This window comes from Sphingomonas sp. Leaf34 (genome assembly GCF_001421805.1).
Lineage (GTDB): Bacteria > Pseudomonadota > Alphaproteobacteria > Sphingomonadales > Sphingomonadaceae > Sphingomonas.
The window spans coordinates 55,944-113,614 of sequence record NZ_LMLC01000002.1; the positions used below are offsets into that span (position 1 = coordinate 55,944).

General features: G+C 64.1%; 47 protein-coding genes, 1 pseudogene and 1 riboswitch (2 of these 49 cut by a window edge). Of the genes and pseudogenes, 21 read left to right on the forward strand and 27 right to left on the reverse strand.

Annotated features, from left to right (window positions below; translation table 11 throughout):
* The 10 genes from ASF00_RS05725 to ASF00_RS05770 all read right to left on the reverse strand — a co-directional run.
* Positions 1 to 978 carry the 5' portion of a c-type cytochrome gene (locus ASF00_RS05725; protein WP_055875636.1) on the reverse strand. Its footprint begins 51 nt before the window's first position, so only the first 978 of its 1,029 coding nucleotides appear in the window; its start codon is at positions 976 to 978; its stop codon lies beyond the left edge, outside the window.
* The gene (locus ASF00_RS05730) at positions 975 to 1,595 is read right to left on the reverse strand and encodes a cytochrome c oxidase assembly protein (protein ID WP_055875639.1); all 621 of its coding nucleotides are present in this window, start codon (positions 1,593 to 1,595) and stop codon (positions 975 to 977) included. Before ASF00_RS05730 ends, ASF00_RS05725 begins: the two co-directional genes overlap by 4 nt.
* Complete coding sequence (locus ASF00_RS05735) at positions 1,592 to 2,011, reverse strand: hypothetical protein (RefSeq protein ID WP_055875641.1); 420 nt, start codon at positions 2,009 to 2,011, stop codon at positions 1,592 to 1,594. Before ASF00_RS05735 ends, ASF00_RS05730 begins: the two co-directional genes overlap by 4 nt.
* Entirely contained in the window at positions 2,008 to 4,554 is a 2,547-nt protein-coding gene (gene ctaD / locus ASF00_RS05740; RefSeq protein ID WP_055875645.1) for a cytochrome c oxidase subunit I, read from the reverse strand. Before ctaD ends, ASF00_RS05735 begins: the two co-directional genes overlap by 4 nt.
* Complete coding sequence (locus tag ASF00_RS05745; RefSeq protein WP_327196350.1) at positions 4,551 to 5,474, reverse strand: cytochrome c oxidase subunit II; 924 nt, start codon at positions 5,472 to 5,474, stop codon at positions 4,551 to 4,553. Before ASF00_RS05745 ends, ctaD begins: the two co-directional genes overlap by 4 nt.
* A 1,448-nt stretch (positions 5,475 to 6,922) precedes the next feature.
* The gene (locus ASF00_RS05750; protein WP_156348197.1) at positions 6,923 to 7,204 is read right to left on the reverse strand and encodes a hypothetical protein; all 282 of its coding nucleotides are present in this window, start codon (positions 7,202 to 7,204) and stop codon (positions 6,923 to 6,925) included.
* A 582-nt stretch (positions 7,205 to 7,786) separates the two neighbouring features.
* On the reverse strand, positions 7,787 to 9,088 hold the full coding sequence (locus ASF00_RS05755; protein WP_235525684.1) for an MFS transporter: 1,302 nt from the start codon (positions 9,086 to 9,088) through the stop codon (positions 7,787 to 7,789).
* A 33-nt stretch (positions 9,089 to 9,121) separates the two neighbouring features.
* Complete coding sequence (locus ASF00_RS05760; protein WP_055875654.1) at positions 9,122 to 9,916, reverse strand: 2-keto-4-pentenoate hydratase; 795 nt, start codon at positions 9,914 to 9,916, stop codon at positions 9,122 to 9,124.
* 72 nt (positions 9,917 to 9,988) lie between these two features.
* Positions 9,989 to 11,428 (reverse strand): mannitol dehydrogenase family protein, encoded by a 1,440-nt coding sequence (locus ASF00_RS05765; RefSeq protein WP_055875657.1) that lies wholly within the window; start codon positions 11,426 to 11,428, stop codon positions 9,989 to 9,991.
* A complete protein-coding gene (locus ASF00_RS05770) occupies positions 11,425 to 12,903 on the reverse strand; it encodes a UxaA family hydrolase (RefSeq protein ID WP_055875660.1) in 1,479 nt (492 codons plus the stop codon). The genes ASF00_RS05765 and ASF00_RS05770 overlap by 4 nt, the downstream gene beginning before the upstream one ends.
* Positions 12,904 to 12,998: 95 nt before the next feature.
* Here ASF00_RS05770 and ASF00_RS05775 point away from each other — a divergent pair, with 95 nt between their 5' ends.
* The 5 genes from ASF00_RS05775 to ASF00_RS05795 all read left to right on the forward strand — a co-directional run bounded on the left by ASF00_RS05775 (position 12,999) and on the right by ASF00_RS05795 (position 18,454).
* A complete protein-coding gene (locus ASF00_RS05775; protein WP_055877034.1) occupies positions 12,999 to 14,036 on the forward strand; it encodes a LacI family DNA-binding transcriptional regulator in 1,038 nt (345 codons plus the stop codon).
* Positions 14,037 to 14,126: 90 nt separating this feature from the next.
* Positions 14,127 to 15,569: a glucuronate isomerase gene (gene uxaC, locus ASF00_RS05780; RefSeq protein WP_055875664.1), complete on the forward strand. Its 1,443-nt coding sequence runs from the start codon at positions 14,127 to 14,129 to the stop codon at positions 15,567 to 15,569.
* A gap of 12 nt (positions 15,570 to 15,581) precedes the next feature.
* A complete protein-coding gene (gene kduI / locus ASF00_RS05785; protein WP_055875667.1) occupies positions 15,582 to 16,424 on the forward strand; it encodes a 5-dehydro-4-deoxy-D-glucuronate isomerase in 843 nt (280 codons plus the stop codon).
* Between the two features lie 122 nt (positions 16,425 to 16,546).
* Complete coding sequence (kduD, locus tag ASF00_RS05790) at positions 16,547 to 17,302, forward strand: 2-dehydro-3-deoxy-D-gluconate 5-dehydrogenase KduD (protein ID WP_055875670.1); 756 nt, start codon at positions 16,547 to 16,549, stop codon at positions 17,300 to 17,302.
* Positions 17,303 to 17,446: 144 nt separating this feature from the next.
* Positions 17,447 to 18,454 (forward strand): sugar kinase, encoded by a 1,008-nt coding sequence (locus ASF00_RS05795; protein ID WP_055875673.1) that lies wholly within the window; start codon positions 17,447 to 17,449, stop codon positions 18,452 to 18,454.
* A 681-nt stretch (positions 18,455 to 19,135) separates the two neighbouring features.
* Here the strand turns inward: ASF00_RS05795 and ASF00_RS18290 are convergent.
* A complete protein-coding gene (locus tag ASF00_RS18290) occupies positions 19,136 to 19,675 on the reverse strand; it encodes a hypothetical protein (protein WP_156348198.1) in 540 nt (179 codons plus the stop codon).
* Between the two features lie 60 nt (positions 19,676 to 19,735).
* On the reverse strand, positions 19,736 to 20,074 hold the full coding sequence (locus ASF00_RS05800) for a hypothetical protein (RefSeq protein WP_055875676.1): 339 nt from the start codon (positions 20,072 to 20,074) through the stop codon (positions 19,736 to 19,738).
* Between the two features lie 341 nt (positions 20,075 to 20,415).
* Between ASF00_RS05800 and ASF00_RS05805 the strand changes: the two genes are divergently transcribed.
* The 5 genes from ASF00_RS05805 to ASF00_RS05825 all read left to right on the forward strand — a co-directional run bounded on the left by ASF00_RS05805 (position 20,416) and on the right by ASF00_RS05825 (position 25,431).
* Positions 20,416 to 21,642 (forward strand): trypsin-like peptidase domain-containing protein, encoded by a 1,227-nt coding sequence (locus ASF00_RS05805; RefSeq protein ID WP_055875677.1) that lies wholly within the window; start codon positions 20,416 to 20,418, stop codon positions 21,640 to 21,642.
* Positions 21,643 to 21,707: 65 nt separating this feature from the next.
* Positions 21,708 to 22,385: a winged helix-turn-helix domain-containing protein gene (locus ASF00_RS05810; RefSeq protein ID WP_055875680.1), complete on the forward strand. Its 678-nt coding sequence runs from the start codon at positions 21,708 to 21,710 to the stop codon at positions 22,383 to 22,385.
* Positions 22,386 to 22,387: 2 nt separating this feature from the next.
* The gene (locus tag ASF00_RS05815; RefSeq protein ID WP_055875684.1) at positions 22,388 to 23,734 is read left to right on the forward strand and encodes a sensor histidine kinase; all 1,347 of its coding nucleotides are present in this window, start codon (positions 22,388 to 22,390) and stop codon (positions 23,732 to 23,734) included.
* Between the two features lie 114 nt (positions 23,735 to 23,848).
* On the forward strand, positions 23,849 to 24,580 hold the full coding sequence (locus ASF00_RS05820) for a bacteriorhodopsin (protein ID WP_200910484.1): 732 nt from the start codon (positions 23,849 to 23,851) through the stop codon (positions 24,578 to 24,580).
* The gene (locus ASF00_RS05825; RefSeq protein ID WP_055875690.1) at positions 24,577 to 25,431 is read left to right on the forward strand and encodes a Brp/Blh family beta-carotene 15,15'-dioxygenase; all 855 of its coding nucleotides are present in this window, start codon (positions 24,577 to 24,579) and stop codon (positions 25,429 to 25,431) included. The genes ASF00_RS05820 and ASF00_RS05825 overlap by 4 nt, the downstream gene beginning before the upstream one ends.
* On the opposite strand, the gene ASF00_RS05830 is transcribed toward ASF00_RS05825, so the two are convergent.
* The 7 genes from ASF00_RS05830 to ASF00_RS05860 form a co-directional block, all read right to left on the reverse strand.
* Positions 25,407 to 26,651: a DUF2254 domain-containing protein gene (locus ASF00_RS05830; RefSeq protein ID WP_055875693.1), complete on the reverse strand. Its 1,245-nt coding sequence runs from the start codon at positions 26,649 to 26,651 to the stop codon at positions 25,407 to 25,409. The two genes, ASF00_RS05825 and ASF00_RS05830, sit on opposite strands and share 25 nt — an antisense overlap.
* Positions 26,652 to 26,682: 31 nt before the next feature.
* Positions 26,683 to 27,696, reverse strand: a complete 1,014-nt coding sequence (locus tag ASF00_RS05835; protein ID WP_055875695.1) for an AI-2E family transporter — start codon at positions 27,694 to 27,696, stop codon at positions 26,683 to 26,685.
* Complete coding sequence (locus ASF00_RS05840) at positions 27,693 to 28,628, reverse strand: YihY/virulence factor BrkB family protein (RefSeq protein WP_082463245.1); 936 nt, start codon at positions 28,626 to 28,628, stop codon at positions 27,693 to 27,695. Before ASF00_RS05840 ends, ASF00_RS05835 begins: the two co-directional genes overlap by 4 nt.
* A gap of 422 nt (positions 28,629 to 29,050) precedes the next feature.
* Positions 29,051 to 29,401 carry a response regulator gene (locus tag ASF00_RS05845; protein ID WP_055875701.1) on the reverse strand — a complete coding sequence of 117 codons (351 nt, stop codon included), beginning with the start codon at positions 29,399 to 29,401 and terminating at the stop codon, positions 29,051 to 29,053.
* Positions 29,402 to 29,492: 91 nt separating this feature from the next.
* On the reverse strand, positions 29,493 to 30,842 hold the full coding sequence (locus tag ASF00_RS05850) for a PAS domain-containing protein (protein ID WP_235525639.1): 1,350 nt from the start codon (positions 30,840 to 30,842) through the stop codon (positions 29,493 to 29,495).
* Positions 30,843 to 31,102: 260 nt separating this feature from the next.
* The gene (locus ASF00_RS05855) at positions 31,103 to 31,567 is read right to left on the reverse strand and encodes a response regulator (RefSeq protein WP_055875707.1); all 465 of its coding nucleotides are present in this window, start codon (positions 31,565 to 31,567) and stop codon (positions 31,103 to 31,105) included.
* Positions 31,564 to 32,667, reverse strand: coding sequence for a histidine kinase dimerization/phosphoacceptor domain -containing protein (locus ASF00_RS05860; protein WP_055875712.1), 1,104 nt, complete (start codon positions 32,665 to 32,667; stop codon positions 31,564 to 31,566). Before ASF00_RS05860 ends, ASF00_RS05855 begins: the two co-directional genes overlap by 4 nt.
* Before the next feature lie 775 nt (positions 32,668 to 33,442).
* Between ASF00_RS05860 and ASF00_RS05865 the strand changes: the two genes are divergently transcribed.
* Together ASF00_RS05865 and ASF00_RS05870 are read left to right on the forward strand one after the other, a co-directional pair.
* The gene (locus tag ASF00_RS05865) at positions 33,443 to 34,876 is read left to right on the forward strand and encodes a sensor histidine kinase (RefSeq protein WP_055875714.1); all 1,434 of its coding nucleotides are present in this window, start codon (positions 33,443 to 33,445) and stop codon (positions 34,874 to 34,876) included.
* Positions 34,866 to 35,456: a response regulator transcription factor gene (locus ASF00_RS05870; protein ID WP_156348199.1), complete on the forward strand. Its 591-nt coding sequence runs from the start codon at positions 34,866 to 34,868 to the stop codon at positions 35,454 to 35,456. The genes ASF00_RS05865 and ASF00_RS05870 overlap by 11 nt, the downstream gene beginning before the upstream one ends.
* Before the next feature lie 2 nt (positions 35,457 to 35,458).
* On the opposite strand, the gene ASF00_RS17860 is transcribed toward ASF00_RS05870, so the two are convergent.
* Positions 35,459 to 36,172: an HWE histidine kinase domain-containing protein gene (locus tag ASF00_RS17860; RefSeq protein WP_156348200.1), complete on the reverse strand. Its 714-nt coding sequence runs from the start codon at positions 36,170 to 36,172 to the stop codon at positions 35,459 to 35,461.
* 375 nt (positions 36,173 to 36,547) lie between these two features.
* Between ASF00_RS17860 and ASF00_RS05875 the strand changes: the two genes are divergently transcribed.
* The 6 genes from ASF00_RS05875 to ASF00_RS18300 all read left to right on the forward strand — a co-directional run bounded on the left by ASF00_RS05875 (position 36,548) and on the right by ASF00_RS18300 (position 41,071).
* Positions 36,548 to 36,949 carry a curli assembly protein CsgF gene (locus tag ASF00_RS05875; protein WP_235525640.1) on the forward strand — a complete coding sequence of 134 codons (402 nt, stop codon included), beginning with the start codon at positions 36,548 to 36,550 and terminating at the stop codon, positions 36,947 to 36,949.
* Between the two features lies 1 nt (position 36,950).
* Positions 36,951 to 38,006 (forward strand): CsgG/HfaB family protein, encoded by a 1,056-nt coding sequence (locus ASF00_RS05880; RefSeq protein ID WP_055875720.1) that lies wholly within the window; start codon positions 36,951 to 36,953, stop codon positions 38,004 to 38,006.
* A gap of 282 nt (positions 38,007 to 38,288) precedes the next feature.
* On the forward strand, positions 38,289 to 39,638 hold the full coding sequence (locus tag ASF00_RS05885) for a hypothetical protein (RefSeq protein ID WP_055875723.1): 1,350 nt from the start codon (positions 38,289 to 38,291) through the stop codon (positions 39,636 to 39,638).
* Between the two features lie 67 nt (positions 39,639 to 39,705).
* A complete protein-coding gene (locus ASF00_RS05890; RefSeq protein ID WP_055875725.1) occupies positions 39,706 to 40,233 on the forward strand; it encodes a hypothetical protein in 528 nt (175 codons plus the stop codon).
* Between the two features lie 23 nt (positions 40,234 to 40,256).
* The gene (locus ASF00_RS18295) at positions 40,257 to 40,748 is read left to right on the forward strand and encodes a hypothetical protein (RefSeq protein WP_156348201.1); all 492 of its coding nucleotides are present in this window, start codon (positions 40,257 to 40,259) and stop codon (positions 40,746 to 40,748) included.
* A 35-nt stretch (positions 40,749 to 40,783) separates the two neighbouring features.
* Entirely contained in the window at positions 40,784 to 41,071 is a 288-nt protein-coding gene (locus ASF00_RS18300; protein ID WP_156348202.1) for a hypothetical protein, read from the forward strand.
* 171 nt (positions 41,072 to 41,242) lie between these two features.
* Here ASF00_RS18300 and ASF00_RS05900 read toward each other — a convergent pair whose 3' ends face one another.
* Positions 41,243 to 42,202, reverse strand: coding sequence for an alpha/beta hydrolase (locus tag ASF00_RS05900; RefSeq protein ID WP_055875731.1), 960 nt, complete (start codon positions 42,200 to 42,202; stop codon positions 41,243 to 41,245).
* Positions 42,203 to 42,299: 97 nt separating this feature from the next.
* Here ASF00_RS05900 and ASF00_RS05905 point away from each other — a divergent pair, with 97 nt between their 5' ends.
* Positions 42,300 to 43,187: a LysR family transcriptional regulator gene (locus tag ASF00_RS05905; RefSeq protein WP_055875734.1), complete on the forward strand. Its 888-nt coding sequence runs from the start codon at positions 42,300 to 42,302 to the stop codon at positions 43,185 to 43,187.
* A gap of 44 nt (positions 43,188 to 43,231) precedes the next feature.
* On the opposite strand, the gene ASF00_RS05910 is transcribed toward ASF00_RS05905, so the two are convergent.
* The 4 genes and pseudogenes from ASF00_RS05910 to ASF00_RS05920 all read right to left on the reverse strand — a co-directional run bounded on the left by ASF00_RS05910 (position 43,232) and on the right by ASF00_RS05920 (position 49,008).
* A complete protein-coding gene (locus ASF00_RS05910) occupies positions 43,232 to 44,689 on the reverse strand; it encodes a hypothetical protein (RefSeq protein WP_235525641.1) in 1,458 nt (485 codons plus the stop codon).
* A complete protein-coding gene (locus ASF00_RS05915) occupies positions 44,676 to 46,847 on the reverse strand; it encodes a TonB-dependent receptor (protein ID WP_055875737.1) in 2,172 nt (723 codons plus the stop codon). The genes ASF00_RS05910 and ASF00_RS05915 overlap by 14 nt, the downstream gene beginning before the upstream one ends.
* Positions 46,848 to 47,015: 168 nt before the next feature.
* Positions 47,016 to 47,255, reverse strand: a riboswitch (cobalamin riboswitch).
* 310 nt (positions 47,256 to 47,565) lie between these two features.
* Positions 47,566 to 47,824, reverse strand: a pseudogene (locus tag ASF00_RS18940) (family 43 glycosylhydrolase); the annotation flags it as partial.
* 431 nt (positions 47,825 to 48,255) lie between these two features.
* Positions 48,256 to 49,008, reverse strand: coding sequence for a FadR/GntR family transcriptional regulator (locus ASF00_RS05920; RefSeq protein ID WP_055875740.1), 753 nt, complete (start codon positions 49,006 to 49,008; stop codon positions 48,256 to 48,258).
* A gap of 199 nt (positions 49,009 to 49,207) precedes the next feature.
* Between ASF00_RS05920 and ASF00_RS05925 the strand changes: the two genes are divergently transcribed.
* Positions 49,208 to 52,240 (forward strand): TonB-dependent receptor, encoded by a 3,033-nt coding sequence (locus ASF00_RS05925; protein WP_055875743.1) that lies wholly within the window; start codon positions 49,208 to 49,210, stop codon positions 52,238 to 52,240.
* A gap of 57 nt (positions 52,241 to 52,297) precedes the next feature.
* On the opposite strand, the gene ASF00_RS05930 is transcribed toward ASF00_RS05925, so the two are convergent.
* Entirely contained in the window at positions 52,298 to 55,063 is a 2,766-nt protein-coding gene (locus tag ASF00_RS05930) for a glycosyl hydrolase 115 family protein (RefSeq protein WP_055875746.1), read from the reverse strand.
* Between the two features lie 117 nt (positions 55,064 to 55,180).
* On the opposite strand from ASF00_RS05930, the gene ASF00_RS05935 reads away from it, so the two are divergent.
* Positions 55,181 to 57,391 (forward strand): GH92 family glycosyl hydrolase, encoded by a 2,211-nt coding sequence (locus ASF00_RS05935; protein ID WP_235525642.1) that lies wholly within the window; start codon positions 55,181 to 55,183, stop codon positions 57,389 to 57,391.
* A 27-nt stretch (positions 57,392 to 57,418) separates the two neighbouring features.
* Here ASF00_RS05935 and ASF00_RS05940 read toward each other — a convergent pair whose 3' ends face one another.
* On the reverse strand, positions 57,419 to 57,671 hold the 3' end of the coding sequence (locus ASF00_RS05940; RefSeq protein ID WP_055875749.1) for a glycoside hydrolase family 2 TIM barrel-domain containing protein. 2,936 nt of this gene lie beyond the right edge of the window; only the last 253 of its 3,189 coding nucleotides appear in the window; its start codon lies beyond the right edge, outside the window; its stop codon occupies positions 57,419 to 57,421.

Below are 57,671 nucleotides of genomic sequence, written 5' to 3' on the forward strand. Positions count from 1 at the left end.
GCGACGAGCGATCACCGGCATCGTGTACTGCGACTTTCGCGCATCGACCACCGTTTCGTCGCCGCGCCAGTTCCGCAGGCGTTGCGCGATGTAGCTGGCGCGCTGGCCGGCGAGCACTGGGTAGGGCTTGCCGGGCGCGTGGCAGCTTGCGCAGGCGGGAAGTTGGACCTTTGGCAGGCCTTCGCGGTCGATCCGTGCGGCCTCGACGCTGCCCGCGGGCTTGATCGCGCCGACTCCCGGCATCGCCGCAAAATGATCCGCCAGCCGCGTCATCTCGGCGGGCGTCAACGTCGCCGCGGCGTTCGCCATCACCGCGCTCTGGCGCTTGCCAGTCGCATAGGCTTCGAGCGCCCCTCGGAGATAGGCGGAGCTCTGGCCGCCGAGCACCGGCATGTCGGGCTGGCCGCGGCCACGACCGTCAATGCCGTGACAGCCCGCGCAGGTCGCGATTCTGGCGTCGGTCGACCCCGGCACTTCGGTCAGCGCGCGGTAGGTCGCGGGCGACATCTCGGGCAGCAGGCGGACGAACGCGACCATCCGGCGGACCTCGTCGTCGCTGTCCTTCGCCGCCCAGCCGGGCATGCCGGTATATTTGACGCCGTGCTTGAGGATCCAGAAGATCTGTTTGTCGGTCCATTCGCGCGCATTGACCGCAAGATCGGGGGCAGGGGGCGTCGCCGCCTGCATCACCGGGAGCGGGCGCACGCCGGGCGCGCCGTGGCACAACGCGCAGCTCGCCTTGAACAGACCCGCTGCGCTGACGAGCCCTTCGCGCGCCTTGGGATCGTCGGGCACGGTGAAGGCCGCATGCGTGCGCACCGAGTTGCGCATCGTCCAATGGAGGAACCAGTCGGTGACCTTCCAATGCCCCGACGACGCGGCGATGTTGAACACGCCCGACCAGGCGAACAAGAGGCCGGCGAGCGCCAGCGCGACGATGGCGGCGATCGCGCGCGCCCAGGTGATCCGGATCGTCATGCCGCAGCACTCCGTGTCTTCAACAAACCGCCGAGCATCGCGAGCCCGCCAAGGAAATAGCTCGCCGCGCCGATCATCAGCATGACGACGCTGCCGAGCTGCTGGTCCTCGAGCGGATCGAGACCGTGCGCGGCCGGATGCATCACCATCATGGCGTAGAGCGGCCGCGGGGCGAGGCCGATGAGTGCGCCAAGCAGCGTCATATGCATCGACGTCAGCAGCATCGCCGCGACCCCTGACGCGCGCCGGTCGGTAGCCCCGCCGGTTCGCGTGCCGAGCACCGCGCTCCACAGCAGCAGACCGGCGCCTAAAAAGCTCGCCTGTTCGATCAGCAACGCCAGCGGCTGCATGTCGACGCGCAGCCGCAGTACGGGGAGGTGCCAGAGCCACACCACGACCAGTTCGACCAGCGACATCGCCAGCGGCGTCACCACCGCCGGCCACCGCTCGGCCGGATCGAAGCGGCTGCCCGCGATACCGTAAGCGAGGAACGGCGCCGCCACCGCCACCGCGATCATGTGGCCGGCCATGTGCCCGACCATGCCGAGCGGCGCTGTGGCGAACGCCCAGCCGAGCGGGACCAGCACCGCGCCGAGCACCAGGCTCGCGCGTCTCATCGGCAATCGCCGAACATGATGACCGGCAGCGCGGTGAAGAGGACCGCGACGAAGCTCAGGCCCGCCAGCAACCGGGTCGACAGCGCGAGGAAGCGCAGCCGGTCGATCGCGGTCCCTTCGTCATGCGGCGCAGGGTCGCCCGGCGTCTGCGACTGGACGCGCGCGATATAGCCCGCCGCGACGATCCCCAGCAGCGCGACGATAGTCGCGATCAGCGTCGCCAGCGGAAACCCGTTCAGTGCCGTCCCCGGCGTCGGCGATTTCGCGCAGGTGACCGCGACCCACAGATAGCAGAACATGAAATGCACCGCCCAGATCGTCGGCGGGACGATCAGCGTCCACAGCGTGACCTGCAGGTCGCGCGCCCAGTGCTTCCGGTTCGAACCGGTTTTGCGGTCAGGCTCGGGCGTCGTCATGCGACACCTGGGAACAGGCCGATCGTGCAGAACGTCACGATGCCCGTCAGTGCGAGGAAATGGTGGTAGACGGTGATGTTGCGCAGATCGGCGTCATAGACCGGTGTCATCTTCCCCGCGAGGCTGCGCGCGAGCGTATAGGCCTGCATGATCACGCCGATCGCGGCGTGCACCGCGGTCCAGATCGCCAGCGTCCACACGATCGCGGGATAGACGTGCAGCTCGGGGTCCATTCCCGACACCCACGGTCCGGCAAGCCCGGCGAACAGGCTCGACAGCGTCGCGACGATCCCGACGACCAGCAACGCGCGGCCCGCAGCGACGTTACCGCGGCGATGCACTTCGCGCGCGCCGACCGTGGCCGCCCAGCCTGTCAGGGTCAGCGCCAGTGCGACCATCGGCCAGAACACACCTGGCCCATTCAATCCGGCGCCCGTGGGGGGGAAGTCGTTGTGGATCGTCCAGAAGAAGAAATAGCCGAACACCAGCCCCGAAAACGCGGTCGCGTCCGCCATCATCGTGATGAACATCGCCCACCAGCCCGGCGCCGACGGCCCCGAGGTGTAGAGCGGCACCTCGATGCCGTGGCCGATATGCTTGGTCGGTTTCTCGGGGATCTCGGCGGTGCCGGTCCACAGCCACCACAGCACGCAGGCGAGCGTCGCAACGCCGCTGAGCGCGGACAGGAGATAGAGGTGATAGGTCGTCAGGATGAACACGCCCGCCAGCGCGACCGCGGTCATCATCGGCTTCACGCTCGGCGTGCCGAGGCGGATCACCTGCAACGGCCGCGCGTCGAGCACGGTGGTGATGATCGACTCGCGGCGCATCTCCTCCGCGTCGGGCAGGAAGAAGCGGCCCTCGTCGACCTTCTGGACGAAGTTCTTCTGGTCCCAGATCGGATAGCGGCTCTCGATCAGCGGCACCGAGCGGATGCCCCAATCCTCGTCGTCGGGCAGCGCCAGCCATTCGAGCGTGCCCGCGTTCCACGGATTGCGCGGGGACTTGGCGCGGCGCGGCGACAGCGCGAGATCGATACAGACGATCAGCACGCCGAGCGCGAACAGGTACGACCCCGCGGTCGAGGCGAGGTTGAGCCCGCCGATCCCCAGTTCTTCGGGATAGGTGAACACGCGACGCGGCATCCCGAGCAGGCCGGACAGGTGCATCGGGAAGAAGGTCAGGTTCATGCCGACGAACATGATCCAGAACGCGATCCGCCCGAGCTTATCGCTCAGCTTCTTGCCGGTGATCAGCGGCCAGTAATAATAGAGCCCGGCGAACAGCGGCAGCAGCGTGCCGCCGATCAGAACATAATGGAGATGCGCGACGATGAAATAGGTGTCGTGCGCCTGCCAGTCGAACGGCGCGACCGCGACCATCACGCCGGTCAGCCCACCGATCACGAACACCGCCAGGCTGCCGCTCGCATAGAGCAACGGCGTCGATTTCTTGACGTTGCCCGCCCAGAGCGTCGCGATGAACACGAATATCTGCACGCCAGTCGGGATCGCCACCGCTTCGGAAGCGGCTGCGAAGAAGGCGAGGCTGATCTTCGGCAGCCCGGTCGTGAACATGTGGTGGACCCACAGCCCGAAGCTGAGGAACGCGGTGCCGACCGCGGCCAGCACGATCCACGGATAGCCGAGCAGGTGCCGCTGCGCGAACGTCGGGATCAGCATCGCGAACAGCGCGATCGACGGCAGGAAGACGATATAGACTTCGGGATGGCCGAAGATCCAGAACAGGTGCTGCCACAGCAGCGGGTCGCCGCCCTTTTCTGCGTTGAAGAACGGCCAGTTGAGCAGCCGCTCCATCTCGAACAGCACGTCGCCCGCGATCAGCGGTGGGAACGCGAACAGGATCATCACCGCGACGACCAGAATATACCAGGCGTACAGCGGCATGAGGTTGAGCCGCATCCCCGGTGGACGGCATTTGAGGACGCCGACGATCAGTTCGACTGCGGCTGCGACCGACGACACCTCGATGAAGCTGAGGCCCAGCATCCAGATATCCGCGCCGAGCCCGCTGAGATCGGTCCGCGTAGTCAGCGGCGGATACATGAACCAGCCGCCATCGGGCGCCGCGTCGAAGAAGATCGATCCGGACACGAACACGCCGCCGATCAGGAAGCTCCAGTATCCGAACGACGACAGTCGCGGGAACGGCAGATCGCGTGCGCCGAGCAGTTGCGGCAACAGGATGATCGAGACCGCCTCGAACATCGGCACTGCGAACAGGAACATCATCATCGAGCCGTGCAGCGTGAACAGCTGGTTGAACGTGTTCGCGGTGACCAGATCGTTGTTCGGCACCGCCAGCTGCGTGCGCATGATCAGCGCCAGCACGCCCGCGAACAGCATGAAGCCAAACGCGGTCAGCGTGTACCACACGCCGATCCGGTTGTTGTTGACGTCGGTCCAGCGGAAGAACCAGCCCGAGGGGGGCTTCCACACTTCCCGCAGGCGATCCTCCTGCGCCTTGCGGACGGCGGGATCATTCTGGTCGGGGGCAAAGTACGGGGTGCTCTCGGTGGTCATTTGAGCCCCTGGAGATAGCTGGCGATCTGGTCGGCTTCGGCGGCCGACATCTGCGGGAAGGCGGGCATGCGCACGCCGGGCTTGGTCTTGCCGGGATCGCGGACGAAGCCGACGATGTTGGCATGGGTCATCGGCAGGATGCCGGCGGCGAGCGTCGCGCGCGATCCGACATGCGTCAGGTCGGGGCCGATCTTGGCGACCGGGCCAACGCCACGGACGCTGTGACAGCCGCTGCAGCCATAGCTAGCGAACAGGCGCGCGCCGGGCGATGCGGTCGGCGTAGCAGGTCGCGCCTGGGCGGTAAGCCAGCGCTCGAACGCGGCAGGCTCCATCGCAACGACGTCGAACGCCATCAGCGCATGGCCCAGCCCGCAGAACTCGGCACAGACGCCGCGATACGTCCCCGCCTTGGTCGCGCGGACGATGAGGCGGTTGGTGCGGCCGGGGATCATGTCCATCTTGCCCGCAAGGCCCGGCACCCAGAAGCTGTGGATGACGTCGGTGCTGCGCAGCGACAGTTCGACGGTGCGGCCGACCGGCAGGCGCAGTTCGTTGGCTGCCTCCACCACCGAGCCGCCGGGCGGCGCGTACCGGACGCGCCACCAGAATTGCTCCCCCTCGATCCCGATCCGTAGATCGTTGCTGTCTACTTCGCGCGGGCGCATCGCGGGCAGCGCGTAAAGGAGCAGACCGAGCAGCAGTATCGAAGGACCGATTCCACCCAGCCATAGCACGAGCTTCATGCCGCCCTTGTGCGTCAGGCGTCCCTCGGGCGCGCGCATCGCATGACGCATCATCAAGGCGAGCCCGCCCGCGAGGCCGATGGCGCCAATAACTAGAACGATGGTGATCGAGAGGACCGTGTCCGCCTCTTCGCCGAACGGCGCGAGCGCCGACTGGTGCTGGTTGCACCCCGCCAAGAATGGCAGACATCCCCCCACGGAAAGTAAATTAGCCTTCCGTATCATCATTTTGCAGCCCTTCGTATATCCGCGTCCTCTAGCCGGGCTGACAGCGGCGCGTAAACTCAAAATGACAGAAATTTCATGCGATCCTGTCAACCCGCGCCGGCATATTTTGACATGACCTGCACTCTGCTGGGAGCCGCGCTTTAGATTGGCAGAAAATACCCAAATCGACGCCGAACTCGCGCGCCAATTCCCGATGATAACGGCCTTGAGGTTCTCGGGGAATTGATTGTGACCGGGTCTCAGCGCGCAAGCCCAACGTCACGGAGTTTCCGTGTTGTATACGATTATCAAACACGACGCGGGTCGTCGTGAGGGGGAACTGCAGTCGCCAGGGCCTTGGCGCGGACCAGTGTCGGCGTCGGGATAGAGAAAGCGCGCGTCCTGCCATAGCTTGATATAGCGTGCTGCGACGGTGGGCTTGGCTGCGCCGGTCTGGTCGAACAGGTGCGTGGCACGAGCGTTAAGGTGGTTCAGTTCAACGACGACCTGGCGTTCCGCATAGGCTGGCGTCATAGTCCCGAGCGAGCATTAGGGCTCGAGAGCGTACCAGTCCGCGCCGCCCCTGAAGCGTCCGAATCTGGGAGCGGAGAGGCGGTGTCGCGGAGACTTTCCAGTGCGGCGATCTGTTGATCCATCGTGGGATCTGGGAGCGCCCTCCGCGGAGCGTTGACCGTGCCGTCGAGCGACAGGCGTGGAAGGAGAATTCATGTTTCAGCGTCGGCGAGGATCGCGGCGGACTCTGCGTCGATCTTGGCTTGATCCGGACGTGTCGCCTTCTACGCGCCGGACCTAGGGGTGACGCGTTAGGGGCTGCATCCTGTGCGGCCGAACGTGGACATTGCGACTGCGGGGTTGATCGCCAGACCGGCACGGAGCGAACTGGGGCGGCCATCGGGTTACAAGGCGTATGGTGCGAAGGGGGCGAACAGACGGAGTGCTTCGTCTGCAGCGGTCGCCGCGGCTGCGGCGCGAGGGTGGCGTATAGACGGGGTGGTCTGGTCGTGCGCAGAGGCACGGACGAACATTGATCACGCCAGTCCCACGAATACTTCTCTGCGGTTGGGCGTCACCCCAGATACTTCCTTTCGTCCTTAGCGAGAACGAAGACTGTGACTCAAGGTAGGTGCGCTCCGTGGCTCCGCACGAACGGAATGGTGGTCACGCTACCGAAGGAGCGGGCGTTAAGACATTGGGAAAGCGTCATCGGGTGCGCATCACCGGGGCGTTGCCATGCGGTTGTCGGCTTGAGTGATCTCGGGCTCGTCATCGGTAAGCGCGACGCGGACGATCATTTTCGGAAGATCAACGTGGGTCGAGAGTGCATTTCTCAAGTTTGCAGTTTTGGGCTTGAGATCGAGCGGGGCGGCTTGCGGGGGGATGTGCGTGGTGGCGACGACCTAGCCCGTCGCATCTATTGACTCCGCACGGCCACCCGTCGCGTCTTTTGAGCCAACGGTGTGGACGGTGATCGCTACGCTATGCCCCTTCACGACCACGTGGTCCGTGCCGATGCCGATATCCGCACGCTGTTCCACCGGCGTGGCCGGCTTGACCAGCGCGAAGTCAATCACCGTCCTGCCGGGCCCGAACATGACTTCGGTGCTTGTGCCGCGTTCGAGCGTAATGGTCTGCGCAGACCTGATTGGTACGAGCGTTCTGCCGCCATGGATGCTGCTCAACGCCTCCACTGTCCAGCGTCCGACGGTGATGTTCCATGGGCGACATCGCAGCGCTCTTGGGTTGTTCGGTGGTGTTGTAGGCGATCACCCGAAACCTGGTGGGCGTCGCGCCGGGCAGCAGAAGCGCAACGCGTTCGGGCGCGCCTGGCTCGGCGAGGCGGTGCGGAAGATCTCGAACGGGGCTTCGCCAACGGGGGTGCGGGCACGCCAGAAGAAAGCGAGCGTACCGCAATTCGCCCGGACGTTACCGGGGGGCTTTCCAGGCGACATGCGGTCGTCGGCCCAGCGCGCGCCGCCGCTGATGGCGCCATCCTGGGTGATGATGAGACCGCTACGAGGGTTGGGGCCGGGGTCGCCGGCGGCGCAGTTGAAGGACGGGCTCTTGTCGGCCGACGCACGGAACAGCAGCCCGGTCGAGTCCTGTGCGGCGACGGATTGTCAAGGCGATCGCCAATGCTAGTAGGGGCGCCGTCGTAAAATGATTCACGCTTCTCTTCTCGGGCGCAGAAATGCTTGCTCTCCCGCGACGGCAGGAGTCGAGGCAGGACTTCTGCCTTCGCGGGAGAACAAGGAAGGGCAAACTTAGTCCGCGTCCACTCTCGCCAACCTCGGCGACAGTAGATGCACGACGGTGATTGCGAGGAGGTACGTGGTGCCGGCGACTGAGAAGATCAGCGTGTAGCTCCCCGTGGTCTGCAGGACGTAGCCGGTGAACTTGGCCATCATCATGCCGCCGATCGCGCCGACCGTGCCGCCGATCCCGACCACCGACCCCACCGCGCCGCGCGGGAACATGTCCGACGGGATCGTGTACAGGTTCGCCGAGAACGCCTGATGCGCCGCCGTCGCCAAGCCGACGATGCCGACCGCCACCCAGAGATTGCCGACATATTGCGCGAAGAAGATCGGCATCACCAGGAACGCGCAGACCAGCATCGTGATCTTCCGCGCGAAATTGGCGGAGTGGCCGCGCTTCATCAGCGTCGACGACGACCAGCCCCCCGCGACGCTGCCAAGATCGGACAGCAGATAGATCGCGACCAGCGGCGGGCCGAAGCTCTTGAGATCAAGATGGTATGTCTTGGCTAGAAAGTCCGGCGTCCAGAACAGGAACAGCCACCAGATCGGATCGATAAGGAATTTCCCCAGCGCATAGGCCCAGGTCTCGCGATAGCCGAGCAGCGTGAGCCAGCCGAGCGTCTTGGCCGGATCGGCCGGATCGCTTTCAATATGCGCCAGCTCCGCGGCCGACAGATTCGCCACTTCGCGCGGCCGCCGATAGATCGCGATCCACGCCACCAGCCAGACCACGCTGACCGCGCCGGTGATGATGAACGCCATCCGCCACCCGAACGCGATCGTGATGATCGGCACGATCAGCGGTGTGACGATCGCGCCGATGTTCGCGCCTGCGTTGAACACCCCGGTCGCGAACGCGCGTTCCTTGGCGGGAAACCACTCCGAGACAGCCTTGATGCCCGCGGGGAAATTGCCCGCCTCGCCGAGTCCGAGCACGACGCGCGCTGCGGAAAACTGGAACGCGTTGCCGGCGAACCCGCACAGCGTGTGGCCAAGCGTCCAGATCACGAACGCGACGGAGTAGCCGATCCGCGCGCCGAGCACGTCGACGATCCGGCCGAAGCTCAGATAGCCGATCGCATAAGCCGCCTGGAACCAGAAGATGACGTCGGCATAGGTCGTCTCGTTCCAGCCGAGCTCGCCGGAGATGGTCGGTTTCAGCACGCCGATCATCTGCCGGTCGACATAGTTGATCGCGGTCGCGACGAACAACAGGCTGCAGATCAACCAGCGATAGCGGCCGATCCTGCCGCCTATCCCGGCGTCACCGATCGCGCCGGGCGCGCCCACCTCCGGCATGTCCATGCTCGCCACAGGGTTCTCTCCTAAAAACAGCCTCTAGCGGGCCTTGATGGTGCAGTGGACGGCGAAGCGTCCGTCGAAGCGCGCCTCGACCCGGTCGCCGATTGCGACCGGGTGGACGCCGGTGACCGCGCCGGTCGAAACCCATTGTCCCGGCGACAATGCGATCCCGCGTGCGGCCAGATGTTCGAGCAGGTAGCGAACCGCGCCGAACGGTCCGTCGAGCATCGACGCGCTCGTCGCGGCACCGATCCGGACATCGTTGATCGACAGCTCCACCGGCCAGTCGTTGACGTCGCCCTCGCGCCACCCCTCGGCATCGGCGCCGACGACCAGCCCATTATTGTTGCCGAAATCGGACACGGTGACGGTCGGCCCGAGCGCGTTGATACCCGGGAACGGCGAGCTCGCGATCTCGATCCCGACATGCACCGCGTCGATCATCGCACGGGCTTCGTCGATCGTATAGGTCGACTTGGCAGGGTGGGGCGCGGTGCCGATCCTGAGCAGAAATTCGGCCTCTGCCGCGGCAAACCCTTGCGCGAACACCGGCATCGCAACCGGGTCGGCGCTGGCCATGACGATTTGATCGGCGAAGATGGGGCCGGTCAGGCGGTCGATCCCGTCGAGCGGCGGGTTGATCCGCCCGACCTTCCAGCCCGCCACGACGCCGTCCGCGAGCAGCAGTGCCGCGTCCTGCACGGCATAGCCCTCGTCGACCGTGAGCGGCACGTCGCCGGGAAAATCGGGAACGACGCCACCGTCGCGGCGCGCGTCGACGAAGGTCTGGGCGATCCGTATCGTGTTGGTCGTGTTCGGCCGTGCCGCCAAGAACCCCTCCTGTACTGTCGTACTATTTTTTCGAGCGTATGAGAAACCGGTGTCACTGACAAGCGGGGTTGCTCAGCCCGCGAATAACGAGCTCCAGTTTTCGTCGTGAGCATCGGTCGCGGCACGGCCGAGCGCGGTCATTAGCGCAGCGTCCTCAAGCACTTCGCGAGGAATGCCGAGGCCATCGTCGGTCAAGCGCGCGACGATATCCGCCGGGCTTCCCTCGGATGCGAGTATGGCCAGCCTGTCGCCGGCGGGGTCGACGATCGGCTGGCCACTGCGCGATCGGCGGATCAGGAACGCGGTCCAGGCGCCGAACGCCGCGACGATATGGGTGGGCATGCGTCCGGCGCGGCGGTTGGCGATCAATGTGTCGCCGAGGCGATAGGGCAGCTTCTGCGAGCCATCCTGCGCGATCTGGTCGAGCCGGTGGATGATCACCGGGTTACGAAAGCGTTGCAGGACGGCCGTGCGATACGCCTGGATGTCGAGCCCCTGGACGGGGGGCAGCATCGGGATGATGTCGCGGGCGATCATCGCGTCGACGAACGCGGCGAGTTCCGGGTCGCGCATCGCGTCGGCGACGCTGCTCGATCCGCGCAACAGGCCGGCATAAGCGAGCGTGGAATGCGCGCCGTTGAGGATCCGCAGCTTGGCCTTTTCATAGCCGCCGACGTCGGTGGTGATGGTCGCGCCGACGCTGGCGAGGTCGGGACCGAGCGGTCGCCCGATATCCTCGATGACCCATTGCGCGAATGATTCCCGCTGGACCGCGGCCCGATCCTCGACGCCCAGCGTCGCAGCAATGTCGGCGAGGAGCGCGGCGTCGCTTGCCGGGGTGATCGAATCGACCATCGTCGACGGCACGCGGACCTCGCGCGCGATCCAATCCGCAAGCGACGCGTCGGTCCGTCCAGCAAAGGCGATCAGTGCGGCATGCAACTTGGCGCCGTTGCTCGCAAGATTGTCGCACGGCATCGGCACGAACGGGGTGGTCCCGGCGGCCCGGCGCGCGGCGAGTCCGGCGACGATCCAGCCGACGACGCTGCGCGGAACCAACGTTCCGGCAAGGTCGTGGACGATATCGGGATGGCCGATGTCGAGAGTGCCGTCGCCCGCAAGGCAATAGCCCTTCTCGGTCACGGTCGTCGTCACCAGCGCGACTGCCGGGTCGGCAAGCAGCGCGCGGGTCTCTGTCGCGTTCTCAGGCCCGAGGAAGCGACGGTGCGCGCCGATCACGCGCAGCGACGGATCGGCGTCGCGGATCGCAAGCGTGTAAAGCCCGTCCTGCTCCGAAAGCGCGTCGATCGTGCCGCGCGTCCGCATCGATACCGCCGCGATCCCCCAGCGCGGATCGTGCGTGAGCAGGTCGTCGACATAGGCCGCCTGATGCGCGCGGTGAAATGCGCCGGGGCCGAAATGGACGATGCCGACGCCGCCGGGTGGGCGCGCTTTGGCGCCTTGGACGGTGCCGGGGAGGGAAGAGACGCTGGTGAAAGACAGTCGGTTCACAGGGTTACGCCTCGTTTCCAGATCGCAATTTCGCGTTCGCCATTGCGCTCTGCGGCGGTTTCGGCGCCCGATGCGACCTGCATGATGCGCGAAAGCAGCGCCGCTTCGGTCGCCGAAAAACCGTCGTCCAGCACGGCGCTGGCGTCGAAATCGATCCAGCCGGGCTTGCGCGTGGCGAGATCCGCGTTGGACGCAATCTTGATCGTCGGCACGGGAAAGCCGAGTGGCGTGCCGCGGCCGGTCGTGAACAGGATCGCGGTCGCGCCCGCCGCCGCCAGCGCGGTCGACGAGACGGCGTCGTTGCCCGGCGCCTCCAACAGCGTGAGACCGTCGCTCCTGACCCGCGCGCCATAGTCGATCACGTCGGCTACTGCGGCACGACCCGCCTTCTGGACGGCGCCGAGCGATTTTTCCTCGAGCGTGGTGATGCCGCCGACGACGTTGCCGGGCGACGGGTTCTCCGACACCGTCTCGCCGTGATCGAGAAAGTAGCGTTTGAAATCGTTCACGACGGCGACGATCCGGTCGAACACGGGTTCGCTCGCGGCACGGTTCATCAGCATCTGTTCGGCGCCGAAGACCTCGGGGATTTCGGTCATGAGGACGCGGCCGCCCGCCGAGGTGACCCGGTCGCTCATCCGGCCGACGAGCGGGTTGGCGGTGAGGCCCGACAGGCCATCCGACCCCCCGCATTTGACGCCGAGGACGAGCTTGTCGATGCCGACCGTCTGGCGCGACGCCTTCGCCAGCGCGGCGAGTTCGGCCACCAGCGCGCAGCCTTCGGCGATCTCGTCGCCGCTGACCTGCGTCGTCAAGGTGCGGATCATCGCGTGGCGTGACTCCGGGATCGTGGCGAGCAACGCCCTGATCTGGTTCTCCTCGCAGCCGAGCCCGACGATCAGCACCCCGCCGGCATTGGGATGGCAGGCAAGGCTCGCCATGATCGTGCGCGTCCCCTCCAGATCCGGGCCGAGTTGCGAGCAGCCATGTGGATGGGTGAAGGCGTGGACGCCGTCGACGCTATCGCCGACCAGCGCCGCGGCCCTGGCGGCGATCCGCGCGGCGGTGCGCGCGACGCAGCCGACGGTCGACAGGATCCAGATCTCGTTGCGCGTGCCGACGCTGCCATCGGCGCGGACATAGCCGTCGAACGTCGCGGCCGATGCGTCGGGGGCAGACGCGGCGCCGACCGGGGCGAACCGATAGGCGAGCGTAGCGTCGAGGCCGGTTTTGAGATTGTGCGAATGGACGTGCCCGCCGGGGGCAATCGGCTGCGTCGCGATGCCGATCGGAAAGCCGAATTTCAGCACTAGCTCGCCCGCCGCAATCGGTGCCAGCGCGACCTTGTGGCCGCGCCCGATATCGCCGCTCAGGACCAATGCGTCTGCGCCTATCGTCACGACTTCGCCCGCCTGCGCATCGTGCAGCAGCGTCGCCACGCCGTCGCGCGGATCGACCCTCAGAGCCTTGGCCATCGCATCCCTTATGTATCGGTAACCGGTGTCAGCGTTATGCTGTGGCGATGGCTTTTCCGCAAGACGGCTTGGTCCGGTCGGGCTATGTCCTTGCGATGCAGAAGACCGGTCAACCGACGATCAACGACGTTGCCCGGATCGCCGGGGTCTCCAAGAAGACGGTAAGCCGGGTGATCAACCGGTCGCCGTTGCTCAACGACGATACGCGCAAGCGGGTCGAGGACGTCATCGGCGCGCTGGGCTATATCCCCAACCCGCAGGCACGCGCGCTGGCGCTGGGCCGCAATTTCCTGATCGGGCTGGTCCACGACAACCCGAATGCGCAGACCGTGCTCAACGTGCAGCAGGGTATGTTGGAGGCGTTGCGCGGAACCGAATTCGAGATGGTGGTGCGGCCGCTCGATCGCGGCTCCGCGACGATGCTCGACGATCTCCGGCACTTTCTGGAGCGGCAGCGCCTGTTCGGCGTGCTGCTGATGCCACCGGTCAGCGAGAATGATTCGGTCGCCAAATTGTGCGACTCGATCGGCTGCCGTTATGTCCGGATGGGTTCGGCCGTGCTCGACGATACCGAGCACATGGTCGCGTCGAACGACCGCGAGGCGGTGCGGACCGCGACCGAATATCTGATCGGGCAGGGGCATCGCCGGATCGGACTGGTCGCAGGACCCCACGGATTCCGCTCGGCGCGCGAGCGGCGTCTGGGGTTCGAGGATGCCCTGGCTGCGGCGGGGATCGCCTTGCCGCGCAGCATGATCGCGGACGGCAATTACACATTCGAGTCAGGGCTGGTTGCGGCGGAACGATTGCTCGACGTCATGCCGCGACCGACCGCGATCTTCTCGTCGAACGACGAGATGGCGGCGGGGATCATCCATGCCGCCCGGCAACGCGGCCTCGATGTTCCGCGCGACCTGTCGATCATCGGGTTCGACGATACGCCGATCGCCGCGCATGTCTGGCCACCGCTGACGACGGTGCGCTGGCCGATCGCGTCGATGGCGCGCTCGGCCGCGTTGAAGTTGATCGCGGGGGTCTATGATGGCAGCGACCTGGTCGAGGAGCCGTCGCTGTTCCTGTCGACGCTGATCCGGCGTGCGTCGGTGGCGCCGCCAAGCGACATCCAGGCATAGCGTCGGGCGCGGAATCGCCGGTTGCACGAAGCCCTGACACCGGTTACCGGATTGTCGGACTATCGCGCGAAGCGGCAAGGAGGATGGACGATGGCAAGGGCTCTGGAACTGCATCCGGACCGCCTTTTCCCGGCGGAACCGGCGACGCGCGCGATCGCGCGGGCGTTGTACGCCGAGGTCGCGACGCTGCCGATCATCAGCCCGCACGGGCACACCGATCCGACCTGGTTTGCCGACAACGCCAACTGGACCGACGCAACCTCGCTGCTGCTCGCGCCCGACCATTATCTCTACCGGATGCTCTACAGTCAGGGCGTCGACCTGGATGCGCTGGCGATCCCGCGGCGGAGCGGCGTGCCCGCGACCGATCCGCGGGCGGCGTGGACGCTGTTCGCGGCGCATTACACGCTGTTCCGGGGGACGCCGTCACGGCTGTGGCTCGATCATGTGTTTGCCGAGGTGTTCGGGATTGACGTCGCGCTCGAGACATCGACCGCGGACCGGTATTTCGACCTCATCGGCGAGAAGCTGGCCTCCGACGCGTTCCGGCCTCGGGCATTGTTCGACCGGTTCGGGATCGCGTTTCTCGCGACCACCGAGGGCGCGCACGACGATCTCGCCGCGCATCGCCGGATCCGCCAATCGGGCTGGGACGGGCGCGTGGTGACGACCTATCGCCCGGATGGCGTGATCGACGTCGAGCACGAGGCGTTCACGCCGGCGATGGCGCGCTTTGCCGAACTGACCGGCGAGGACGTGTATGACTGGAACGGCTATCTCGCGGCGCACCGCAAGCGCCGTGCCGACTTCCGCGCGGCAGGCGCGACCGCGACCGATCACGGGCACCCGACCGCCGCGACCGCGAACCTGTCGAGCGTCGAGGCCGAGGCGCTGTTCGCAAAGGTCACGCGCGGCGACTGGACGCCGGCCGACGCCGAGTTGTTCCGCGCGCAGATGCTGACCGAAATGGCGGCGATGTCGATCGATGACGGCATGGTGATGCAGATCCATCCCGGCTCGTCGCGCAACCACAATGCCGGGCTGTTCGCGAGCCATGGCCGCGACAAGGGCGCCGACATCCCGACGCGGACCGATTACGTGCAGGTGCTCAAACCGCTGCTCGACCGGTTCGGGACCAGCACGCGGCTGTCGATCATCCTCTTCACGCTCGACGAAAGTGCGTACGCGCGCGAGCTGGCGCCGCTCGCCGGGCATTATCCGTGCCTCAAGCTCGGACCGTCCTGGTGGTTCCACGACAGTCCCGAGGGGATGCGCCGGTTTCGCCAGATGACGACCGAGACGGCCGGTTTTTACAACACCGTCGGCTTCAACGACGACACGCGCGCGTTCCTGTCGATCCCCGCACGCCATGATGTCGCGCGACGGATCGACTGCGGGGTGCTGGCGCAACTGGTAGCCGAGCACCGCCTAGCCGACTGGGAAGCGGCCGATCTTGCCCATGAGTTGACGAGCGGGCTTGTCCGTCGCGCCTACCGGATTGACGAACCCCTTTCCGCCGCCAACGAGGCCTGACCGGAGCTTATCATGTTCGAACGCACCTATTACGCCACGCACCCTGACATGATGGAGTGCGTCTCCAACGACGAGCTGCGCGATCGATACCTGATCCGGGACCTGTTCCGCGACGGCGAATGCGTGCTCAACTACACGCATGCCGAGCGCTTCGTGATCGGTGGCGTTGCGGTCGGCAGCGGTAGCGTGAAGCTGCCCGACCAGACCGAGCCGGCATCCGCCGCCGGACACCCGTTCCTCGAGCGCCGCGAACTCGCGGTCGTCAACGTCGGCAAGGCCAGCGGCACCGTCATCGTCGACGGCGAGACGTTCACGCTCGGCAACAAGGACTGTCTGTACGTGACGATGGGCGCGAAGGACGTGCAGTTCTCGGGCGACGGTGCGCGCTTCTATCTGGCGTCGTGCCCGGCGCACAAGGCGTTCACGACGCGCATGATCTCGGTCGGCGATGCGAGCACGCTGGAGCGCGGGTCGCTCGAGGAATCGAACGCGCGGACGATCTACCAGATGGTCATTCCCGGCATCTGCGACAGCGCGCAGCTGGTCATGGGTCTCACCGTATTGAAGCCCGGTTCGGTGTGGAACACGATGCCGCCGCACATTCACGAGCGTCGCAGCGAAATCTATTTCTACTTCGAGCTCGACGATCTCGAGAAGGACCGCGTGTTCCATTACATGGGGGAGGGCGAGGCGACCCGGCACATCGTGATGGCGAACGAGGAAGCGGTGATCAGCCCGCCCTGGTCGATCCACATGGGCTCGGGCACCAAGGCCTATGCGTTCATCTGGGCGATGGCGGGCGAGAACCAGGATTATACCGACATGACCGTGCTGGACATCTGCCAGCTGGCGTAAAGCGCCCCTCCCGTTCACGGGAGGGGTCGGGGGTGGGCCCGCGCTTACCGCCACCGATTTGCTTGAGGAAAGTGCGAGCCCACCCCGGCCCCTCCCGCATGCGGGAGGGGAGGAGTCGTTGAATGACAAACCCCTTCGATCTTACCGGCAAGGTCGCCGTCGTCACCGGTGCGAACACGGGCATCGGGCAGGCGATCGCGGTGGCGCTGGCCGCGGCGGGCGCGGACGTCGCGTGCGTCGGGCGCACGCCCGCCGACGACACCGTCGCGCAGATCCGCGCGCTCGGCCGCCGGGCGGAGATCGTCTCGGCCGACCTGTCGACGATCGAGCCCGTGCAGCGCGTCGTCGACGAGACGATCGGCGCACTCGGCAGTCTAGACATCCTCATCAACAACGCCGGCATCATCCGCCGCGCCGATGCGGTCGATGTCACCGAGGCGGACTGGGACGCGGTGATCGACACCAACCTGAAGTCGGTGTTCTTCCTCTGCCAGGCGGCGGGGCGACACATGATCGCAAATGGCGGGGGCAAGATCATCAACATCGCGTCGATGCTGACGTTCCAGGGCGGCATCCGCGTACCGAGCTACACCGCCTCCAAATCGGGGATTGGTGGCCTCACCAAGCTGTTGGCGAACGAATGGGCGAGCAAGGGCATCAACGTCAACGCGATCGCGCCGGGCTACATCGCCACGAACAACACCGCCGCTTTGCAGGCGGACGAGGCGCGCAACGCGTCGATCCTGGGTCGCATCCCGGCGGGCAAATGGGGCGACGCCTCCGACCTCGGCGGGGCGGCGGTATTCCTGTCGTCGGCCGCGGCGGACTATGTCCAGGGTCATATCCTGGCGGTCGATGGCGGCTGGCTGGCACGCTGAACATCTTTCCCGGTAAGGGGGGATGGGCATAGGCTGCAGGAGCTGGGGGACTGCCACGAGCGACCGGTCGTGGAGAACGGCCCCCCCGCATGCCAAGGCGGCGATCCACTCCCCGGACCGGGGAGACTTAGATGAAGGGGTGATATGAGCAAGTTTCTGGCGTTCGGCGAGATCATGCTGCGGTTGTCGCCACCGGGGCGCGAGCTGCTGCTCCAGACGCCCAAGCTCGATGTCTGGGTAGCCGGCGCCGAGGCCAACGTCGTCACGCAGCTCGCGCGGCTCGGCCACGATGTCGGCATGGCGACGATGGTTCCCGACAACGACCTGGGGCGCGCCGCGATCACCACGTTGCGGGGACACGGGGTAGACACGTCGATGGTGACACTCGGCGGTGAACGGATGGGGCTGTATTTCGTCACTTCCGGCGCCGGCTTGCGAGCGACCGAAGTGATCTACGACCGTGCCTGGTCGTCGTTCGCCGAAGCACCGGTGAGCGCCTGGGACTGGAACAGGCTGCTGTCCGGCGTCGATCGCTTCCACTTGTCCGGTATCACCCCGGCGCTGGGCCCCGTGCCGGCGCAAGCCGCGCTCGCTGCCGTCGAGGCCGCGACCGAGCGCGGCATTCCGGTGTCGTTCGACGGAAATTGGCGGGGGAAATTATGGGAGCGTTGGGATGCCGATCCGCGTGCGATCCTGGCCAAGCTCGTCGCGCATGCCGACCTGATGTTCGGCAATCACCGCGATATCGCGCTGCTGCTCGGACGCAATTTCTGCGGCGACGCGGAGGATCGGCGACGCGAGGCGGCGGTGGCGGCATTCGAGGCGTTTCCGCGGTTGCAGACGATCGCGTCGACCGCGCGGCATGTCGAGCATGTCGACCTCCACCGGTTGTCGGCGCGCATCGATACGCGTTCAGAGCACGTCCAGACCGACGAGGTCGTGCTGGCCGGGATCGTCGACCGGATCGGCGGCGGCGATGCGTTTGCGGCGGGCGTGCTGCACGGGCTGCGCACCGGCGCGGACATCGGCGAGGTTGCGCGGATCGGCCTCGCGCTCGCAGCGCTGAAGCATTCGCTACCGGGGGACGCCAGCCTGTTCCGGCAGGCGGATATCGATGCGTATCTCGCTGGTGGTCTCGACGTCCGCCGCTGACGGCTGGACGTGACGCTCGGCGCCGGGGGCGGGCGCTACACCACCGTTTGCGGGCGCCGCGGTGCAATGCGCTGCCGGCGCGTTCGTCGGGGTGCCCCTCGTCCCGGGGAGCGGCGGCGTCATGGCGTTCAAGGGCGTCACTACGGTCGCGCCAAGCGGTTTCGCGCGTCCGAACCTATCCCGCGCGCCAGCTTGCCGGTATCCGCCTTGGCGTTCAGTGCGGTATGTCCGCAGTCAGGACCGTACGGGCCGCAATCCGAGGACTGCCTGTTCCGCAACATCTCGACCCTCGCCGCCGACCCGCGCGCGAAGAAGGCTGCCTTTTTGCAGCCTCTGGTGTTCAGATGACCATTGCGCCGCGGCTAGCTGCATTCGATCTCAAGAAAATCCATCAGCAAGATGCGACTTGCGCAGACCGTAGCCCGGCCGACGAAATACGCGTTCGCGCCCCCAAGACTATGAGACACTGGATTTCTGAAGCCGATAAGGGACGATTTGCATCGAAGCCAATTCGCGGAGAATTCATCGGTCCGCGCAACGCAGAAACAAGGCTACATGTCGTCCCAAGCCAAAACGCTATCGTCGTGAAACCCGCTGCGGCGGTTACGATTACGTGGCAGTTTCGAATACCTCGTGGATCGGAAAGCTGATATCATAGATACGCAATCGATTAGAATAGCGTTATCTGACCGGGCTATATACCAGCCTGTAATGAATGGGTTTGGATAGCTGGGGACCAGTTATGGTCGTCTCTGCCACCAACTCTCGACCGATGCTGTGGTACACGGTGGTCCGTTCGCTATCGGCCCAGACGGCGGTCGGCTCATTCCTGGCCGCCCGGTACGTTAGAGAAACAGTTTCGCCGTTCGCTTTTGCCGATACATTGAAAACCTGACCATCCAAAAGCTTCCACCTAATCGGCTCGCCACGTGTCGAAACGACGATCGTTGGTTTGTCATCGTCCTTAATCGAGAATCGATCTGGCGAACTATAGACCCTAAATCCGTCCGAAGGCGTGTTGGACTTGCGCAGTCTGGCGCCGGCAAGCCCGCGCGTAGCGATAGGAACGTCGGCAATACCGCTCGTGATTGCTTTGGAGACGTTGTCGCTCTGTCCACGGTCGAGAACGTAGATGCCTGAAAGTACACCCTGCGCTAAGCTCGCCGAGCCAGAGGTCAGGATGGCAGCGCCGATCGCTGTCGACAAAGCCCGATGACGCATTCCGCTTTCCTCGAATATTGCAGCTTACCATGAAGCGTGTAGTGGGCATTCGCAGAGACGTCACCGCCGTTCCAAATTTCGGACGGACATCTGCCTTCCATCAGACCACGGCATGCCCGAAACCGGATTTAAAGCCGGGCGGCCGCCTTCTGGCGTGATTTCGACGATATCGAACTGCCGCCCGCCGTCTGCTGGTGTCCGGACAAATCTGAAGGTGGCCGGGAAGCGATCGGGAAAGAAGACGCCGTTGATGCTGAGATAGGTGGTTACGATCGCCTTTTGCAGCGACACCGGTTCGAACCCGATATCCGTCCTGTCGGCACCGCCCGTCTGGCATCTTGCCTTACCATCGAGGCCCATCGAACGAACCTTGCCGCCCCGATCGCGATCGGTTCGCATGCCGTATCCGCGCACGCTGAACCGGGTCTGGTAGGTAGCGGCACCGCCGGCATGCGTTCCTCGCTCGATGCAGCCTTGCGGGTTGTCCCACGCAACACCCCCTGTCGCGCGATCCAACGATCGTTTCGGCTTTTGGGCGGCACCCCGGCGTGCGGGCGGCCGCCTTCGCCTGATGTGGTCGGTCGATACCGAGCACGCGGCGCCTGAGCGCAAGGGCGGCGGTGTGGCAACGGGCAAGCCGGCGGCCCCGGAAGATTACAGCGATGTAATGTTCGCAACAGGCGGCGCTCATCGTCCGGCTCCAAAAGGGAGCATATGCTAACAGGACAAGGACAAAGACCGTGATACGCAACCGTCGACTGACCGTACGCCCGCTGATCGCTGCCGTCGCGCTGGGAACCACGGCCCTTGTCGGTGTCGCAGGCGGGGCGATCGCCGCGGATGACGGTCGCACCAGCATCGCCGAGCGGTTCACGGCACCCGGGCCCGCTGCCGTTGCGTCGACAGGGGTGCATGCCTCGCTATCGGACATGGTCGAAGCCGTTGGACCAAGCGTCGTCCAGATACAGGTCAACTCCGCGTCTGCGCAGGAGCAGCAATTCGAGCCGACGCAGTTCGGATCGGATGACAGCGAACTGGCCGATCGACTGGGTCAGCTGTTCGGATTCGGCATGCAGGATCGCGGTGGGCAACTCGAGGCGCCGCAACAGCAAGGTCCGCAGCGGGGCCCGCAGCGGGGATCGCTTGGCTCGGGGTTCATCGTCGATGCCTCCGGGATCGTCATCACGAATAACCATGTCGTCAACGGTGCCGACCGCGTTACCGTCCAGATGTCGGACGGTCGCGAATTCTCCGGTCGCGTGCTGGGTCGTGACCCCAAGATCGATGTCGCCGTGGTCAAGATCGACGGGCAGGGTAAGTTCACCCCGATCAAATGGGGCGACAGCGACCATATCCGCGTCGGGGACAGTGTGTTTGCCGTTGGCAGTCCGTTCGGCCTTGGCAATACCGTTACGTCCGGCATCGTTTCCGCCCGCGGCCGCGAGATCGGGGCGGGGCCGTACGACGATTTCCTGCAGGTCGATGCTGCGATCAACAGCGGCAACTCGGGTGGCCCGCTGTTCGACAGCGCGGGCCGGGTCGTCGGCGTAAACACCGCGATCTTCTCGCCGACCGGCGGCAATGTTGGGATCGGCTTTGCGATACCTGCTGCCATGGCGCGGAAGGTCGCGCTGCAGATTGCGCAAACCGGCCATGTGTCGCGTGGCAGGATCGGCGTCTCGTTGCAGGACCTGACACCGGAGATCGCCAGCGCGATGGGTTCGAACGCCACCCAGGGCGCGTTGATCGCCGAGGTCGAAGAGGGCGGAACAGCGGCGCTGTCCGGGCTGCAACGCGGCGACGTCGTTCGGCGCTTCGGATCCAGGCCGGTCGATAACGGGCGCGACCTTGCCCGCGCCGTAGCGGAGGCCAGGATCGGTTCGATCGTTCCGACACAGGTGCTGCGTGACGGCCGCCAGGTTTCCCTGAACCTGCGCATCGCAGGCGAAGCGACAGGCCAGTCCTGAGGCCATGGAACCGGGGGGCGGTACACGCGTCCGCTCCCTGACACATCGAATGGGACGATCCGATCTTGAAGCTGCTCCTGATCGAAGACGACGCACAGACCGCAGACTATGTCCGCCGCGGGCTGGTGGAGCTTGGCCACGTGTCCGATCATGCGGGTACCGGCATCGATGGCCTCACCGCCGCAATCGTCGGCCGATATGACGCGATCATTCTTGACCGGAACCTGCCCGAGCTCGATGGACTGTCGGTGCTGAAGGCATTGCGTGCAAAAGGCGATCGGACGCCGGTACTGCTTCTATCGGCGCTGGGGCAGGTGGACGACAGGATCGCGGGGCTTCAGGCCGGTAGCGACGATTATCTGGCCAAGCCCTTCTCGTTTGGCGAACTCGTTGCACGGCTGGAGGCGATAGTCCGTCGACACAGCGACACCGACCCGATGCAAGGTACCCGCCAGACAGGCTCGTTGACGCTCGACCTGCTCGGCCGCACGGCCACACGCAACGGCAGGCGTATCGACCTGCTCAACAAGGAGTATCAGCTGCTCGACTATCTGACCCGCCATGCCGGGCAGGTGGTGACACGCACGATGCTGATCGAGGCGATCTGGGATTATAATTTCGATCCGGGGACGAACGTCGTCGACGTCCATGTCAGCCGCCTGCGCGCCAAGATCGACGGCCCGCAGGACGTTCCGATGATAAGAACCGTCCGCGGCTCGGGCTATCGGCTGGACGCTGTCTGACGATGCGCTGGCCGTCGACAGCCGCGCTGCGCGGCGCCCTCTGGATCACGCTGATTGCGCTGATCGCGACCGGGATCGCCCTGAGCGTGCAATATGTCCAGACGGTACGTCTGCTCGACGCGCGCGCACAGGCGGCGGTCGACGACGAGACGGCAGGGCTTATCGAGCGCTATCAAAGCGAGGGGCCATTTGCCGTGGCACAGGCTGTGTCGCGTGCGGTCGGGCGCCCGCGCGTTACGGACTTCATCTATCTCATGACCGACGGTTCGGGACAGCCGGTCGCGGGAAACCTGGCAAAATGGCCCGGCGAGATCGACCGTACCGGGTATCGTACGTTCGATACGCAGGTGGGGACGACGCGGGGCACGGTGATCGAGCGACAGGTCGCCGCGCGTGCGGTGCTTCTCGGCAACGACTATCGCCTGCTCGTCGGCAGCCTTTCGGACGATCGCCGCCTGCTGCGCGACCGCTATATCTCCGCACTGGCCTGGTCGCTGACGGCGACCGGCGTGATCGGCCTGCTCTTCGGCTTCTGGTATAGCCGGCGCGGGCTCGCCTTTCTCGATGCCGCGAGCACCGCGGGCGATCGTTTTCGGGCCGGGCATCTGGACGAGCGCCTGCCCGTGACGGGGCGCGGTGATGAATATGACCGACTGGCAGCGACGCTGAACCACAGTTTCGCGGAGATCGAACGCCTGGTGGATTCGCTGCGAACCGCGACCGATGCGCTTGCTCACGATCTGAAGACGCCGCTGACGCGGATCCGGTCCCGGCTCGAGCTTGCGGCCCTTGGCGGGGAGCGAAACGATGTGACATCGGATATGCGCGGCGATCTCGATGCGCTGCTCCGGACGATCGACGATACGCTACGACTGGCCCGCGCGGAGACGACGATGGCCAGCGAGTTCGTTCCGGTCGATCTGGCGGCGATCGTGATCGAGGCCGTGGAATTGTTCGAACCCCTGGCAGACGATCATGGTCTGAAGCTTACGATCGAAACCACGCCGGTGACGGTAGGCGGCGTGCGTTCGCTGTTGGGGCAGATCGTCGCCAATCTGCTCGACAATGCGATCAAGTACACGCCGCCCGGCGGCGCGATCCGGGTAACGCTTGCGCGCGGGCTCGATGGGGTCACGCTCGTGGTGGCGGATACGGGACCGGGTATACCCGTCGACCAGCGCGAGCATGCCATGACGCGGTTCGTCCGGCTCGACACCAGCCGTCATTCCGAAGGCAGCGGCCTTGGTCTCAGCATCGCGCGGGTCGCCGCCCGCGTTCATGGCGCTTCGCTGACGCTGAGCGACAATGCGCCAGGGCTTCGTGCGGCGGTACACTTCCCGAAAGCGTAAGCCTCAGTCCGCCGTGACGCGGCCAAACATGACAGATTTATGAACTTATTGCGAGCCAGGACCCAAAACATCCGAGCGATGTTAGGGGTTTAAGGTCGGCGTCGGGTCGTCCTCATGATAGGGGGATGCCACGTGGATCAAACCGCTTTTCTGATTGGCTTCAGCGTGATGTCAGTCGCATCGCTGGCACTATATGCGACGGGCAAGAAGACGCAGCCGTCGGGTCATCATACGCTCCTGCATGCCAGCGTACCGTTCATCGCGGCAACCGCTTATCTCGCAATGGCCTTCGGGATCGGCACGCTGATCAACGGCGACGGCTCGGCGACCTATCTGGCACGCTATGTCGACTGGTCGGTGACGACGCCTATATTGTTGTCCGGGCTGGTGCTGCTGGCGTTTCACGAGGACGCAAAGACGGGTGAAGTCGGCGGATATCTGACATCGGTCATCGTCCTCGATATCCTGATGATCGTCACGGGCCTGATATCGTCGCTGGCCGCCCAGTCGGCGGCGAAATGGATCTGGTACGGATGGTCCTGCGTCGCGTTTCTCGGTGTCCTGTATCTGCTCTGGGGGCCATTGCGGTCACAGGCGCTCAGCCGCGGCGCCGCGTTGGGCACCGCGTACGCCAAGACCCTCATGTTCCTGACCGTCATCTGGTTCCTCTATCCGATCGTCTTCCTGATCGGGCCGGAAGGTCTGAAGCTGATCACCGATCCCGCTTCGGTTTGGGCGTTCCTGATCATGGATGTCGTCGCCAAGGTCGTCTACGCGTTCTACGCGGCGGCCAACCTCGACAAGGCGTTGACGCAGCATGCCAGCGAACGCGGCTACCGGGCATGACACGATACGCCCCGGCCCTAGGCTGGGGCTTCCTTTCAGGGGCGGCCCTGATCGTCTCGTTCTGCGCGCTCACCGTACAGCTTGCGTTCGCGTCTTTCTGTGTCGGCGTTGTCGGCATGGTGCACGGCGCCAGCGATCTCGAAATCGTCGCGTATCGTCGGCGCCCGGCCTTCCTGGCACTGTACGTCTCTGCGCTACTGGTCTGTCTCTGGTGGTGGATCGTCGATCCCGCGATCGCACTCCCCGCATTCCTGCTGGCATCCGCAGTCCATTTCGGCCTCGAGGATGCCCCGGCCAGCCGGTCGTTTGAAAGGATGGCCCGCGGTATAAGCCTCGTGGCCACGCCTGCGGTGCTGCATGTGACAAGCCTCTCCCGCATTCTCGGCTTTGCCGGCGTTCCAGAATCCAGTTTGCCGACTATGGTCGGCAGTTTGGCTGTTGCTGGTGGCATAGCCGCCGGATGCCTCGCGATCATCGGCGTGGCGCGTCACGATCGACGTCTCCTGGCTGGAACGACGGCACTTCTGGTTCTACCCCCGCTCATCGGGTTTTCGGTCGGGTTCCTGGTGCTGCACGCGGTGCCACAGACGGAAGAGCGTCGTGACCGCCTGCAATGCGTCACTATCACCGCGTATCTCCGTGCCATCGCGCCAGTCCTGATTGCGGCCGTGATGCTGGTGGGGATCGTGGGCGGTCTGCTGCTGCGATGGGACCCCTCCGGTGTCCGTTCGCTGTTTGCCGGCATCGCGGCACTGGCGATGCCGCATCTGCTGGTGACGCCGTATTTCGAAGCGGCCGCCCGGCGAGCAGGCATCATGCCCCAGCCTCAAGCATGCCAGAGCTTTCTGTAGGCGGTATCGAATGCCGTCAGGTCGTCAGGATCGCTGATGGTGGTCGTCACCCGCTTTGCGTGGCGGTGCGCCCAGCGTTCGATCGCGACTTGTGCGTCAGGCAGGTTCGCGTGCAGCGCCGCCAGCGTGGCGGTCAGTCGGAGCGATACTTCGATCTCCTGAACGCCTTCGCGCAGGATCGGCCCGAACGCGTCGGTCAGCATATCGTCCATCGTCGGTCTGCCAATGTGAACCGGATGGGGTTTGCCTTCGTCATCGACACTGACTGCGCCTGGTCGGAGCGTCAGGAACACACGGAGCAAGGCGTTGAGGACCTCGATCCCCGTACCCGGATCGTTGGTCGCCGGGGCCAGCGCACGGCTCGCGATCTCGGACAATGCGATCAAGCCCAGTCGCGGGTCCTGATCGAACGAGCGATGTCGCTCGATCGTGAAGGTCTTGCCCAGCGCGATAAGCACGGCGTCGTTCGCCTCCCCCTTGACCTGTAGGAGCGTCCGCGCAGGGTGCATCATCGCGCCGGGAAGGGCGTCGACATAGACCGTCAGGCCGTGGCGCTCGGCAAGGGTGCCGAGCGCGACGACGTCGATATGGGTGATGTAGCCGGTCTGCGGCGCGTTCAGCGCCACGGCGTCGGCCGGGATCGCGACAGGAGCCCGCCCGCCCAGATACGGACGCGCGGCGAAATCCTGCATTGCCTCGGTCGCGGCCTCCTCGACGCGGTCGATCACGTCGGCCATTCGTCCGAAAGCGGTGATATGCCCGATCCAGCGCAACAACGTGCCGACCACCAGGAGGATGATGAACGCCGTCGCTGCGAACAGGATGATCCGGCCGTCATGGCCGTAGGCGCTGGTGTTCAGCCCGACGATACCCACCATCGAGAAGACGAACGCGCCGAGGAAGGTCGAGCGCGCGTTCTGCGAGGTCGGGTCGCTGACCATCAGCTGGGTCGCGCGCGGTGTCGCGAGTTGCGTCGCCGAGGAATACGCGCTGACCATCGCGGTCAGGGAAAAGGTCGTGACCGCCAGCATGCTGGAGGCCATGATCTGCAGGATCGTACCGACCGATTGCTGCCCGATATCGGCATCGAACGTGTAGGGTAGATACGGCGTGACGAGCCCGGCGACGATCGCCAGCGCGACGCTGAGCAGGCTGATGATCGCCGCGCGGAACCAGATCTGCCGGACGATCCGTCTGAGGATCCATGACCATTGCCTCATGCTGCGTCCCTCGAGCGGTTGTCCCCACTCATCATGCCGACAACAGCTTGGCGATCCAGCGGCTGCGATCGAACTGGCCGCAGATCATGACGATCGCCGCGGTCAGCGGCACTGCGATCAGCGCGCCGGCGATACCCCATACCCAGCTCCAGAACGTCATCGCGACGATGATCGCCAGCGGTGACAGCGACAGCTGCTTGCCCTGCAGGATCGGGTAGACGACGTTGCTGATCGTCATCTGCAGAACCACGAACCCTGCGAATACCAGCAGGGGCATCTGCCACCCGCCGAACTGGATGAACGCGAAGAGCACGGGCGGGACGATGCCGACGATGTTGCCGATGACGGGGACGAAGTTGAGCAGGAAGTTGAGGATACCCCACACCAGCACGAGCTCGAGCCCCGTCATCCACGACCATAGGGACGATGCGACGCCGGTCAGGATGCTGGTCGCGAGCGTGGTGCCGAGATAGCGGCGGATCTGGCCGGAAATCTTCTCGCCGACCTCGAGCATGTCGCGTCGGGCGCCACCCTCGAACATCTCGTACAGCTTGCGCCGCAGCCGGGGCACTTCGGGCAGGCCGAGCATCACGACGATGCCGATGAAGCCGACATAGGTGACGAAGGCGTAGACGCCGCTAGCCAGCATCTGGACCAGCATCGTGATCCGCTGCCGGTTGATCGTCCCGGCGATCGGCACGCCGCGCTCCGCCGCCCAGCTGGCGAGGTGGTTGTATCCGCGCTCGAGACCCGTCCATTGCGACGCGACCGCGCCGATCACCTGACCGACCGACAGGTACACTGCCGCGGCGAATGCGCCCAGGATGACGACCAGCGACAGGAGAGTCAGCGTGTAGGCAATCCAGGAGGGCATGAACCGTGCCAGCCAGCGTTTCAGCGGCCAGAGCGCGGCGACGATGATCGCGGCAAAGGCGATCGGCATGATGACCGCAAAGCCGATGCGCAGTGCGGCGATCAGCAGGATCGCGGTGATGATGCCGAGCAGGCGGTTGCGATAGCGGTCCTGCACGGGGATGTCGGTCATTCGGCACGTTCCTTTATGTGTTCGCCGGCATGGCGCATGGCTTCGGCATTGAGCCGCGCACCCAGCAGCAGGGCCCAGGCCGACACCATCAGCCAGAGCATCAGCACCACGACCGCGGACAGCGAGCCATAGGTGTCGTCGAAGCGCGCGAACCGCGCGACATAGGCGCGAAACATCATCGTCGCGGCCAGCCACAAGGCGACGCCGGCGATCGTGCCGGGCAGGGCGCTGCGCCACGGGATCGCCTCCGACGCCGGGGCATAGCGATAGAGCATGATCAGGCCGCCGCCGGCGCCGAGCGTCAACGATCCGAACAGCGTGATCGCCGACGCCAGCCGGGCCCCCGGCAGTCCATCGGGAACATAGCTCTGCAGGAAGGCGAGGACGGACAGTGAGACAAGCGCGGTGAGCACCAGCGCGGCGCAGCCCAGCACGACGAGCGTCGACACCAGGTGGCGACGCAGTCCGCTCCGCTCGCGTTCGATCCGATACGCCAGGTTGATGCCGTGAAGCAGCGACCGTCCCGCACGACGCGCACTGAACAGCGCAATGCCAAGCGACACGATCAGCGTGACGATCCCGCCGCGACCGCTGGCAAGCCCGCGGTTCAGGTTCGCGGCCACCAAATGCTGCGCGCTGACCGGCAGGATGGCGACGATCCTGTCCATATTGTCGGCGACCGCGGCCGGCGGAACCACCATGCCGTAAACGCCTGCAATGACACCGGCGAGCGGGATCATCGCGAGAAAGGCGGCAAACGCAATCGAACTCGCTGCGATGCCGAAATCGTCACGCAGCGCGCTGCGGACGGTTCGGGCCGATAACACAGCCCACGGCCCGACCAGACCAAGCGCTCGGGTAGACATCTTGAACCGCAGCAGGCGAACACCGGCACGAAGAGCTTGGCGACCCTTCAAGTCCGTAGCCATCATGGATCAGTGTTTCCGGTAGATGGGCAAGCCGTGAAGGATCGGCAGGATAAGTCGGTCACGGTCGGCTCCCCGTTGCTCCGGCATAGCGTTCGAGGTGGGGTATGAATCTGCATTGCGTATCCACCTTATCGCAGCTGCCGTCATGTTTAACGTATCGTTCCGGTTGCTGCGTCAGGTCTGCACCACCCTGACGGTCCCATTGGTGGGATCGACCGGATTTATCACAAAAGACCCGGCATCCCGGTTTGCGACAAGCCATGCGACGTGCGCGACAAGCTCCGCCACGATGGTTGATCTTCTTTACCAGACAAGCAGTTAGCCGTCGTGGCGGGTTCAGTCACCCCGGCAACTCGACCAGGTGCCCGGTCTCACCGGCGAGGCCGTTGGCGCGACTGCTTCGCTGACCGTCGGCGATCGCCGATTCAGGCGGGGGCCAGACTTTGGAACGCCGCGACAAGAGCCTGTTCGTTGATCGGTTTGTCGAGAATCATCATCGATGGGCGACGGACGTGGCATGCCTCGCGCGTGCCGGTCACGAAGATCACGGGCAGGGGCCCATGCTCCAGGATGATGGCCTCCACCGCGGCGGGGCCGGTACCCGCTGCGAGATTGACGTCGGACATGATGATCGAGGGAGGCCGCAATCTGGCGGCATCGATTGCCTCATCTTGCGAGGCAGCCTGATCGAAGGATGTGCCGCCAGCCCGTTCGATCAGCTGGATGATGTGATCGGCGATGAGGAAATCATCCTCGATGACGAGCACATGGCACATATGACAGATCCCGATAAGCTGACCTCTCAACCGATGTGGTCACGCAATGGGCCCGGCACCGCATTAATAAAAGTCGGACAAGGTCGAAAGCTTAGATCGGCGCTTCGATTGCGAAGCGAACGCCTTCCGGCAGATATTGGATTTCCGCCTTGCCGCGGATGTGCCGTGACAGGACCCGCTCAATCATTCGCGTGCCGAATCCAATACGTGTCGGCATTGCAACGGTGGGACCATCCTGCTCCGCCCACAAGAAGGTGAGCCGCCGTTCGGTTGCAGTGCCGTTTAGGTCCCAGCATATGGTCACCTGACCCTCCGGTACCGAGAGCGCACCATATTTGATCGCATTCGTCGCCAGCTCGTGCAGTGCCATCGACAAGGCCAGCGTCACTTCCGGAGTCAGCCGTATCGTCGGGCCGACAGCGGAAAACCGTCGACCGTTGCTGTCCATGAACGGCGCCAGCACGCGTTCGACGATCTCACCGATCGCGGCGCCGTCGATCTCGTCCTTGAGCAGCAGTTCGTGCGCAGACGCCAAGCTGGCGATGCGGCCCGACACGGCATCCCGCGCTTCATCAAGAGACGCGGCATCGCGGAGCGTCTGACTTACAACGGCGCTGACCGTCGCTAGCGTGTTCTTCACGCGGTGCGTCAGTTCATGTGCCAGGACCGACCGTTGTTCCTCGGCGAATTTGCGCGCCGAGACATTGCTCGAAAAGCCTGAAACCGCCAACGGTGTGCCATCCGCGCGGCGCTGCAGCGCGCCTTGGGAATGGATCCAGCGCTGCTCACCCTCAGGCGTCAATATGCGGTATTCGACGTTATAGCGCGTGCCCTGCTCGATCACCCTCTTCAGCGAAGATCTGACGAGTTCGCGATCCTCTGGGTGTACGCAAGCCAGCAAGCCTTCCGGCGATAATATCTCTCCGGCCGGCCTTCCAAAATTTGCAAGACAACTTGGCGAATAGCTGAGCCGCCATTCCGGCAGGTCGATCGTCCAAGTGCCCAATCCACCAGCATCGAGCGCAAGTGCCAGGCGCGCCTCTCGCTCGGCCAAAACGACTTCACGCTCCGCAAGCTCGGCGCTCAGCGTGTCGCGATCGCGCTCCAACTGCAAAAGCCCGTGCCGCTCGAGCGTGACATCGAGCTGGGATGCCACGAAATAGCGTAGGCTGCCGGTCGCATCATGCACGGGAGCGACCATGAGGCGGTTCCAGAACGGCGTGCCATCACGACGGTGATTGAGCAGGTCGATATCGATCGGCTCACGGCGCGCGATCGCATCCTTCATGCGGTGGACGTCAGACTGATCGGTCAACGGCCCTTGCATGAAACGGCAGTTCCGGCCAACGACCTCGGCCGCCGAGAACCCCGTCAGAGCCTCGAACGCACGATTGACGTAGACCAGCGGGTTATCCGGTAGCGTCGGATCGCTGACGACCATCGGCGTAATGCAGTGATCGAACGCCGCGACGAAGGGGTCGTGCTCGTTGAGACGCGACGCAAATGCGTCGACGGCTTCCCGTACGACACCCGAGGCGTCATGCGGTCGAACAGGCGAATATGGGAGTGGCTGACGGTCCAAAGCAGGAACGCCCTAGCGGTAAGACGTTGGTGGATCAACATAATCGACGTTTCGTAGAACTTGTGTCATCTGTCGTCCCACCTCGCCAGGCCATACGCGTGCCGTTCGTCAAGCGAAAGTCAGGAACCGGTCGGGGACCACTCTGCGGCAAACGCGGGTGCTGCAATGAAGCTCGCCGGCTGCGGGGATACGGGCGGCGGATCGCAGACGCCCTCTTCGATGTAGCGCATTGCCGACATCAGACCATTTCGGGAGAAGGGCTTGGGTATGACGCCATGCCCGCCGGCAAAGTCGGCCGGGATCTTGAGGGGGTTTGCGGTGACGAAGACGACTATCGCGTCCGCCCATCGCTTCCGGATCAACGCACAGACATCCAGGCCGCTGGTGCCTTTCGCAAGCTGTATGTCGACAAAGGCCAGGTCCGGATGGAGATCGCCTGCCAGGTCTTCAACCTCGTAGAGAGACGCCGCCTCGCCGATGACGCGGTGACCGGCGTCTTCGATCATCGCTTCGATATCCATCGCCAGAAGAGCTTCGTCCTCGACGATCAGCACATTCAAAGGCGGTTGGGCACGTGCACTCATTGATCGTCCACCGGGAATGAGAGCGATACCCGAACACCGGGGGCGGCGTCGGACCAGACGACGTCCGCCCTGACTTGCTTGGCGAGACGGGAGATCAGCATCTTACCAATGCCGTCAGGCTGACCGTCATTGCTGGCCAACCCATGCCCATCATCGGTGATTTCGACCAGGGCCTTATTGCCTTCTAGGGCGGTGCGGACGGAAATCGTACCGGCCCGCCCGCCGGCAAATGCGTGCTTGATGGCGTTGGTCGCGATTTCGTTGAGGATCAGTCCGAGCGATGCCGCCTTGCTGGACGGCACCTCTATCTGCGAAATGTTTGAAACAAGCTTGATGTCGTCGCGTCGACTGGCACCCACGACGTCGCTCATTAGATTTTCGGTGAACGCCCCGACATCGAACCGGGTTACGTCGTCCGACTGATAAAGACGGCGATGCACTGTCGCGAGCGCGTCGACCCGTTCGAGCATGGTTTCGAGTTTCGATGAAATGGTTGGATCCGATATGCTGCGCGCCTGCAAACGCAAAAGCGAACCGATCATCGTCAGGTTGTTCTTTACGCGATGGTCGACTTCGTGAAGCAGCAAAGTTTTCGCATTCAACGCGGCCTCAAGGTCAGATGTGCGTGCCTCGACCTCCTGCTCGACTAATAATTTCTGCTTTGAGATAATCGTCTGCGCCTTGACGCGGTCGGTCACATCAAGCTGGGACGCGAAGAAGAACACAACCTTGCCGGCATCATTGCGTACAGGACTCAGATACAACGCATTCCAGAACGAAGATCCATCCTTTCGATAGTTTAGAAGGTCTACGGCAATGTCGGTCTGGGCCTCGATTGCCTGACGCACCTTGGCAACCTGGTCTCGGTCGGTGTCGGGACCCTGCAGGAAGCGGCAGTTTCGGCCGATGATTTCGCTGCGGTCATAGCCCGACAGCGTTTGAAAGGCTTCGTTGCAGAAGACGATCGGATTATCGGCCTGCGCGGGGTCCGTAATGACCATAGGCATGCGGGTAGCCCGAACAGCCGCGGCAAAAGGGTCCGCGCGTCCGTGCTCGTAATCGAGCGCTTCCGTCAGATGCCAATCGTCCCGCTGCTTCATCACGCCTCCGTGCAGCGTGCCGACCAGCCGAACTCCGTGCCGAGACTAAATCGTCCTGATTGTTTTCTGTTCCGCCGAGCGGTCGAGTTTGTCTCATTAAGGCACGACCCTTGGCGGCATGGCTTGTGCGTGCAGAGCCCCGTTGGGTTCGAACATCGGTGACCCGTCGTGCAAGCTGGACGCTGAACGAATGGCAGAAATGGGAACGTGAAGACGGCTCATGAGACCGCTGGTGGGTTTTGGCTACCCGAACCAGCTAGGATCGCATACCAGCTGTCTGTCGCTCAACCGGCGCGATACGATGCCCGATGGGCGAACGCTGGCTGGTTCACGGCAAAGGTCACCATTTTTTCTGACAGCAGGTCCTCAGGCCTGCGGTGTCCAGCGTCGTGTCGGCTAGCAGACGTTTGAGCCGGCCTTTCTCCTTCTCGAGCGCCCGCATCCCCGTTGCAGCGGATACGTTCAGCCGCCGAACTTAGCCTGCCACGCGTGATAGGGCGCACCGGACATCCCGTTCCGGCGACACGGATCCGTCACCACCGCACGCGCCTCGGCCGCCTTTACGATGCCGATCTGCTCGACCGAAAACTGCTTGCGCTTCAGCTGTTCGCCCCTTTCCGGGGTCCGACCCTAGCTCCAAACGGAGGAAAAACGGGGGTCACGTCAGCGTGGTTAACTCCGTAATAATACGCTGGACGTGACGTCTCATTCCCGTAAACCTGCCAAAAAATGGGTCACAATCAACGACCTGTAAGGTAGAGGAACTCGGGACACCATGCACCGCCTCTTGGGCATCGTCGACCAACGCCTTGACGTACCGAAACGATCACGGGGACTGCTGGCCGCTTTTGCCATAGGCGGTTGCTGCATTGCACTTTCGACAATCGGCAGCCGGCTGGCCGGTATTGATCTGCCCTTCGCGTTCGCACTTGTCGCCGTCGTTTTCGGCGCCTTTTGGTACGGCGCGCTGAACGCGAGCGTCGTAGCTTTGACGACCATCCCCGCTGCTGTGGTGCTGAATGCCGATCATCCCTACGTGACGCCGACCAACACTGTCGTCGTTGCACTATTTTCCATCGTGCTGATCCTGTTCGGTGGTCACATGACCACGCTACGAAGGTGCGCCGACGCCGAAGCACGACGCTGCGGTCGGCGAGAAGTCTTTCTCCAGTCTATGTTCAGTGCGACGCCGGCCGCGATGTTGATTGCGGATTCAGAAGGCGAGGTCGTCGCGATCAATGCCAGTGCACGCTCGATACTCGGTATCGACGTGGACGATGGTACATACCTTCGTCTTGCTGATGTTCTTCCGGGCCCACAAACCGACATTGCCGGATCCCGCCTCATCGATCGGGCCGATGGTCGGCGTCTGACGCTTTCTGTTTCAAGCGTAAAATTGTTCTTGGATACGTCGGAGCTGCAGACAATCTACATTCATGACGAGACGGAGGCTATCGCAGCAGCCGATCAGCTTGCGCAACTCCAGGCCGAGCTGCTGCAGTTAGGGCGGGCTACCGCTTTGGGTCAGCTTGGTTCGGCGATCGCACACGAGGTGAACCAGCCGCTTGCCGCTGCCGCCAACTATGCGAAAGTTGCCCAGGTCGCGCTTGCGCGTGGCTGTCTGGAAGCAGAAGTCCGCGAGCCGCTCGAGGCCGCTTTACGCCACATCTTCGGCGCTGCTGCCGTTCTTCGACGGCTCCGCGACTTCATTCGACGTAGTCCGCTTCAGCCACAATGGGTCGACGCGCATCAATTAATCATGGAGAGCACACGGATTGGAGCGATGGCAGTCCGCCGGGCGGACGCCGAGTTGAGCCTTTTTGTTGCGGACGATCTGGGCGAAGTCTTGATTGACGCGACGCAGATTCAGCAGGTCGTCCTCAACCTCCTCTCGAATGCGGCGGAGGCGGTCACCGGTTCGCCGATCCGACGCGTCGAGTTGCGAGCGACCGCCGATGTACCGGACCAATGCACGATTACGGTAATCGACACCGGTCCGGGAATCGCCCCTGGATTCGAAGATGACGTTTTCGTGCCGTTCCGTACGACGAAAGTCGACGGCTTGGGCGTTGGATTGTCCATATCACGGACAATCGTGACAGCCCACCACGGGACGATCGCCGGCGAAACGAACGCGGAAGGGGGGGCGACTTTTTGGTTTACACTACCGCGGCGCGCGGCGCCTGAAAGGATGGCTAATGCAGCGTGAGCGCATCGTCTACATCATCGACGACGAGCCCGAAATGTGCCGATCGATCGAACTGCTTCTCGCGATCGAACGATTCCAAACTCGCTCTTTCCCCAGTGCCGAGGCGTTTGTCGAGCAGGTGTCCCACCTTCCGGTCGGTATCATCCTCAGCGACATCGCGATGAAGGACATGAGCGGTCTAGATCTGTTGAAGGCGTTGCCGTCTCTCGATCGCACCGACCCCGTAATCCTCATCACAGGCCATGGCGACATCGCCCTCGCAGTGACGGCCATCAAGTCCGGTGCCGCGGATTTCATCGAGAAGCCGTTCGAAGCGGTCAGGCTGTTGCAGTCAGTCAAGGCGGTACACGATGTCGTAACGCGCTTGTCTGTCCGCGCCCAGTGCATGGCATCGCTCTCTCGGCGCGAGCGCCAGGTGCTCAAGCACATCGTCCGTGGCCTGACCGCCAAGCAGACCGCCATCGAACTCGAAATCAGTCCACGGACTGTCGAGACCTATCGCCAGCACTTAATGGAGAAGACAGGTGCGACCAGCCTGTCACAGCTCGTGCGGTTCGGCATGGAGGCGCACGTCGATTAGCGTCAGTCGTAGGACACCTCGCTATCCTGCAACTCGATGGAGAGGTGATAATTGAGGCCTGTTGGGGGCAATTTATACTCTGCGGTGCAGCGTCGATTAACAGATCCAAGGTCGCGCAGGATGCGACTACCGAAGCCTTTCGGACCCGTCGCATGCACGGGTGCACCCCCGGTCTCACGCCAGGATAATTGCAGGGTACACCGACCTGGATCGGGGTTCGCGACAACGCACCATCGCAGATTAACCTCCCCACGGTGTCCACGTAACGAGCCGTGCCGGATCGCGTTGGTGCCAAGCTCGTGGAGTATGATCGCTATCAGGTGAGCCCAGTGCGAAGGAATCGATACGGGCGAACCAGAATAATGAATTCGGGGCTGCTGCGGATCGTCGAACCGCTTCATGACCTGCCGTACGATCATATCCATCGTACAGCGATCGCCGTCAATTTCGCATCCAACCCGAGCTACCGCGTCCAGGCTGCGCAACCGATCCAGGAATCGGTCAACCACGGGATCCTCGGCGGCCTTCCCAAGTGACTGGTGCGCGATCGCCAGTGCTAACGCGACGATATTGCGAGCGCGATGCTCGCCTTCGCGGCGGGTAACCTCGTGTATCATGTCGAATGCGGCCTCGTTCGGTGCCGGCTCGAAACACAGCCTCAAGGATTCGCCGGAAAAACCGAAGGCGGGAATCCCGGCTGCGGCGCTGTGTGCCATGCTTGACCCCGACGTACGCCAGATAACCTTGTCCGCCCCATCGAGCAGTCGAGCGGGGATCGGGATATCCGACAAGACAATTCCGACCCAGGGTTCGCCAGGTGGCGTAGAGCCGGATCGATCAGCATGCCGCGCGTTCACCTACCCATCCCCTCATTGGCCGGCGGTGCTCGAAGATAGGGCGTTGCCGAACAGGTGATCAAACGTAGCCGGGATCCGGTGAACCGCGAAATTCCGAAAAACTACGAATGTAGGACGTGCGAGCATCCGTAATGACACGGATATTCATCGATAAGACGGGAGAGTAGCTCAAATCGCAACAGGGGGAGAGCGATGCGAACCAGACATCTCGTTGCGGCGACATCTATACTAGGATTGTCAGCTCTTCCCGTTTCGGCAACCGCATCGGAGCTGGTCTACACACCGATCAATCCATCATTTGGCGGAAATCCTTTTAATTCGGCGCATTTGCTTGGTGTCGCCACTGCACAGAGCAAGTATAAGGATCCTACGGCGCTGAACTCGAGCGATCCCGCATCGCAGTTCCTGCGAACGCTGCAGAGCAGACTGCTTTCATCGTTGGCCACCCAGATTACCGATGTGATCTTCGGCGATAATGCACAGCAGAGCGGACTTATCCGTTTCGGCGATCAAGAGATCTCGTTCGTTCGTGGCATCGATTCGGTGACGCTGACGATTACCAACAACGCGGACGGCAGCGTGACCGTCATCGTCGTCCCGCTCCTCGATAGTGGCACCCCTGGGCTCGGAGGCTGAGATGAAGCACTGGCCCGCTATCGCCATTGGCGTTCTCCTCTCGGGGTGCGCGGTACACAACCAGTCGGTTTGGGAGCCTGCCCAATCGACCCGACCTACGCCGGCAACGGTCAAACTGCAGGCGCTGCCCCCGGCGGGAGAGCGTGTAGCGATCGCGGTCTACAACTTCGCCGACCAGACTGGGCAGTTCAAGCCGAGCGACAGCGTCCAAACGCTCTCGCGTGCCGTGACCCAAGGTGCCACGTCGATATTGGTCAAGGCGTTGCAAGAGGCCGGCAACCAACGGTGGTTCACGGTCATCGAACGCGAACGGCTCGACAACCTGCTTCGCGAGCGTGCGGTGATCCGCGAGATGCGCTCGGCTTATCTCGGTGAGCGTACGCTCAATCGCCAGGCGCTGCCACCTTTGCTCTTCGCAGGCGTGCTACTCGAGGGAGGCATAATCGGCTACGACAGCAACACCAAGACCGGTGGTGCCGGCGCGCGCTTCCTCGGCATTGGCGGCAGTACTCAGTATCGCGAGGACACTGTCACCGTTTATCTTCGCGCCGTCAGCGTGAAGACCGGCGAGGTGCTGTCGACTATCAGCGTCCGCAAGTCGATCGCGTCGGTTGGCATCAACGCAAACGCGTTTCGGTTCGTGGCCTTCAAGGATCTTCTCGAGCTCGAGACGGGCATAACCTACAATGAGCCCGATGTGCTTGCGTTGCAGCAGGCAATCGAGGCTGCCGTGTACGGTCTGATCGTCGAGGGTTCGGTCGAAGGGCTGTGGTGCTTCGACATCGACGCCCCAACCGCAGAGGGCGTCGTGCGCAGCTACTATGCGCGCCGTGACGACGTCGATGCGAAGCGCGTGCAACTGGCGCTTCGGCCCGACGGAAAGCATCATGTCGGTACGTGTGAGGCACCGAAGTCGATCGCGCGGTTGGCTCCCAAGTCCGTCGTGCCGGCGCCGGCGGTCGCCAGGCCGACTCCGACGAGCAGCGGCCCCATCGTTGTAGCACCCGCAGCCGTGCAGGACACCGAGGTGCTTCTCAGGAAGCCCAGACCGGGGTGATAAGATCGGCCGCGTGGGCGGCAAAAGAGATCGGATCCACCGGCGGTCAATTTTCCGATCGCACGCCGATGGACCCGGGTGAACAGGCCGCGGGACCTGTTCGGACCACGGCATGCTGCGACGTCATGATCATCCATACGGGCAGACCTTGCAAGTGGTTCCTTTTTCCCGCCGACCGAGCACTCGCCAACTGCTCGGCCGCGACCTTGGGCCGTCGCCCTTCCGGGCGACGAACGTCAACAGGGCGGCAATCCTGCCGTTCGGGAACGAAGGGAAGAAGCGATGAAGAACGTACTCCTTGGCGCCGCATCCGTACTGGCGCTGTCGATCGCCGCACCGGCGCTGGCCCAGTCGACCAGCACCGTGACGCAGTCCAACGTCGGCAATCTCGCGACTGTCGATCAGGTGGGCTCGCTCACAGGCGCGCTGTCCACCGTCACGCAGAGCGGTGCGAGCAACTCCGCCGACGTCATGCAGCAGGACGATGACTCGGGCGCCAATCCCGTCAACGTCTCCGACGTGATCCAGTCGGGTAGCAGCAATGCTGCTACAGTCCTGCAAAATGCCAGCACGCAAGCGTTCCAGAACAACTCGGCCATCGACCAGTCGGGCAGCGGCAACATCGCCGACGTCACGCAGCTCGATGACGGTCAGTCATCCTCTGTCGTCCAGTCGAGCGACAATAACTCGGCGCTGGTGCAGCAAGGCGACGCCGTTGCGGCGCTCAGCGATACCAGCTGGGGTAACGACAGCACGATCAACCAGGCTGGCGGCGGTGGTCACATTGCCGACGTTTCACAGACCGCACTCTTCAACAGCAGCACGATCGACCAGACCGGCGACGCTGACGGAGCTTCCGTCGCCCAGAGCGGGCAGAGCAACGCTTCGGCGATCCAGCAGACCGGTACGAACGATCAGGCCTTCGTGACGCAGAACGGCAACGCAAACGGCTCGGCTATCGTGCAGGACGGTGAGAACGTGCTTGCTACCGTCATCCAGTCGGGCAACGCGAACGACAGCAGCGTCGACCAGACTTCGCCAGGTGGCGTCCGGCCAATCAACTCGTCGGTCTTCGTCAACCAGTCGGGCGACGTCAATACGTCCGACGTCCTGCAACGCGCCAACCAGGGATATGCCGAGGTCCTGCAGGCCGGAACGAACAGCGACGCGACGATCCTGAATTACGGCAATCGGTCGGTCGCCTACGTGCATCAGCTCTCGGGTGACGACAATTCGGCGTCGATCACGCAGCGGGCCGAGGACAGCGACGCCTTCATCCAGCAGACGGGCAGCCGCAACATGGCGAGCATCGACCAGCAGGAGGACACCCCGCCGACCGAGAATTTCTCGGCGCAGATTGTCCAGACGGGTAACGATAACATGTCGTCGGTCGTACAGGACGGCAACGATAGCCTCGCGCAGAACCTGCAGACTGGCGACTTCAACAGTTCGACCATCTCGCAGACGGGGTCGATGCACTATGCCGGGGTTGGTCAGTACGGGGACAACAACACATCGTTCCTGACTCAGTCGGGATCGTCGAACATCGCGTTGGTGCAGCAGTTCACCAACGGCAACCTGTCGACCGTGACCCAGTCGGGGTCGGGTAACGCTGCGACCGTGAGCCAGTAGGTTCGCGAAGCCCGCCCCGGCGCCTTGACCGCCGGGGCGGGTCCTTTTCTCACAAGGAGGCAGGATCATGCGCATCTCCAGAACGATCGGTGCTCTCTGCATGGCTATCGGCGCTCCCGCCTCCGGCCAGCTTGCTACGCGACCCCAGGCCGTCATCGATCAGATCGACCCCACCGCGACGGAAGCTTCGGACGCGACGGTCGTACAGGAGGGGGACGGCAATTCGATACACCTGATCCAGTCATCAGCGACCAACCGCGCTACCCTTTCCCAATCGGGCACCGCCAATTCGGTCGACGTTGGGCAAGCGAGCGTCCCCGGCGGCGGGAACCTGCTGGACGCGGCACAGACCGGCGATCGCAACTTCGTGGTCGCATCGCAAAGCGCGACCGCAGGCGAGCTGAATATGCTCATGATCCAGCAGTCGGGGACTGACAATATCGCAGACCTTCTGCAGGACGGCAGCGGTAACTTCATCGCTCTGGATCAGCTTGGCAGCTATAATAGCGCCGCCGTCTCCCAGACGGGAAACGCGCTTGCCATTTTTGTGTCGCAGTACGGCAACGCGGCGGTTTCCGTCGCGCAGACACGATGATCTGTAAGCCCTTCCTTAGGCGGATGGCGGCGGTGATCGTGATCGCTATCCTACCGTCTGCCTGCGCCGTTGAGCGCGTGAAAACGGAAGTTCGGCCAAACGGCCTCGATGCCGCCTCGATTTCTCCCATGAGTCAGATCGCAACACGCACATCCAAACCCACGGCTGATCAGGTAGGGCGGACGGCTCCTCACGAACGGATGGATCAGGTTGCAGCGGACCGCCGGGTCGACGGGAACGCGTCGCCGGAGAACGACCTCGTCCGCGACGGTGCATCCGAGCGACCAGACATGGCGCTCTATCGCGAGGTGGCCCTGGCTTGGCAGGCGATCCGCGCCCGCGGCCAGCAGCCGTCCCCTGAACTGTTAGCCCAATCGGTCGGCCCGGATACTCTCGCCACCTTCCTATCGACGTTCAGGAACGCGGATCGGATGTTCCGGCCGGATATCGACACATGGCCCGTTGCGCCGATCACCGCACCGGCGCCGCCGTCGACGGGTTATGATCGCAAGTGATCCATCGCCTACTCCAGATCGCCACGATTGCCGGAATGACGACGATGACGAACGACGCTCCTCATTCGGTCACTATGACGACAGCCCGGTCCGACGGCCGAGTTGTCATCACCGTAACAGGGCAGAGCACCGTACCAAAGACGGTGCACTATCACCTGACCGTTACTGGCGCGTCGGCAACACACCACCGGGGGCGCACGCGCGTGCACGGTGATCGTCGCGTTCTTTCACAAGTTAGCGTCATGGCCACGACAGCTGGCTGCGCGATCCTGACGGTCGTCGAAGGCGATCACGACCGCTATGAGGATCGACTATGTTTTTGACGCCGGAGAAGTCCATCTTCGTCATTCCGTGGTCTGTCCGGTAGAATATACGGATGAGCGTCGCCTCCGCGAACTCATCGCGCCAAGTAGCCGGATGGATTTGTACGACCGGCTACCTGGGATCGGCCCACCCCCGATAACAAGAGCTCGGAGGTTGTGGACCACGCCGGATCAGGGCGTGGCGGTGTCGCGGACCTGATCGTTGCAGGCTGTATCGATGGCCTGATCCAGGAACGCCGCGGCGTTCGCGATCGCCTCACGACCTTCAGTCAGTTCGGCATGGAACATATGCCAGACGTGGAACATGCCCGGCCATACTTCCAAGGAGACGCGTACGCGGTTCTCGCCCAGATGTGCGGCGAGACGAATGGCGTCGCTCAGCATCAGTTCACCTTCGCCGATCTGTACCATGATTGGCGGCAGCCCACGGACATCGGCGAAGACCGGCGATGCCTCGGGGCTGTTCGGCAACGCACCGCCCAGAAAGGTTTTGGCCATCAGGTCGAGGCCGGCCTTGGTGTTCAGCCTATCCAGGCCTTCGCGGTTGAACATCGATGCGCCGGTGTGCTCGAGGTTCGCCCAGGGCGAGAGCGCGGCGCCACCAGCCGGCAGCGGTACGCCGGCATTGCGCGCCATGACCATCACCGAGACGACCATCGCACCGCCCGCGGAGTCGCCGGCGAACGTCACCGACTTCGGATTCTGCCCTTGGTCGATCAGCCAGCGATAGGCGGCGAACGTATCCTCGATCGGAACGGGGAATGCGTGCTCCGGCGCCAGCCGGTAGTCCGGCAGGTAGACGCGCGCCTTCATCGCCTTTGCGAACGCAGCCGCCAACCCGTGATAGCCACCCGGCCCACCGACGATGTACGCCCCGCCGTGGATGTAGAAGAGTACACGGTCGCCCTCGACCTCTTCCGGGGTGACGAGCGTCGCGGGGACGCCGCCCATGTCGACCTGCTCGATGCGGACATCTGCAGGCGTCGGATGCTCGGCCATTTTGCGAACGTAGGATTGGCGGATCTCGTCGATCGTCACGTCCGTGGTCTCGCCGAGGATGACGGGGCCGAGGTCCTGCAGGCTCCCAGCCCATTGGTCGAGGCGATGTGTCACGATGTCGTTGAAGGGCATTTCATTTACTCCTGATGCCGATAATCTGTTTAGGACTTCCATATAGTTCATCGATTGGCGAACGGGCGTCGACACTGCGAAGGAGCGGGAGCGCCGTATGGCACCGGGCAATATCAACGACATCGTCGCCTTCGTGGCAGCAGCCGAAGCCGGGAGCTTCGTAGGCGCCGCGCGCGCGCGCGCGATGACGCGGTCGGGCATCGCCAAGAGCGTCGCCCGCCTGGAGGATCGGCTGGGCGTTCGGCTGTTCCACCGGACCACACGCAGCCTCGGGCTGACCGATGACGGCCGCGTTTTCCTGGATCGCTGCACGCAGATCCTGGCCGACCTGGAAGAAGCGGAATTGTCGATGTCCGATGGCGGTGGAGAGCCGCAGGGACTGTTCCGAATGACCGCGCCGATGACGTTTGGACGCCTTCTGGTCCTGCCGTTACTCAATGATTTCCTTGCGTCGTGGCCCAGGCTGAAGGCGGATGTGAGCTTCACGGACCGGGTCAGCGACATCATCGAAGACGGTCTCGATCTGGCAATCCGCATTGGCGAGACCCGCGAAAACAGCAGCCTCATCACCAGAACGCTGACCCATCAGCATGACCTGGTAGTCGCGAGTCCGGCCTATCTGTCGGTCGCTCCGGCACCGCAACATCCCGACGATCTGCTGGGGCACACTTGCCTGAATTACGTCAGCGCCGGCCAGACGCGTGGCTGGCGTTTCGCCATCGAGGGTAAAACCGTCGTCGTTAAACCGCGAGCACGCCTCTCGCTCGACAGCGGGGAAGCGTTACGCGATGCCGTAGTCTCGGGGGCGGGACTGGCATTCCTGCCCAGCTATGTCGTCGACCGTGATCTGTCCGAAGGTCGTCTCGTCGCAGTGCTGACGACCTATGCCGCGCCCCCCGTGCCGATCAGCATGATCTATCCAAGTCGTCGACACCTCGCTCCGAAAGTCCGCCGCTTCATCGATCTACTGGCGGGTAATATCTGATACTCAGGGCGTCGGTTTCGGGAAAGCTGGCTGCGATGAAACCGTTACCGTGCGAGCCGTTTCCAGCCAAGCCAGATGCCGCTTATCGATGTCACCACACCGGCGATCGAGAACAGCCAGATCAGACCATCCCAGGCCGGGCGGTGCAGCGTCAGGATGTTCAGATCCCATTTGTGGAGGAGGTCGAATACCCAGCGGTACGCTCTTTGTCGTTCATCGACCGTCCGGAGAATTTCCCCGGTAGCAGCATCGATATAGAACCAGGTCTGCGCCGGATCGGCGAAACGGAGCTGCAACACTGGCAGACGCGGTAGCATCCCGACCGCATACCAATATGCATCGGGCGCCGTCAGGCGATCGACCGAGCGTAGCGGCGCGGGGCTCTCCAGATGCCGTGCGGCCCTCACGATGGCAGCCTCGGTGGCTTGAGACGGCGCGAGTGTTGCCGCATTCAACACTATTCGCCGCCCGTCGTGATAGGACAGCAGGATAAGCGGAGTTCTCGCATGGTCGGTCAACTCCGCTACAACCGCACCTGCGCCTGCTATGCGGAGACGGTCGAGTGCCAGGCCCGGCATCGGATCGGATGCCTGATATGTTCGCATCGCCGCCTCGCCCGGCTTCGTCCCGCCAAACAGATGGCCGGGGTCGACCGACAGCCACCCGCTGAAGATCCAGGCGACTAAGAAGGCGCCACCCACTAGTCCCGCGACATGATGCCAGAGCATCCAGCCTTTGTAGGGCGTCATCCGCGCGCCTTTGAAGCGCCGTGCGCCGATGCGGGTCCGCAGGATGCCGATCCACATCCCTGCAACCGCCGCGGCGATGCAGGGGCCGGATACCCACAGCACGACCTGACGCCAGGCCGATTGATCCCGTCGCAGGACCGTCGGATAGAGCCAGTGCGGCACCGAACCGAGCCAGTTCCAGAACCGCTCGCGACGCGTCGTTACTTGAACGACGGCGCCCGTAGTCGAGGACACATAGGCCTCCGTGCCGGACGCGTTGGCAAGCGCAACCTTCCAAAGGGGACGGTGTCGATCGAAGCCGCCAGCGACCGTCCACTGATCGCGGGTCAGCCGTTCGACGTGCTGCGTCGGTGCGTTCCCAAAACGACCGGCGATCCGACCGGCGTAATGAGCATCGACCGGTCGCAGGACGGCGCCGCGACTGGCCGAGACCGTCGTGTGCGTTCCGTTCCATCCGGTCACGCGCCAGACAGGCGTGCCGTCGCGCATTTCGAGCAACAGCGCCTGCGGCAGCCGTCCTCCGTCCAGCGGAGGCGGCACGTCCACTGCTGGCCAGTCGATTGCCTCGCCCCCAGCCAGCGTCTCGGCTGGCGAGAGGGAGGGATAGGGCACGTAGAGCATCACCAGCCCGGACAGAAACCACATGGCGAAGAACAGGCAGCTGGCGATGCCGATCCAGCGATGAACGAGGTACAGCCAGCGCCGGGCAGTCTTGCCAAGCGCCGGCCGTATGAAGGCGTTAAAAGCTGGCACGAAGCGACACGTCGATTGAGCGGGGACGACCAAGGACCCACTGCTGATTGTTGTACGTGCTGATTGCATAATCCCGGTCGAACAGGTTGTAGGCGTGGATATCGACCGCGAGGCGTCGCGACACCGCATAGGAGAGCGTAGCATCGACCGTGGTGTAGCCGGGAACACGGAAGCTATTGGCGTTGTTCGAGTAGCGGCGCCCGACGTAGCGCAGCCCGGCGCGTGCCTGAAACGCACGCGTGGCGTTCCAGCGCAGCCAGAGATTGGCGAGCGTCTCGGGCACGTCCGGCGGGGTATTGCCGTTGAAGCTCAAGCCGCCGGAGACGAAGTCGTCGAACGTCGCGTCGAGCACGCTGCCGTTCGCATCGATCCCGACACCGTAAGGCAGATCGAGCGACACCGCAGCCTCGATACCCCTGGCCGATCGCTGGCCGACCTGCTCGACCGGGCTCGCTGGGGTTAGCTGTGCCAGCAAGCGCTTCTTGACGATGCGATAGGCGGCGAGCGTCGCGGTACCATGCCCGTCGAGGAACGCCGCCTTGGCGCCGGCCTCGACCTGATCGCCCACCGCGTTGCTAAATCGCACCTGCCCGGTCGAATAGGTGGTCAGCGTCCCCAGCGGGTCCACGCCGGTGGCATATTGCGCATAGAGCGACACCGTCGGGATCGGCTGATAGACGCTCCCGACTCGCCAGGTCACGTTATGCAGCCGCTTCTCGAGCGCGAACGTCTCGGTGCTGGCGCCGCCTGGATAGTCGATCGACCAGCGGCGGATCGTGTCACGCTCGTAGCGCACGCCACCGACGATCGAGACATGCGTGCCGAGCTTCAGTCTGTCCTCGGCAAAGACCGCATATTCAGTGGTGCGTGTGCGATAACGTGGTGCGATGCCCTGTGTGTCGACGATCAGACCGGGATCGAACGCCGCGGGATCGACCTCCGAAATCTGGGGATCAGACCCGAAATTGTGTGAATAGGTCAGTTTGATAAGGTTGACGTCGAAGCCCACGATAAGGTCGTTGCCGACGCCATCGGCGACGTCCGTCCTGAGCGTCACGCTGCCCTGATCGCCCCATTGCGTCTGGTCGTGGACGATCCCGGTCATGTCGGTGCGGAGGATGCTGCCGGGAGTGCCGGCGTTGCCGCTGCCGTTGGAACAGACGCCGTCCGCGGCGATCGAGCAATAGCTTTCGAGATTGAGCCAGGACCGTTTGGAGGTGAGGCGATAGGCCTGGTTGCTGACGGTGACCATGTCGTTCGGCGTCCAGTCGACCTGCAGGCTGGTGCGGTTGTCGCGGTAGCGAATATAGCCGTCGCGTGTGTTGTAGTTTCGCTCCCGGATGCTGTCGTCGAGCCGTCCGTCGATCAGCGGCGTACCGAAATAGCGCATCGGCTTCTGGCCGCCGTAATCGTCCCGCGCGGTGACGACGAGCGTGTCGGTCGGTGCCCAGCGCAATGTGCCCGAGACTGCATAGCTGCGCGACTGGCCGCGATCGACATAGCCGTCCGATCGGCGATAGCTGCCATCTATGCGGTACGAGAGGCGCTCGGTGATCGGCCCCCCTGCGCCAGCTGCCACATGGAAGCTGTCCTGCGAGCCATGGCCGATCTCGCCCTCCACGTGCGTCCGCTGCGTATTGGGTTTGCGCATCAGGACATTCACCGCGCCGCCCAGCGCGCCTTGGCCGTAGAGCACCGAGGCCGGGCCACTCAGGATGTCGATCCGTTCGACCATCCACGGATCGGTCGGAAAGGTGATCGTGCCCGCAGCCGGGAACAGCCTGATGCCGTCGATGAGCTGGAGCACGGATCCCTGACCGCTGAAGCCCCGTGCGGCGAGCGCGGTGCCACCGTTGCCGGGGTTGCCGGCGTTGCTGATGCCCGGGGCACGGCTTGTCGCGTCGATCACCGAGAGGTCGCCACGTGCGCGGATCGTGGTGCCATCGATGACCGAGATCGTCGCGGGGGTCTCGAGCGGCGTAAGGCCCAGGCGGCTGCCAGTCGCGTTTGGAGTGGTGAGCGTGTCGCGGGCATGCTGGCCGACAACTAGGATGTCTTCATTGTCGGAGGCAGGCAAAGACTGCGCATTGAGCGGCGCTGCAAAAACAGGCGACAGGAAAGCACCCGCGACCGCGAGGCGAGACAATAGGAACGGCATTACGATAATCCCCGGGGCGTCGAGCGAACCCGGCAGGGACCTTCCGCGAACGGCCGACATCCGCGCCAGCCGGACGCCATCGCGACCGGCACGCATGTCCGTGCGGTCCCCACCGCACACGTCGTCGCTCGACGGAGTACCGTGCCGCGGCCACCCCCTGGGCCAGGCAAGAGCGACCAGACGCCGGCAGGTCTCCTGGCTCACGGGTCATCACACGATGCACGGCCTTCCCAGGCCTTCGTGACTTACGTCCGGCCCAGTGGCTGCCCCTTCCTATGAAGGAAGAAGCGATATGCATCGCGCTCGCCGCTTACAGTTGCAGGGACAGCCTCGGATTCAGGCGGCGAACCACCTTCACCGCGTTCCCTATTAAGTCCCTCTCAGGACACCGACGCGATCATGCCGGCCTGCTTCAAAAGCAGATCAGCGCCGCCGATGTATCCTGACGAATGCCTTCGGGCAATCGCCATAGCCGAACGTCACGGTCTAGCGTCCCTACCGGCTTTCCCCATAGCGAGGGATCGCTCATCCCCTCCATGATCATCATGTGGTGGTCAGATGTGGGGAAAACCGGTCTCCATCTCCACGTTGCGGCGACCAGTGTTTTGCGCCGCCTGCGCCGACCGGCCGGCGCTTGGCGCATATCTGGGGCCGTTCTATGCACCGACGCCAGAAACGGCGCGTGCGCAAGACTTTGGCTGAGGAACGCCGTTTCCCGTCAAAGTGCGTCGTACCGGACGTCGCGAAAGCATGCCTCTCCGCTACCCGCCGAGTGAAGGTCGGGACGCAGCATGGCGGAGTCACTCCGAACATCATGGTGATAGCCCGACACCTCCATGCCTCGATCGACGCGTTGCCAGGTCTTGCCCGCATCGCCGCTGGTAGGGACCGCAACGATGTGGCGTGCGTTCGTGATCCGTGTCGGCATGCGTCATGCGGCGTCCATGCTTACTGGCCGGACGCCCGCGCGCAAAGCCAGGTCCGCGCGGCGCCTCAGCGGGTGGCATGCACGTCGGTATCGGGATCAACTTGGCCTCTCGCGGAGGTTCTGGAAGTAGAGGCGGGGAGGCACTCGTTCTTGGCGCGGTCGGGACCTCGCAGGTGCACTTGGAACGGCTTGAGACGGTCGCGGATGCTCGGCAGGGTCGCAAACCGGTCGATCGAGGGCAGCATGGGGTTCGCAGAAACATGCCCTCAAGACCGAAGCGGTCGAACAGCGCGTCCGACGCTCCCGCCCGCTCGCTTATCATTGGCCCGTCTCCGCGCACCTCACGAAAATTGAATCAGACCATCGAGACTGCTGCAGGGTGAGCTTATCGCCATAATCGACCGGTCGCGGACATTCCGCGTTGCCTGCAATCCTTCTCCAACCGGCCGTTCACGCAATATCAAGCGTCGGTCCTTGCGATCAGGCGGTCAGGCGCTGGGTGACCTTGCCGCGCTGGGACTCGATTTCGGATCGGGCGCGTTCCAGCACTTCGACTTCGGTTGCGGCCAGCATGTCGTCGACTACGCGGCGGAGATGATCGCGCATCGTCTTGCGCGCCTGCGCGGAATCGCGGGCGCGCAGCGCTTCGACGATCAGGCGATGTTCGTCGACGCGCGGGTGGATGCCCTCGCGGCGGGCCTCGGCGAACATATGCACACTCAGGGGTGACTGCTCGCGCAGATTCCAGAGCATCTCGACGACGGTGCTGATGACTGTGTTGCCGGTCGCTTCCGCGATCGAGAGATGGAAGCGACGATCGGCGTCCAGCGCCTCCGGGCTGTCGGGGAGAGCCGATGCCATGTCCTCGAGTGTCCCGTCCAATATCGCCAGCGTTTCATCGTCGATCACCGTCGCAGCGACCGCGGCTGCCTCGCCCTCGAACAATATCCGGGCTTCGATCAGTTCAAATGCGCCGACATCCAGCTCCGCCGGGTTCGCGACGTCGGTCGGCGACGCAATGACATAAAGACCGGAGCCATGGCGAGCCTCGACCAGTCCGCCGATCTCGAGCGCGATCATCGCCTCGCGTACGGTCGGGCGGCTGACCGAAAAGTCCTCGGCCAGTTCACGTTCGCCAGGCAGGCGCGTGCCGACGCGATAGCGGCCTTGGACGATACCTTCGGTGATCGCGGACGCGACCCGCTGGTAAAGCTTTTCAGTGCGCTGTTTCATTACTTGGAAGATCCCACATCACCCCGATTGACACAATAGGCCAATTCGGCCAAATTGGCCTTGCCAAAAGGAGAGGCCAATTGCCCGTCGCCGAGATGCCCGGGATTGGCCGCCCTGATGACAAGCAATGCACTGCTGGCACCGACCGGGGACATACCACGGCGGACCATCGGACCGATGGAAGAATAGGGGGAGGTCTATGACGCACGTTGCGAATATTCGTCGGAATACGCTGGCCGCACTGCTCGGTGCGACAATGTTGACCGCCATACCGGTCGCTGCACAGCAAGCGCCCGCCACGCCTGCACCGACCGTGACGCCGGCATTGCCCGCGCCCAATCCGGCCACGCCGACCGTCGCGACGCCTGCCAATCCGTCACAGACCACTGCCGCCGATCCGCAGTCGCAACCAGAGGCAGCGGAACAGCCGACCGCGGACATCGTCGTCACCGGTTTCAAGCAGAGCTACGCCGACGCGATCCGGTCGAAGAGGTCGGAAATCGCGATCACCGACGGTATCTCGTCGGACGGTCTGGGCCGCTTTCCCGATCTCAACGTAGGCGAGGCGTTGCAGCGCGTGCCGGGTGTACAGATCAACCGCGAGGCCGAGGGCCGCAACGCGACGATCAACCTGCGTGGCCTGCCGGGCGAATATGCACGTCTGACCTTGAACGGCGTCGCATTTGCCGAACCCGTCCTGACCGAAGCGGCGCCGCTCGGCGCGTTCAATGCCGACATCTTCAGCGCCATCGTGATCGACAAATCGCCGCTCGCCAACGCGCAGTCGGGCGGCCTGTCCGGCAATGTCGATCTCCAAATCGCGCCGGCGCTCAGCCGCAAGGAAGGCGGCTTCGTCAAGGGCGCAATGGAATATAACCAGTTGGGCGACAAGTTCGCGCCAGCCGGAACGGTGGGATACAACCACCTGTTCTCCGACAGCTTCGCCATTTTCGGCGTGCTGGCGTATAAGAAGGAGAATTTTCGCCGCGATACGGTGCAATTCAACAGCTATTCAGCCTTCTCGGCCGCGCAGGCCCAAGCCAATGCCTCGACGCTGGGTTCCTATTATTCGCGTTCGGCGGCATGCCCCTCGTGCACGGGTTCGAACGGCACCGCCGGGGTGCTCTACAACTCTCAGCTGCGCCAATATGCCCGACTGAACAACGGCGACCTGTACACCGGCGCCGCCGGCGCGGAATGGAAGCCGAACGCGCAGACCCGGATCGGCGTGACCGGTTTCTACACCGATCGCAAGTTACCCAAGACCAATCAGTATTTCTCGATCCTCAGCAATAACGACGCCAGCTTCGTCACGCCGACCAGTACGCCGGTAAAACTGGCCGACGGGCGTTATGTCGTCACCGACTACGACTTCACGAACCCCGATGCGCGCATGTCGACGCGGCGGCTGGCGTTGCGCCAGAAGGCGTGGGGGATCAACGGCAAGGCGGAGTGGAGTGACGACGCATGGCGTGTCAGCACCATCCTCACCGCATCGAAGGCGAACAACCAGTCGGAAGAGACATCGCTCGATTTCGATCGCCTGCAGACGGCGAGCGGCAACGGCGCCAGCGGCACGATCCGCACCGGTGCCGGAGAGATTGGCGACCTGTTCTATTCGCTGGCGCCGAACCCGATCGTCTCAAGCATGGTGTCGAACGGCTGGTACTGGGGTGGCGTCGCCGATCCCACGCAATATTATAATTCGCCCACTGCCGCCGGTCGCACGCAGCGCCTGCAGCTGACGGGGACGCAAAGCTATGCACAGACCGATCTGCTCGCCTATCAATGGGACGTCGAGCGCAGTTTCGAGGACAGCGTGCTTAGCGGTATCCAGGCAGGATTCCGGTTCGAACACAACAAGTTCACGTCGGAAGGGTATCGGACGCAGGCGTTCGGCATTCAGACGCAGAACATCGACGGCACCTTCCTCGAGGCAGCGCCGGTAGTCGGGGATTTCTTCGGCGGCAAGGCAGGGACGACAAGCCCCAACTGGCAGTCGGCGCGACTGGATTATGCGTTCGACAAGCTGAAACCAGTGACGGTATTTCCAGGCGGTGCGCTGTCCCCGCTGGGCTTCAACATCCGGTACAACGACAGCAACTATGCGCTGTACAACTTCACCAACCAGACCGACATCGCCGCCGGATACGGGCAGATCAAGTATGAAGTCACGGTGGCGGGTGTCCGCATCCGCGGCAATGGCGGCGTGCGGTATGAATATGCCCGCAACAAGATCGATGCGCTCGACCGGATCTCGTTGACCAGCACGATCGGCTCGCCCGCCGATTTCCGTACCAACACCTATTCGCGTACTTATGGCAAGCTGCTGCCGTCGTTTATCGCCGTGGCCGACATCAGCAGCAAACTGTTGATGCGCGGCGCCGCCTATCGCACCTATGTCCGGCCGCAGCCACGCCAGTTCACGCCGTCGACAATCGTCGGCAATCCGGTGAACGGGGTTTATTCGGTGACGCTGGGTAATCCCGACCTGAAGCCCTATGATTCGACGTCGCTCGATCTGTCGCTGGAATATTATAATCGGCCGAATGGGATCATCTCGCTGGCCGGCTTCCAGAAGCGGATCAAGGGGCTGATCGCGACGGTCAACGATCCACGGCTGCTGTGCCCGGCGGATTCGACCGCGCTGGGGCTGGGTCTGCTGACGGTCAATGGCGACCGGTGCGAGAGCAACCAGATCTACACCGGCGGTGCGGTACCGACGCCGTTCATCGTGGCAGCGACGGGATTCCTGAACCAGGACAATCCGATCACCGTGCGGGGCTTGGAGTTCAACCTTCAGCAGTCGCTCGATTTCCTGCCCGGCGTGCTCAGCCATCTGGGAGGTGGCTTCAACTATGCGTTTACCGACATCAGCGGAAAGGCATCGAATGGCACCGCGGCGACGCTCCCGGGCGTGTCGCGGCACAACGCCAACGTTATCGGCTATTACGAGACGACCAGTTACGGCCTGCGCCTCGTCTACAACGTGCGCAGCAACTATGATCTGGCGTCTGCCGGTACGCTGACCGGCGCGGCGCGGCAGGTACGGTCGCGCGGCCAGCTCGATCTGTCGGCGTCGTACAACGTGTCGGAAGCGATCTCGCTGTCGTTCGATGCCTACAACCTGACCAACGCGTTGCGCATCGAATATGAGGGCGACGAGAGACTGATCCGTCGTGCCGACTATGACGGTCGGACGTTCACGGTCACCGCCCGCGCCACGTTCTAGACAAACGATCCTCCCCTACTGGCGGTGTCTCTCTCGCGAGAGGCACCGTTTTTTTTGTCAGTCGCCGACGCCGTAGCGCGGGCGGGCGCGGTCGAAGGTCAGTTCGATCCGGTCAAGCATCACGCCGGGGTCCAGCGGGAAGATGCGCAGGCGATGGGCGCCGGGTGCGACCGCTGCGATTGGAATCGCGGCGGTCGCCGTATTGGACAGGACATTCGCTCGCCACCGGTCGCTGCGCGCGACCGTCGCAAAATCGATCTCGACTAGGGGCCCATTATCGAAGCCCACCGCGATCCGCTGGCGATGGCCGGGGTCGATCGGGTGCGCAGGCAGCGCGACAATGCGCAAGTCCGCCCCCGTCGCCGTGACCGTCGAAAAGCGATAGGTCACGGGGACAACGTCGACCAGATCGGCGATCTTGCGGGTCGGCAGCGTCAGTCGCGCGCGAATGGCCGCGCCAAGGCTGCCGAGCCCGGCGACCCGCTCCCAATCCGCTCCGGTCGTCGCCGCCACCGCAGGCAAGGTCACGCGGCGTTCGCGTTCGTCGGATGCAGTCGACGTCAGCGCCGTGTGGATCGGCAGAGTTGCGCCGCCGCAGGTGAGGGCGATGGGGCCGGCCGGGCCACGGCCGTCATAGGATAGGGTCAGTCGCTGCTCGTAGCCGTTGGTCGCCGTCAATATGCCTGATCGGATCGACACCGACACGCCGCCGGGGCTGCTCTTTACCGCCCATGGCTGAGCGTGCGGCTGGCGACCGTAAAGAGTCACGGTGCGGCGATCGGGCTTCCCCTGGACGAACGTCAGCGTATTTTCGTCGTTGATCCATTCGCCCCACAAGGCGGTATCGCAGCCGGTTTTTGCGGAAGCGTCCCAATGCGGCCATTGCGGCTCGTCGAATACGGGCAGCCGTCGTGGGGCCATATCCATCATGCCGCGCCATTTGCCCTGAGCCAGCGCATCGTAGCGCGCGGTATCGGCAACCAGCCCGGCATGCGCGCTGCGCGCGGCGGCGACGTACCAGTTTGCGCTTGCGCGGTTCTGGCCTGCGTAGAGGGTCGCCAGGTCGAGCCGCAGGATGCGCTCGTTCAATCGGGCCGCGCCACGAACGGGATAGAGGACCAGCTCGAAATACGCATCGCGCCGATCGGCGGGAAGCTGCGCGGCGATCGCCTCGGCTCGCGCAACCAGATCGGCATAGGCGACCAGCCGGGTCTGTGCTTCCTCGCCATCGCTCTGAACATAGGCGGTAGGGCGATTCGACGTCACCCATTCGGTTTCGCCAAAGCCCATAAACTCGGGCTTTCGTTCCCAGGCCAGCGCATAGAAGCGCTGCATGACTGCGGCAATGCGCGGGGCGAGCGGCAGACCGAACTGGTCAGCCATGAAGCCGGTCAGGTGGGTGATCGACGGTGTGCGAAGCAGCCGGTCGTCAAAGGCGAGATCGAGGAAATATTGCGATAGATATTCGATCGGCTTGATGTCGCCGACGTTGACGATCCACATCCGGCGAGCGTCCGTATCCCAGGCGCGGCCCATCTGTTCGCGGATCATTTCGGGATGGGTGGTGCCGAGCCAAAGATAATCATGCGGCCGCCCCCAATAGGAGAGATGGTAATAGATCCCGGCTCCACCCGGTCGCAGGCGTTCGGCGGGGGTGCTCAGGCGCCGGAGCCAGCCGTAATTGTCATCCGTCCACATCAGGGTGACGTCGGGCGGCACGAACAGGCCGGCGTCATACGCCTCCTGCAACTCGTGATAGGCGACGAAAACCTGCGGGATCGTATCGATCGGCCGCTTCAGCGTTTGCGCCAGCAGCCCCTGTTGCAGGCCAATCACGCGTTCCAGAATAGCGCGCCGAGCCTCTGTCGTCGTGGCGCCCTGCATCGGGCCGTCATGGATACCGCGCAGGCCGAGCGTGTAGATCGCGTCCACGCCCGATGTCGCGGCGACACGCTCACGCCAGTAATCGAGGATCGCGTCGGAGCGGCGGGTGAAGTCGAACGGCCCGCGAATCGCCTCGTCCCACTCGCGCAGGTTGTTGCGCATCATCGGTTCCGCGTGGCTCGTACCGACGACGATCGCATAGCGTGCCGCCATCGGCGCATTGCCGGGATCGCCGTAGAATGGCGTCGAGACGGAATGCATCGCCGGCCAGAGCGTGTTCGCCTTCAGCCGCCACATCAGTTCGAACACGCGCTGATAGGTGCGCGGGCCGATATTGCCCTTGGCGGCGTCATAGGTCTTTGCGGCCCAAGGCAGCAGGCCCCAGTCCTCGTCGTTCAGAAAGATCCCGCGATACTTCACCGAGGGTGCGCGGGAGACGAAGGCCGCATCGTCGATCGTGATGGCCGTGCGGCGGCGGGGCGTGACGTCGGCCCACCAGGTCCACGGCGAAATGCCAAGCGCACGCGACAGGTCGACTACCCCGTACACGGTACCGCGCGGGTCCGATCCAGCGATCAACACGATGCGCCGGTCGCCGCGTCGGATCACCGCCCGGACATGGCGTTCCCATGCTCCGGCCAGCATCGAGAGGTCGACACCGCCCTCCCTGGCAAGGCGGGCGACGAGTGGGGAATCATAGCGGCCGATGACGACGCAGGTTTGCGGGCAGGTTGCCAGATCGGTCGCGACGCCCGGGCGGTGCGCGCCCAGCGCCGTCAGATCGCCCGCGAGCATGTCGGCGGCGATGGCCGTGACGTCACCAGTGCCGCTTCCGTCATGAACGATCCCGGCGCGGGTCAGGTCTAGCGGCGCGGCGAAGGCGGGCGGGGCATACCATGCGGTTGTCGCCAGCAGGGACATCGCGGCATAGCGTCTCATCGGCGTTCTCCCAGGGGCGTCATGCCAATTCATAGTGGCTGGTCATGCCACTATGATCGCGCTAGGTCGAACGGACAAGCCGGCGCTGACCGGCGCCACGATCCGGGAGAGCCTGTCATGTCACGCATGGTCCGCACATCGTTCGGGATGGCCGCTCTGATAGGGTTGCTGTGCTCCACCGGTATCGGGGCGCAATACACCGTGTCACAGCAGGCCGGCTTGCCGGCGTATCGCTACGTCGATCCACGGATCGGCACCGGCAATGACGATCAGGGTGATACCGTACCGGGCCCGACGCGGCCCGCCGGGTCGATCCATCCGAGCCCCGAAACGCTGGTCGGCAGCAATGCCGGGTACGACAAGGATGCACCGATCAGCGGCTTCGCGCAGTTGCATACGCAAGGGTCGGGCGGGCGGACGACATACGGCACGTTCCTCGTCTCGCCGCAAACCGGCGCGCCGCAGTTCGATGAGCCCGAGCATCTTTCGCTCAAGGCGGACGAGCGACTGGCGGCGGATGCCTATGCGGTGACGCTGTCGCGCTGGGGCATCCGGGCCGAGGTGACGCCGGCGGAAAACGCGGCGTTGTACCGGTTCGCCTATCCCGCCGGGTCGCCCGCCACGATGGTGTTCGATCTCACGCGCAAGATCCGCGGCGAGCTGGCGAGCGATGGCGCGGACGTCACGATCGACTCGGCGCGCGGAAGGATCGTCGCGCGGGTCAGAGCCAAGGATTACTGGAATCCGGCGCGGACCGATATATGGTTCGTGGCGCAGCTCGACCGGGCACCGACGCGCTGGGGAGTGCGTGCGGGCACCGCGGTCAAACCGGGCGTGACCACCGCCTCGACGCCGGCGGACACCAGACTGGCGGCGTGGTGGCAGTTCGATCCGACTCCCGGAAAACCGGTGATGATGAAGGTCGCGGTGTCGTTCACCAGCGCGGAGCGCGCGGCGGAATTGCTCGACGAGGATATCCCGGCCTGGGACTTCGATGCCGTTCGGGCCGGTGCCCAGACGGCGTGGAATCGCGAGCTGGCCCGGATAACGATCGACGGCGTCGGCGAGGCGGACAAGCGTCGTTTCTATACCGCCTTGTATCACAGCGTGATCCAGCCGCGCGACCGGAGCCGCGACCAGCTCGTGGCGGATCGCACGACACCGCATTGGGACGATTATTATACGTTGTGGGACACGTACCGCACCGGCTTTCCGCTGATGTCGCTGGTCCGGCCAAGCGTCTATGCGGGCAATGTCCGATCGATCGTCTCGACGTTCCGGAAGTTCGGGGCGGCACATACCGCCTTCATCGGCGGTCGCAACTATCAGGTCGGGCAGGGCGGCGACGAAATCGATAACGTGCTCGGCGAGGGGTTGATCCGTGGCGTGACGGGGGTCGACTGGCGCGCCGCGGCCGAGGTCGCGTTGCACAATGCGTGGCAGGAACGGCGGCCGCGCTACCAGATTGACGGCTGGTTCGCGGTCGGGGATCGCAGCCCCGAGCCGGACAACCAACGCGCCCGGTCGGGGTCGTCGACACCCGCCTTCGCGCTCAACGATTTCTACGCAGCCAAGCTGGCGGCGGCGGCGGCGCGGCCGGAGGAGGCGGCGGCATTGGCGACGCGATCGGGCAACTGGCGCAAGGTGTGGGACAACGACGCGACGAGCGACGGCTTTTCCGGGTTCATCATGCCGCGCCATGCCGATGGCCGGTTCCAGGCGATCGACCCGAAGCTTGGCTGGGACGGCAAGAAATACGACAATGTCGGGTTCTACGAAGGCACGGCATGGGTCTATTCCTACGCGATGCTGCACGACCTGCCCGGCATGATCGCGGCGATGGGCGGACGGACGCGGTTCATCGCGCGGTTATCGCACGCGCTGGAGAGCAACCTGATCGATATCACCAACGAGCCGAGCTTCGCGACGCCGTGGTTGTTCAGCGACGTCGGCCGGCCCGATCTGGCAAGCTACTGGGCCGACCGTATCTTCCGGCGCTTTACCGCCGACGCGTATCCGGGCGACGAGGACAATGGCGCGATGAGTTCGCACTATGTGTTCAACCGGATCGGGCTGTTTCCCAAGCTGACGACGGACCTGTACTATCTGCATGCGCCGCATCAGCCCAAGGCGACGATCACGCTGGAGGACGGGAAGACATTTTCGATCGTGACCCGAAACTGGAAACCAGGGCGAATCTACATCGCGTCGGCACGGCTGAACGGACGGCCGCTGACGAGGCCGTTCGTCCGCCAGGCGGATATTTTAGCCGGCGGCACGCTGGACCTGACCGTCGCGGCCAAGCCTACCGGCTGGTTACGCGACTGATGCGATCGGTGACGGATCAAACCGGGGTCAGTCCGCCGTCGCCGGTCTGGCCGCGGCGATGGTCGTGCCCGCGCCCGTGAACGGTTCCAGCCGGAACGCGAACCTAAGAGGCGCGACGGGGACGCGGTATTGCGGAAGGGGGCGGCCATCCTTGTTCCACTGGGTATCGCCGCCGACCCCGGACTGGGCAGCATCGACCAGCAGCGTGACATGGCCGTGCGGCACGATATCGGTGCTCTTGCGGGTGCCCGGTGCCCGTCGAGACAGATCCTCATAGGGG

Bases quoted from the DNA above. Each gene is read 5' to 3' on its own strand.
- ASF00_RS05815 (WP_055875684.1), top strand. From the start codon at position 22,388: ATGCGCTGGCCGTCGACAGCCGCGCTGCGCGGCGCCCTCTGGATCACG.
- ASF00_RS05845 (WP_055875701.1), bottom strand. From the start codon at position 29,401: ATGTGCCATGTGCTCGTCATCGAGGATGATTTCCTCATCGCCGATCAC.
- ASF00_RS05900 (WP_055875731.1), bottom strand. From the start codon at position 42,202: ATGCCCTTCAACGACATCGTGACACATCGCCTCGACCAATGGGCTGGG.
- ASF00_RS05770 (WP_055875660.1), bottom strand. From the start codon at position 12,903: ATGGCCAAGGCTCTGAGGGTCGATCCGCGCGACGGCGTGGCGACGCTG.
- ASF00_RS05935 (WP_235525642.1), top strand. From the start codon at position 55,181: ATGTCACGCATGGTCCGCACATCGTTCGGGATGGCCGCTCTGATAGGG.
- ASF00_RS05925 (WP_055875743.1), top strand. From the start codon at position 49,208: ATGACGCACGTTGCGAATATTCGTCGGAATACGCTGGCCGCACTGCTC.
- ASF00_RS05795 (WP_055875673.1), top strand. From the start codon at position 17,447: ATGAGCAAGTTTCTGGCGTTCGGCGAGATCATGCTGCGGTTGTCGCCA.
- ASF00_RS05860 (WP_055875712.1), bottom strand. From the start codon at position 32,667: ATGAAGCAGCGGGACGATTGGCATCTGACGGAAGCGCTCGATTACGAG.
- ASF00_RS05820 (WP_200910484.1), top strand. From the start codon at position 23,849: ATGATAGGGGGATGCCACGTGGATCAAACCGCTTTTCTGATTGGCTTC.
- ASF00_RS05830 (WP_055875693.1), bottom strand. From the start codon at position 26,651: ATGAGGCAATGGTCATGGATCCTCAGACGGATCGTCCGGCAGATCTGG.
- ASF00_RS05930 (WP_055875746.1), bottom strand. From the start codon at position 55,063: ATGAGACGCTATGCCGCGATGTCCCTGCTGGCGACAACCGCATGGTAT.
- ASF00_RS05870 (WP_156348199.1), top strand. From the start codon at position 34,866: ATGCAGCGTGAGCGCATCGTCTACATCATCGACGACGAGCCCGAAATG.
- ASF00_RS05855 (WP_055875707.1), bottom strand. From the start codon at position 31,567: ATGAGTGCACGTGCCCAACCGCCTTTGAATGTGCTGATCGTCGAGGAC.
- ASF00_RS18300 (WP_156348202.1), top strand. From the start codon at position 40,784: ATGACGACGATGACGAACGACGCTCCTCATTCGGTCACTATGACGACA.
- ASF00_RS05755 (WP_235525684.1), bottom strand. From the start codon at position 9,088: ATGGACATGCCGGAGGTGGGCGCGCCCGGCGCGATCGGTGACGCCGGG.
- ASF00_RS05890 (WP_055875725.1), top strand. From the start codon at position 39,706: ATGCGCATCTCCAGAACGATCGGTGCTCTCTGCATGGCTATCGGCGCT.
- ASF00_RS05915 (WP_055875737.1), bottom strand. From the start codon at position 46,847: ATGCCGTTCCTATTGTCTCGCCTCGCGGTCGCGGGTGCTTTCCTGTCG.
- ctaD (WP_055875645.1), bottom strand. From the start codon at position 4,554: ATGACCACCGAGAGCACCCCGTACTTTGCCCCCGACCAGAATGATCCC.
- ASF00_RS05730 (WP_055875639.1), bottom strand. From the start codon at position 1,595: ATGAGACGCGCGAGCCTGGTGCTCGGCGCGGTGCTGGTCCCGCTCGGC.
- ASF00_RS17860 (WP_156348200.1), bottom strand. From the start codon at position 36,172: ATGGCACACAGCGCCGCAGCCGGGATTCCCGCCTTCGGTTTTTCCGGC.
- ASF00_RS05880 (WP_055875720.1), top strand. From the start codon at position 36,951: ATGAAGCACTGGCCCGCTATCGCCATTGGCGTTCTCCTCTCGGGGTGC.
- ASF00_RS05775 (WP_055877034.1), top strand. From the start codon at position 12,999: ATGCAGAAGACCGGTCAACCGACGATCAACGACGTTGCCCGGATCGCC.
- ASF00_RS18290 (WP_156348198.1), bottom strand. From the start codon at position 19,675: ATGCGTCATCGGGCTTTGTCGACAGCGATCGGCGCTGCCATCCTGACC.
- uxaC (WP_055875664.1), top strand. From the start codon at position 14,127: ATGGCAAGGGCTCTGGAACTGCATCCGGACCGCCTTTTCCCGGCGGAA.
- ASF00_RS05735 (WP_055875641.1), bottom strand. From the start codon at position 2,011: ATGACGACGCCCGAGCCTGACCGCAAAACCGGTTCGAACCGGAAGCAC.
- kduD (WP_055875670.1), top strand. From the start codon at position 16,547: ATGACAAACCCCTTCGATCTTACCGGCAAGGTCGCCGTCGTCACCGGT.
- ASF00_RS05800 (WP_055875676.1), bottom strand. From the start codon at position 20,074: ATGCGAACCGATCGCGATCGGGGCGGCAAGGTTCGTTCGATGGGCCTC.
- ASF00_RS05905 (WP_055875734.1), top strand. From the start codon at position 42,300: ATGGCACCGGGCAATATCAACGACATCGTCGCCTTCGTGGCAGCAGCC.
- ASF00_RS05835 (WP_055875695.1), bottom strand. From the start codon at position 27,696: ATGACCGACATCCCCGTGCAGGACCGCTATCGCAACCGCCTGCTCGGC.
- ASF00_RS05840 (WP_082463245.1), bottom strand. From the start codon at position 28,628: ATGATGGCTACGGACTTGAAGGGTCGCCAAGCTCTTCGTGCCGGTGTT.
- ASF00_RS18295 (WP_156348201.1), top strand. From the start codon at position 40,257: ATGGCGGCGGTGATCGTGATCGCTATCCTACCGTCTGCCTGCGCCGTT.
- ASF00_RS05920 (WP_055875740.1), bottom strand. From the start codon at position 49,008: ATGAAACAGCGCACTGAAAAGCTTTACCAGCGGGTCGCGTCCGCGATC.
- ASF00_RS05825 (WP_055875690.1), top strand. From the start codon at position 24,577: ATGACACGATACGCCCCGGCCCTAGGCTGGGGCTTCCTTTCAGGGGCG.
- kduI (WP_055875667.1), top strand. From the start codon at position 15,582: ATGTTCGAACGCACCTATTACGCCACGCACCCTGACATGATGGAGTGC.
- ASF00_RS05850 (WP_235525639.1), bottom strand. From the start codon at position 30,842: ATGGTCGTCAGCGATCCGACGCTACCGGATAACCCGCTGGTCTACGTC.
- ASF00_RS05885 (WP_055875723.1), top strand. From the start codon at position 38,289: ATGAAGAACGTACTCCTTGGCGCCGCATCCGTACTGGCGCTGTCGATC.
- ASF00_RS05865 (WP_055875714.1), top strand. From the start codon at position 33,443: ATGCACCGCCTCTTGGGCATCGTCGACCAACGCCTTGACGTACCGAAA.